The sequence below is a fragment of the Yersinia alsatica genome, assembly GCF_902170305.1.
Classification (GTDB): domain Bacteria; phylum Pseudomonadota; class Gammaproteobacteria; order Enterobacterales; family Enterobacteriaceae; genus Yersinia; species Yersinia alsatica.
The window spans coordinates 1-40,807 of sequence record NZ_CABHWW010000004.1; the positions used below are offsets into that span (position 1 = coordinate 1).

Sequence of the window (40,807 nt, forward strand, 5' to 3'; positions counted from 1 at the left end):
TAAGAATGCATATCAATTAATTTACCATTAAAATAATTAATCAGTCATATAAATAACCAATAAAAAGTAAGATTACAAAAAAAATAAATTTATTCCCTACTATTAATTAAATAATTTAGGTGCAATTTTAGTAAAACTCTCTAAATTTGTGTTGCCTTATATATTTTCTCCTTATAAATAGCTTCATCTATATTTACTCTACAAAACTGCATATTGAAGCCAAAATTACTCAAAGATTTATATAAATCTTTGAGGTTTATTTTTGAGAAGGCGACCAAAATTAAAGCACTGGTTGAATCTATGAGTTGATCACATTAATTTGAGAAAAAACCCCAATAAACTACTTAGCTAAGTTAATCTCTCTTGCATCCATCAAAGTGCGGGAAAGCATATTTTATCGCAGATAAGAATGATAGTTTCGAGCTAAAAAACCTGTCTTTAGTGGCCTGAATACTGCACCTGACTATCATTTAATACAATAAAAAGTGTAAAATATGTGGTTATCAGTATAGCAGTCTTCTATTTGTCATTTTTTTAATTTATTTAGATTAATTTCAAGAGGTTAACATAATGAATTTACCAAACTGTCCAAAATGTAGTTCTGAATACACATGGCAGGAAGGGGAAAAACTCAATTGCCCAGAATGTGGTCATGAGTGGTTGGAAAACAGTGATTCAGCAACTGCCGAAGAGGGATTAGTGGTACGTGATGCCAATGGCAATCTGCTCGCGGATGGCGACGCCGTGACAGTCGTTAAGGATCTGAAAGTAAAAGGCAGCTCTTCAACACTGAAAATCGGTACTAAAGTAAAAAGCATCCGCTTGGTTGAAGGTGACCACAATATTGATTGTAAAATCGACGGATTTGGTCCGATGAAGCTGAAATCTGAATTTGTTAAGAAAAGCTAACGGCTTAAGCAGTAATTCCCCCTCCCAGCAAAGACACTAACACTATAGGCTTGTTCGCATAGTCCACGGTATAAGCTTAGGGAGGGTACTCATCACTCCCTCTTTTTATCTCTTCCCTTTATCTCTCCTTTTTCACCGTCTGCCTCTCATCAACAGATTCTGTCGCTGTGTTCATTTAGATATATCTTTTTTTTGCACCACCCTCTTGCAAACTTCGATATATCGATTTAGATTAGATATATCGAAATTGTTTCGATATATCTAAAGGAGAGTTCTATGTTTGATTTTTCAAAACGTGGTCACCGCTGTGGTAATGGGCACCATGAAGGGCAGCGCGGTTGTGGTGAGAGAATGCATCGTGGCGGTCGCCACCATATGGCAACTGAAGGTGCCGATGCACCAAGAGGCGGTAGACGTGGGCGCGGTGATAAAATGCATCGCTTGTTTGAACATGGTGATTTACGCGTCGTTCTGCTGGCGCTGCTGGATAAAAAACCCAGCCATGGCTATGAGTTAATTAAGGCTATTGAAGAAGCATCTTCAGGCCTGTATGTACCCAGCCCAGGGGTTATCTACCCAACGCTCACACTGTTGGAAGAGCAAGATTTTGTTACGCCAGTGGCAACCGGTAATGGCCGCAAAAGCTACCAGATAACTGAAACCGGTAAAGCTGAATTACAACAAAATCAGCAAATGGTCGATATTATTTTCTCCCGATTGGCACAGGTAAATCGCCGTCCTGAGGGGAATTTGGCTGAAGGCATTTCTGACGCAATGCACCGCTTACGTCATATTTTGCGCAGTAATATGGTGCGTTCAGATGTCACTCCTGAGCAGGTAGTACGCATTAATGCCGCCTTACTAACAGCGGTAGAGGCCATCGAGAAAGAGTTAACACCGCCATCGGCAACTCCTGATGCAAATGAGCAGGAGAAAAAATAATGCCCGGTTACCGTTATCGTATCACCATTGAACCGCTGACCGATCGCAAGGGTGAAGCCATTGATAAAGCACCGGTAACTTTCGAAGCCGAGAATCATGACGATATTCTCGGCATCATCGAACGGTTGCAGGCACGTGAAGATTTGGGCTTCGGTAAAGAGAAAACGGCGGCATTCGCATTGGGCTTAAAACTGTTTTCAGAAACGATGATGGAGAATCGTAAGCACCCAGTGTTTGCCCCTTTGCGTACGGCATTTATGGATTTCATGACCAATTTAAAGAAGGGTTCGCCCCGCGATCGTAGCGACAATGCCGAGTAATAACTGATAACTATAAAATTAAAATAACCCATATCCGTATTACATTACTCGCTGGGAATATCAGCAATAACCGCTATTCCCAGCGAATTATTTAACTTAAATCAGCGCCATTGCTGGCAATCACTTTTTTATACCAATAGAAAGATTTCTTCTTCTTACGCGCTAAAGACCCCTTCCCTTGATCATCGCGATCTACATAAATAAAACCATAGCGTTTACTCATTTCGCCAGTCGAGGCGGAGACTAAATCAATACATCCCCATGAGGTATAGCCCATAACTGGAATACCATCATCAATGGCCTCTGCCATTGCTTTAATATGTTCACGCAGATAGCCGATGCGATAGTCGTCCTCAATCTCCCCTTGGGCATTAATTTCATCCTTCGCGCCCAATCCATTTTCAACCAAAAATAGCGGTTTTTGATAACGGTCATACATCATATTCATGGTGATACGTAGACCTAAAGGATCAATCCCCCAGCCCCATTCACTGGCCTGAATATGCGGGTTTTTCAGCGATTTTACGATATTGGCCGCGCTGCTATTCTGTTCATTCATATCCGCCGAGGCACAACGAGAGGCATAATAACTAAAGGAAACAAAATCCACGGTATGTTTGAGAATATCGTCATCTCCCGTTTCAGTCGTAATTGAAATGCCTTTCTCTCTGAACAGCCGTCTGGTGTAGGCCGGATAAGCCCCGCGCGCCTGCACATCAATGAAAAACAGATTTTCGCGGTCTTTTTCCAACGCCGCCCAGACATCTTCAGGTTTGCAGGTTCGAGGGTAGAAATTCCCTCCCGCCAGCATGCAACCCACCTGATTCTGCGGATTCACCTCATGCGCAATTTTTGTTGCCAGTGCGCTGGCGAGCAGCTCGTGATGCGCCGCCTGATATTTTACCTGCTCCTGATTCTCATGTGGTTCAAATACCAAACCCGCACCAGAAAACGGACTGTGTAGCAGGATATTAATCTCGTTAAATGTGAGCCAGTATTTCACCAACCCATCAAATTCCTCAAAGCATGTCCGGGCATAGCGAGTAAAGAACTCCACCATTTTGCGGTTGCGCCACGAGCCATATTCAGCAACCAGATACATGGGAACATCAAAATGGCATAGCGTCACCAGCGGCTCAATGTTGTGCTTTTTACATTCGTTGAAGAGGTCGCGGTAAAAGGCAATCCCCTCGGCGTTAGGGGTTACTTCATCACCCTTGGGGTATATCCGACTCCAGGCAATTGATGTGCGAAATACCGTGAAACCCATTTCAGCCATTAGCGCGATGTCATCTTTATAGCGATGATAAAAATCGATTGCCTGATGGCTGGGGTAAAACTCATCATCTCTTAGGGCAAAGCGCTTCTCCTGCCCTAACTTCACTGCCAAACGATGGGGTCCATGAGGAATCATATCCACCGTTGTCAGCCCTTTCCCACCTTCAAAGCACGCACCTTCGGCCTGGTTTGCGGCTAATGCGCCGCCCCATAAAAAGCCATCGGGAAATGTTGTTGCTGGCATTAAATACCTCTTTATCTAGTTAATTTTTACTGCGCTGTGCGGAGTAACCGAGTCAGTCGAATGGTTACTGGCACTTTCATTATCTTCAACAGGAATATCTTCAAATCCCAACAGTAATGTTGTGACGAAGGAGATAACTATCGCCAAAACCATGACGCCAAATACCCAAACAATACTCATTGGATTTGCTGGGTCGAAGAACTGAACACTGGTAAATAGCCCGGGAGAAGCCATTGAGTGGCTGGCTAGCCCGCCAATTCCCGCCACTGCACCACAAATAAATCCACTGATAAGGCTGGCAATCAATGGGCGCTTGAGACGCAAGGCAACACCGTAAAGTGCTGGCTCAGAAATACCGGCAACAATGGCGGAGGCCGCAGCGGCCAATGCTGTTTGGCGTAATTCAGGATTTTTGGTGCGCCAGGCGACCGCCAGTGAGGAACCGCCAAGAGAAAGGTTGGCACCAATTTCTGACGGCATAACCATGCCCTCTTTCCCAGTCTCTGCAATGGTTTGAATGATAGTGGGTGTAAATACGCGGTGCATGCCGGTCATGACCAGTAGCGGCCAAAGTGCGCCCATAATCGCCACAGAGAGCCAGCCCAGATAATCATGAACGGTATAGACCAGAGAGGATATTCCGCTACCGATCCAGATCCCCAGAGGGCCAATGAACATAATCGCAATAGGCGCTGAAATCAGCACAATCAACATAGGCTTAAGGAAGTTTTTAGTGACCGCCGGCGTAATACGGTCAACCCATCGTTCAATATAAGAGAGCAGCCAGGTCATGCACAGTGCCGGAATTACGGTATACGTGTATTTCACCGCAGTCACAGATACACCCATAAAATCAACCTGTTGGCCTTGCGCGGCCTTAGCCATCAAGTCAATAAAAGCTGGATGAACCAACACCCCGGCAATAGCAATGGCCAGCGACATATTGGTTTTGAATTTTATAGCTGCAGAAGCGGCCACCATCACCGGCAGGAAGAAGAAAGCACCGTCACCAATAACATTAAGGATAATAAGAGTTGATGAGCCTTTCTCAAAGATACCGGTCATATCCAGTATCATCGCCAACAATTTCACCATCGAACCACCGATAATGGCTGGAATCAAAGGTGACATCGTGCCAATCAGCGCATCCAGTATCCCTGCGCCAATGCGTTTTAAGGTGATTTTGTTTTTCTGCGGCAATGTATCGGCAGGTAATACCCCCTCAGGAAGCAATTTGATCACTTCGGCATAGGCAGAGGAAACATTATTGCCAATGATAACCTGACACTGATTTTCACTGCGCACGACACCCAACACACCGGTGATGGATTTCAATTTAGCCAGTTCAACCGCACTGTCGTCCTGGAGCACAAAACGTAAACGCGTCATGCAATGGGTTACTGCCACCACATTACCCGCCCCACCAATGGCATCGACTATTTGTCGAGATACTGCGGCAAAATTTTTTGACATGAGTAGCAACTCCCCGTAATCGCACGCCGAGCTATGCGAACTCTTTGCGGCTTAAGGAAACTGCCCTCACCAGCATAAATTCACAATTAGCCATTAAATTCATATTGTTATAATTTGATTGCCTACGAAAAACCATTCTATCTTGTCATTTTCAACTGCGTAGGTAACCGGTTCCACATGAGAATCTTAAAAAACGGCATGAAATTCAATAGATGAGTTTATTCAATTTTGATTATGTGACAATGATCGCCATTGATGAAGAAATTGATCTTATGTGACAGTCACAAAGTGACATATCAAGCCAATCATGGAGCTTTGGGAGATTTCCTACACAGAAAAAGGCATTTCCTAAATAAAACCGGGAAGAATCATTCCATTATATATTCACTAGGGTCAACCTGACGCATATTAGGGATAATCACTAATGTATAACCATTTATGGAAGAAATTATTCAAGACACCCAATGACCAGCGGTTACTGTCTCACATTCACATTCACATTCCGTTGCTAAAAATACAATCCATGAACTTAATTAAAATCCTGCACAGAACATTTACTCCTTTAAATTTCTCTTTTAACACCACTCACTACAATCTAATTTACTGAAGTTAATTAATCAGTATGGCGATTATATTTTTAGCATCAGAAATAACATTATATTGACAATATAAAATGCAATAAATTTCAAGAAAAATAAATATTACATCAAGAAAAACAATACAATTAAAATACTGGTGTTTTTGTAATTCTTTATCATTAAATATTTTACAGTATCACTTACCTTCTTAGAGAATAAGCAACTCATAAACTTTCCTGACTTAGGAAATAAAAATCACTATGAGAAAATTTAAAACATTAGCGGTGTTAAGTTATCAACCCGCTTTGCACTATGGAATTTCGGGGCTTATTTTTCTATTGAGTCTCGCTGTCGCACAAGCGGCTCCTATTATCATTGATGGAGGAGCAACCCGTAACGAAGTGGGTAGCTCACCTCCGTCGATCAACAACGATATGGTAGATGGACAGAATTTAGCAATTGAAGAATATAAATCAAAAGGGATAACAGCATCAGTAGAAAGCGGCTATACCTTTAAGATAGGAGAGAATACAGCGAAAAATGCGACGTACTTTATCCAGCCTAAAGGGCAGGTTACCTGGATGGACATCAAAGCAGACGACCACATAGAAGCTAATGGAACTCACGTGTCTAGCAAAGGTAATGGCAATATCCAGACCCGTCTGGGTGTGAAAACCTTTATGAGCGGCGATGCCGATCAAGATAGAGATATCCAACCATTTATGGAGACTAACTGGGTCCATAACACCAAAAACTTTGGTACCACAATGGATGGTATCAGAGCATTCTCTTTCTGACTGAATTAGGTTGTTGCCAGCTAACTCCTCACAGGAAGCAACACACAGTGGAGAATATGATGTGATACAGCCGGCGTTTAGAAATGGCAATGCTTTACGCGTTAAATAAAATGATGCAGCAAGTCCTCATGTAGTCGACATATCGTTCAGCAATGGACAAGATTTTTCATCAATTCAGTGAGAATACCATGAGAGAATTACCTAAAATAAACCAACTGAAAAACCTGAGGGCAATTATTCAGTATGGCAGTATCCGAACGGCTGCTCTGGCGTTACACCAGACACAGCCAGCGATGACAAGAAGTATTCAAGAATTGGAAAAAATACTCGGCGTTTCACTATTAGTCCGGGGGGTTCACGGTGCTGAATTAACAGAGATGGGAAGAGTATTTGAACCCAGGATGAATCTGGTACTAAACGAATTAGAGCGGGCATTAGATGAATTAGAACAAATTGAACGCTCTTCTGAAGGTTTAGTCACATTTGGTTGCTCTCATTTACCTGCATTAACTTTTGTGCCAGGGGTCATAAAAAATTTTCAAGAGTCTTACTCTACTGCGCGAATTACTGTTGCTGAAGGCCAACTTTCTGAATTACTGGCCTCGCTACGCCTTGGTCGGTTGGATTTTTTTATTGGTATAATTTCTCCTGATATATCACTGCGCGAGTTCGTTAATGAACATTTAGATGTGACTCAATTTGCGGTCATTGCCAGAAAAGGGCATCCACTAGCAAACAGTACTTCATTAAGTGAGCTACGGGGAGCTAAATGGTATTTACCAACAGCCAGAGCTGGATTCTATAATGATATAGAATCGTTAATATTTCCTTATGGTAGAGAGCCTGAGTCTTCAGTTATTTTTGGCAATTCAGCAACTATCGCAGAGCATCTTATTTTAAAAGAAGATTATCTATTTGTTGGGCCAAAAATGATGGTGACTGTACCCTACTTACAGCAGGTCGTATCCATTATTCCAATAAAAGAAAAATTACCGGATGGCCATTACAGCTTAATCTACCGAAGGCAACAGTCATTAACACCCATGGCAAAAAAGTTAATGGACGATATTCGTTTTGCCTATTTAGAGTTAGTCAATCGACAGGTAATCTAAGCAACTGACGGGGGAACGTCGACTACTGGAAAGCCACTTAATGCAGCAGAGAAAACACCTTGTAGAGTTAATTATCACATAAACTTATCTTGATGATTTTTATCCTTATGTTTTATATGGCTTTTTGTTAGGGGTATGATATTTAAGCATCATATGAAAATAAAAGTGACTTTTCAACCGCAATAGTTTTTTTTATAGTGCGATCAGAGTGAAGGAATAGCGAAATGGGTCGCAAAAATGTATTCCCAGTAAACAGTATTTATTAAGGTTAAAGTTAACATACAAACTGTTATTCCTTTACTTTTCACATACAATTAACCCTTTTAATATGAATTTATTTTCCCTTTGCATTAGCTTCATTCCTGCTAGTCGCCGCATAAAAACGTGATTATTTCAGGGTTAATATAAGGTGTTAATGAAAGAGACCGTTATGAATAACGTTATTATTTTCAGCAATTATGACTTAGTTCGCTTTTTTTTAAAGCGAACAATAGAAAATATTACCATTATGCGGCCTAAACGAGGCAATGTCGCTATTAGCGTCTGTTACTCCTTATCTGAATTAGAAAACAGCATTCTAACTTTAGATAATCCAACAATTATATTTGATATTGATGACGTGTCGAAATTTGAACAGTTCCGACTCTTTAAAATTGCTAAAGGTAAAGTAAAACAAGATCGCCTTTTTCTATTTACTTCTGAGCATGAAAAGTCCGGAAGTTATACAATGTTAATGCAAATATCATCATTTCTACTCAGTAAAACTGCGCTACAAAGTCAAATTGAGGCCATGTTTTATCACTTGATTTTTCGCTCTAATAATCCTCCTAAAGCAAAAGTGCTGATGCAGGCAAGCTCAAGCTCTTCTGATAGAAGAGAAAGAATAGGGCTGACCCAACGAGAAAGTGAAGTGTGTCGCCATCTGCTGTCTGGGCTATCAAATAAAGATATTAGTATATTGCTCGGCATCAGTAACAAAACCGTCAGCTCCCATCGAACAAACATATACAGCAAGTATCAATCCAAGAATCTGCTTGAGCTTTACTCACGATTAAAGGTTTAACTTTAAATAACAACAAGTTGGTCTGACACCACCAAAATAGTAAAGTGACCAAGATGGCAACGGTCTGCCTGCTATCCTCTTGGACACCGGACAACATCAGTGAGATTCACCCTACTTCAACCTCGCTCCCCCTGCATTTTCAACGACGAAGAGTATAGAATAGCAATAATTTTCAATGAGTCAGGAAAGGCCTATGTCTACAATGCAAGAAGTGGCAAAGAAAGCTGGGGTGTCGAAAGCCACTGTTTCGCGCGTGTTGTCAGGCAAAGGCTACGTCAGCGAAGCGACTAAAGAACAGGTATTTAAAGCCATTGAAGAAACGGGATACCGTCCTAATCTGCTAGCGAGAAATCTGGCGACAAACAAATCGGAATGTATCGGTCTGGTCGTCACCAACACCCTATATAACGGTAGTTACTTTAATGAAATTCTTTCTCAGGCTGCGCAAAAATTAGAGAGTAATGGCCGTCAATTGGTGTTGGTTGATGGGAAACACAGCGCCGAAGAGGAGCAAGAAGCCATTCAATTTCTGCTCGATTTACGCTGCGATGCAATAATAATCTATCCCCGTTTTTTAACCGTGGATGACATGGATATTATTATTGATAGATATAAACAGCCCATTATGGTGGTCAACAGAAAGCTTAGAAAAAATCATAGCCATTGTATTTTCTGCGATCATAAAGGGTCTAGCTATAATGCAACTAAATATCTTATTGAGCGGGGCCATCAAGATATTGCATTTATTACTGGCTCACTTGACTCACCGACAGCAATAGAACGCCTTGCAGGGTACAAAGCTGCATTAGAAGCATCTTCGCTACCGGTTAGAGATAAGCTGATTGCACAGGGAAAATGGACACCGGCCAGTGGCGCATCGGCAATCGAATATCTGTTAAACAGTCAGTTACCTTTCAGTGCGATAATCGCCAGTAATGATGACATGGCCATCGGTGCAATGAAAAAGTTAAATGAAGCTGGTATGAAAGTCCCGGAGAATATCTCTATTATTGGCTTTGACAATATTCCTATCGCACCTTTCCTGCTGCCGCCACTATCCAGTATAAAAGATCCCGTCAGCGGGATGATAAATGAAGTTATTAATCGCCTGATATCAATGTTGGATGGCGGATATTTATCAAATGAGAACCTATTTCAATCCGATCTGATCATTAGGGACTCGGTTGCTGATGGGCCTTTTTTAACCCGATGAAAGCTCACTAACCTGTGGTAAATATCCAGTAAAAAAGGAGCCAAGGCTCCTTTCCATCAAACTGTTAGTCGTGCTAGTAAATAAAAGCTATTTAGCTCGCACACCTTCGACCGACAGAATCAATTCAACGTCCTGTGACGCTGGACCTAAGTCGGTGGTGATATTAAAATCTTTCAGCTTAATATTGCCATTGGCCTCAAAACCAGCACGATAACCGCCCCACGGATCATTGCCCTGGCCAGTTAGTTTGCTTTCTAGCGTCACCGGTTTAGTCACGCCATTTAATGTCAGGTTGCCAACTACGGTATACCCTTCGCCATTCTTCTTCACTTCAGTAGACTCAAATGTCGCCTGCGGGAATTTACCGACATTCAAGAACTCTTTGCTGCGTAAATGCTTATCACGCTCTGCATGGTTAGTGTCTACGCTGTTGGTGTTGATCACGACGTTAACTTTATCGGCAGCCGGATTCTTCTCATCAAAAGTGAAAGAACCATCGAAATCTTTAAAACTGCCGTATAACCAGCTATAGCCTAAGTGTTTAATCCGGAATTCGATAAAGGCATGCTGACCTTCTTTATCGATTTTATAGTCGGCGGCTACGGCGCTGCCTGCGGTAAACATCAGTGCGCCTACAGTCAGGCCCAATAGGGTCTTATTAAACATACTTAATTCTCCATAATACAGTTGGTTAATCGGTGCTACGTCCCAGCATCCGTTTAAGGGTAATATCACCATCAATAAAGTGGTGCTTAATCGCGGCCAAGCCATGTAATAGCGAAAGAACTACAACGGCCCAAGCCAAATAAAGATGCACAGTACCAGCGGTATCAGCCTGATCGGGTAAACCGGTAAATGTTGCCGGTACGGAAAACCAGCCAAATACATTGATTGGTTGCCCATCAGCTGTTGAGATCAAATAGCCGCTGAACATAATGCAAAATAAAACAATATATAAAACCAGATGGGCCAATAGTGCACTTACTCGGGTAAAACGACTATAGCTTGATAATGGTTTAGGTGGTGGTGAAATAAAGCGCCATACCACCCGAAATAACATCACAGCAAAGAGTATGCATCCGATACTCTTATGTATTTCAGGAGCCTGATGATACCAACCATCGTAATAGCCAAGAGTCACCATCCACAGCCCTAAAGCAAACAGTGCATATACAGTTAATGCTACCAACCAGTGGACACTAATAGTGATGCTGCCAAACTTCTCCCTGGTATTTTTCCAAAGCATAATGATTCCCTTTTGCTCAATTCATAGAACAATAGTCAAACATTATGAAACATAAAATCAACACTTATTTGATATAAGATATATTTCAACCTTTGCGGTCAGTTATTTTGCAAAAGTTTATAATTACTCAATCAGTATAATTGTTGGACTTTACTTAACCTGACATAAGTACAGTGAGCAAGCAGGTGGATATGGCAAAAAATAATGCCATTATAAAATCTATAATGGCATTAGAGGAGGTCGGTGTGAGCTACTTTTATCTGACAGAAATACCCAATACTATGACGTTATACTGAAAAACCGAGATAGAGATAAATGGCCAAGACAATACTCGCGGTGGCAATAGCATAGGGCATCTGTGTTCGAATATGCTCAATATGGTCACAATCAGTAGCCATAGATGCCACGATAGCATCACCCGAAATAGGCGATGTCATGTCCCCGAAAATAGACCCCGCAATGGCTGCACCAATCATATATTCTACAGGTATCCCGACAGAGACACCCAGTTGAACCCCGATTGGAATCATGATGGCAAACGTCCCCCATGATGTTCCCGTAGCAAGCGACATAATGGCACTGATAATAAATATAAAGCCAATAGAGAAGCCCGGGGAAATTACACCGGAGGTTATCGTTGCAATATATTGCCCTGTATTAAGATCAGCCGAGACATTCCCCATCAAAAATGCCAATACCATAATTGAGCTGATCTTTACCATGCTGGCATAACCGACATACAGTTCTTTAAAGAAAGATTCTATATTCAGAATTCGCCGACCACAGAACCAGACAAAAGATACGGTGGTGCCAAACATCACGGCACTATAGACCGACATAGAACCGCTACCTTTAGTAAAATCACCGTCTCCTGTGACATACAATGCAACCGGAACAGCAATGACGGTCGATAGAATGGGGATTAGGAAGTTAAGCAATGAATGACATGCCGGATGATCAATAACTTCATCTTCTTCTTTCTCAACATGTAAGTCTTGCTTACTGACGAAATTCACTTCAGCTTTCTTCATTGGCCCCCAAGATGCGCCTGAGAAAATATAGAACAGCACCGAAGCTAACGAGAACCACGCCATCAAATTCCACACCATTGATCTGGCCAGAATTTCAAATGGCTGACCATCGATGTATCCTTTGGCTATCTGCACACCGATAACCCCCATCATTGCCGCCCCCCAGCCATTAATCATGGCCGAGGAACAGACAGATACACATGAAGTTTGCACAATGTAAGACATTTTTTCCGGTGACAGACCGTATCTTTTGGCCAGATCTTTGGTTGATGCCCCGGCAATAAGTTGGTTAATCGAACTTTCAATGAAAATAATTGAAGTAATTACCATTGCTAACAGCTGAACAGCTTTTTTATTAGTCACAAATTGGGTCTTTTCTGTTAAGGCCCGAACTAAACTTCTTACGCCTCCGGTAACAACAATTAAACGCATTATCCCGCCAATCATTACCATAAAGATAACGGTGCGTGTATTCCCAGGAGAGGAGAAGGTGTCAATAATGCCATTTAAAGTACCACTAATACCATGAATAATATTGTGATCATTGATCACCGTAAATCCAACAACTATCCCCATTAACAATGACAATATTACCTGCCGGGTAAATATTGCCAAACAAATAGTCACTAAAGGAGTAATAATTGTCCAAACGCCATAATCATGCATATGACTACCCTATTTAATTATTGTATAAAGGAAAGGGCTTGCTCTGCGTCTTCTATTAAATCATTAATATCTTCGATGCCTATTGAAAGGCGTAGTGTTGTATCGTATATGCCAATATTCTCCTTCTCTTCTTTAGACATAGAACCATGAGACATTGAGGCCGAATGGTTAACCATACTTTCAACCCCTCCCAGTGATTCGGCCAGGACAAAATAATTTAACTTGGCAATAAAAGTTTTTACCTCTGTTATATCGCCTTTCAGCCGGATACTGACTACCGCACCACCTGAGCGCATCTGCTTTTTACATAACTGATGTTGCGGATGAGACTCCAGCCCCGGGTAATGAACATCGAGTACTTTAGGATGTTGTTCTAAGAATTGAGCGATTTTTAACGCATTACTGCATTGACGCTCCATACGTACATCAAGCGTTTTCATGCCACGCAGTGCCAGATAGGCATCAAATGGAGAGGCGACAGCACCAACAGTGGTTTTACAAAAATCCAATTGCTCTGCAATATCCTGAACATTAGTAATAACTGCACCGCCAATCAAATCAGAATGTCCGCCAATATATTTACTGGTAGATAGCATGACGATATCAGCACCCAAGGTGAGAGGACGTTGGTTCCAGGCGCTGGCAAAGGTGTTATCCACGCAGGTCATAATCCCTTTGCTTTTGGCAACCTGACATACAGCTTCAATATCAACTAATTCCAATAGCGGATTAGTTGGAGTTTCAATCCAGATTAGGCGGGTATTTTCTTGAATATGATTATTTACTGCCGCGAGGTCATTCAGATCGACATAGCTGAAAGTGGTCCCTGATGTTTGTTTTCGTAACCGTTCAAACAACCGATAAGTACCACCGTAAACCCCTTTCATCACTAACACATGAGAGTCTTTAGGGAGTAGCTCCAAGATGAGCGCGGTGGCGGCCATCCCAGAAGCTGTTGCCGTCGCATAGACTCCACCTTCTAATTCAGCCAAGGCGGTTTCATAGGCATACCTTGTTGGGTTACTGCATCGGGAATAACAAAACTCCCCTTCTTCACCTAAATTTGGCTGAATGAAAGAACTGGCGGTAGTAATAGGTGGAAAAATAGCATTATTACCACGGTCAACTTGATCTCCCGCGTGGATCACCAGAGTCGCAATTGATTTTGTCTTTTTCATTATTTGTTCCCTTAAATTTTAACGATAGCTAGCCGTTCATTATAAATAATGATGCTCGGGCCCACTGTTAAACAGTAATGCTTATTTTATTTACGCGTCATTATACTGATAATTTCTTTATCTGTTTGCCTCATTGGCAATAACACTAATTTACATAAATTATTGATAGAGCCCTCTACGTCGCAGGACACAATACCATCACGCTCTCCAGCAACACTATTCTGTTGTGCCATTAAAACTGATTTAAATGCACAGGCTGTTGCGGTAGAAACTTTCATGGCACAACTGTTTGATGCGCCATCGCAAATAATGCCACTGATATCGCTTATCATGTTACTAATAGCATAAGAAATAGTCTGATAGTTCTTGGTCAATAACCAACTCATTCCCGCCGCCGCCCCCATTGCCGCCGTAGAAGCCGCACACAATGCCGATAACCGGGTATAACGCATATGGATTGAAATAGCGGCCAAATGAGCTAACGCTAATGCCCGAGCCAGTGTTTCATCATTAACGGCCAGATGTCGGGCAAGAGTCACTACCGGCATTGTCACAGTAATTCCCTGGTTACCCGACCCATAATTGGACATAGCCGGTAAGGGTGCGCCCCCCATACGGGCATCTGACGCCGCAGTCGTATTAATCAACATTTGACTCAGTAAATCTTGGCTAATAAAGCCGTTTTTTCTCGCCTGAGACAGCGCGCCGCTGACGTTTAAGCCATAACTTTTCCTCTGCCCCTCGTTAGAGAGGGCTGAATTAATTTCGGCACTTTTCAACATAAAAATAATGTCTTTTGCTGCGACATGCGTAATAAATTCAAATGCGTCATTAAGAGAAAATTCGGGTAACTTGGTCCCCGGTTCATTACCTGCAATTAAGTTTTCAGTTACAACTTGCTTAATATTATTAATATAAACATCAGTCACATTTGTATGACTACCTTGAATAATAACCCGACACTGATCACCAGGACCATGCAGTGTAATATCAAGATAAATAAAATCGACTGACTCAACTGCTGCTAAACATACTTGCCCTGATTCATTGAGCTGATAAGCTTCATTAATTTGTTCAGCCGTAATATCTTTTAACACTTCCAATTCAGCATCGGCATTACCCGCAATAGCGCCTATCGCCGCAGCTAACGTAACCCCAGAATAATTTGTCCCTGGGATAGTGACCCCCATCGCATTCTTATACAGGTTCTCAGATATATTTCCCGTAATCTTCACTATTGGTGCATTAAGATATTTTGCTGCCACAGCAGCAGCGTATGCAATAGCAATAGGTTCCGTGCAACCTAATGAAACTTTAACTTCTGCTTTCAACCAACCAAGCAATTGTTGATGAGTAATTTTTGGCATTTTTAATCATTATTCAGTGATGTTATTTATTTTTATCTTATGGTTTTGTGGGGAGAAATACTTTTCATTATTTCTTGTTGTTTTTGATGTGTAGAGAATTTTGTTCTCTTTGCCAAAAAATACAAATACAGATTTAAATTAATAAAAACAGTTAGAATACATAGAGATATGCAATCAAATATCTATTATTAGGATACTCAATGAGATACTAGTCACAAAACAATAAAGAGAATAATTTCCCCCACACCTCAATTTTTCATTAAAATTACTCGGCAGCCCTGTTTTAGCGCTCCTTAGAGGCGATGAGCAATACTGTCTGTAGCGATGCAGTCTGTGCCCAAATGGACGAACAGTGGGAGCAAATTAATACAGATGGGAAAAACATTTAACGGAAGATTAGTTTGAGCTTTTCTTGATAAGAAAAAAGCTTGCGCGGGCTCCACAAGAAATTATCGATTAGAGATAAAAATCAATAAAATAGAGCGCCAGCCACACCAGAATCAATAAGGCGAGAATGTCTGAGCAATCTCGCCTAAATATAAAAGCAGCATCAAATATAACCTACCCGGCTATTTAAATAGCCCACGTAAGTTATGTGGTTCACAACGTAAATACTGAGGGGCAACTTTAATAGTGGCACCTAATTTAGCCGCAGCATGCCATGGCCAGCGTGGGTCATAGAGAATACCGCGAGCCAGTGCAATAAAATCAGCCTGACCCGTCGCAATAATGGCTTCTGCCTGTTCTGGCTCCGTAATCAGCCCAACCGCCATCACCGGAGTTTTAACCGCCTCTCGGACTTTCTGCGCCAGTGGCACCTGATAGTTCGGGCTAACCGGAATTTGTTGCTCTGGCGATAATCCACCACTGGAGACATGGATATAATCGCACCCCAAAATTTCCAACTGTTTTGCCAGCACAATGGACTGCTCGGTATCCCAACCCCCATTAACCCAGTCAGTGGCAGAAATTCGCACCCCGACGACAATCTTTTTATCAATGGCAGCACGTATTTCACTGAATATTTCAAGCACCAGCCGCAGGCGATTTTCAAGCGAACCACCATAATTATCATCACGCTGATTTGATAACGGCGATAAGAATTGGTGCAATAAATAGCCGTGCGCGGCATGAACTTCAATAAGCTCAAATCCCGACGCAACAGCACGTTTGGCCGCAGCAACAAATGCAGATTTTATCTCGCTGATACGTTCAAGAGAGAGAGCCTGCGGAGGATGACGATCGCCGAAAGGCAATGCTGATGGCGCAACAGTTTGCCAACCACCTTGTTCAGCGCTGAGTTCATCGCCACCTAACCAAGGCAGGTTAGAGGAGGCTTTACGCCCTGCATGCCCTAACTGAATGCCCAGTTTTACCGGTGAGTAACGGCGGATAGCTTCAACGACTGGCCGAAGTGCCTGTGCATGCTCATCGTCCCAAATACCCAAGTCTTTATCGCTGATGCGCCCTTCTGGCTCGACCGCCGTGGCCTCAAGGATCAGCAAGCTGGCTCCCGATAACCCCAGATTACCCAAGTGAATCATATGCCAATCGGTCGGAAACCCCCATTGCGCTGAATACTGGCACATCGGGGCTACCACAATCCGGTTTTCCAAGGTTAACTCACCCAGTTTTGCCGGGGAAAATAATTGGCTCATACCTTTTACCTCTAGATTAGCAATCCCCTGCGTTTACTGAGGAGACTGTTGCAGTGTCCAGTTCAGTACTTGTGTGGCCAACTGATTGCTCGCTAAGCCAAAAGCGTCAACCACTTGATTCATCTCTGAGCCCTTAATCGGCTGGCGGATTTCAAAATGGCGCGTCGCAATAATTCTACGGTCTGAAATCCTGACCAAACGGGCATCAAAGCGAATCAGCACCTCACCGCTCCCCGCCTGATATACCCCTTGGAACGCCGACAAATCGCCGCTCAACTCAACATCCGCCTGAAGGCTATCATCGTCACTGCTGACCGCCGGGATGCGGCCATCGGTGCGGAATTCCTGAATCAGACGATTACGCAGCAAAATAGGTGCCGGGTCTGTCCAACGTGAGTTTTTATAGACCGCAATTTCTTGCCCTTCGGGCTGAACCGCAATCCGTGAACTATTAATGAACTGATTAGTCGCCGGTTGTGAAACCCGCAGTGACCAGTTGACTGTCTGCGCGCGCGGCGCATTCGCCGCTGGTGGCACCGGCAGCAAATAGACCTGCGATACCGGCGCACTAGGCAAAATAGTACAGGCTGATAGCAACATAACCAGCATTGATGCCGTCAATAGCCGCCCTTGGCGGCCTACAGCGTGCATTAGCTTAAGAGATATCATCGAGGCGTAAACTCCTGTGTTCTTTCACGGCCACGCAGCAGAGCCGCAGGGTTTTCTTCTAAACGAGAAACAGCGGCACGCAATGTCGCTAATGTTCTGCGCAACTCATCAACCGCTGGCCCCAGTTCATTCATCCCTTGCATGCCATTATTGAGTGAGGTTTTGTTTTCATTGACTAATTTATTCAGGATTATGCTGGTATTTTGTAGCGATGCCATGGTCTTCGCTGCATCACTCATTAATTGTTTCCCCTGCCCATCCATTAACCCATTAGCATTGCGTAGCAGATGATTAGTCTGCGCCAGTGTCTCATTGGCTTGCTTACTGGCCTGCGCCAGTTGCTGCAACATGGTTCGAATATCCTGACGTTGATCAGCCACGGTTTGGGTAACTAACGCAAGGTTATCCAAGGTGGTGATCAGGCGCTGCTGGTTATCGGGAGCCAAGAGTTGGTTCAGGCGCACCAATACTTCATTGGCATTGGTCATAAAGTTCTCACCGTTCGCCAGCAACTGACTCATCGGTGATGGTGTGGCGATAATCACCGGCACTTCGCCATCTTTACTTTCCAGTAACGGGCTTGATTGGCTGCTACTACTGAATTGAATATTTGACGTCCCGGTAATTCCGGCGACGGTCAGTCGGGCTTGCGTGTCCTCGCGGATTGGCGTGGATGCCGACACACGAATACGCGCCCAGACCTTACTAGGATTATCCCGGTCCAAGCGCAATTGTGTAACTTCACCGACACGGATACCGCTGTATTGCACGGTACTCCCTTGCGACAAGCCGCTAACCGGCTCATTGAAAACGATATCGTACAACCTAAACTGCCGGTCAGAACCAGCACTTGTTAGCCACAGGCAGAATAACAATGCGGCGCTGACCACAATGAGAGTGAACAAACCAATGACAACATGGTGAGCACGGGTTTCCATTTACAACCTCTCTTCACTATTAGTAGTCGTTGCCGCTTGATAAGCAGCCCGGCCACGTGGGCCATGAAAATAGGCTTGAATCCAGTCATCATCCGTCGCGGCGACCTTATCCAATCTATCAACCACCAGCACTTTTTTCTGCGAAAGCACCGCCACACGATCACAAAGGGTATAGAGCGTATCCAGATCGTGTGTCACGAGAAATACCGTCAGATTCAGCGCATCACGCAAGGTGCGGATCAAACTGTCAAACGCTGCCGCCCCAATGGGATCAAGGCCCGCCGTCGGTTCATCAAGGAACAGAATATCCGGGTCTAATGCCAGCGCGCGCGCCAGAGCAACACGTTTTACCATGCCGCCTGATAACGAAGCTGGATATTTACTGCCCGCCCCCGGCGGCAACCCCGACAGCGCCAGTTTAACCTGTGCCAGATGCTCGGCCTCTGCCCGTGGCAAACCCGCATTCTCGATTAACGGCAAAGCCACGTTCTCAGTCACGGTCAGGGAACTGAATAATGCGCCACGCTGGAACAACACGCCAAATCGCCGCTCTACCATTGAGCGAGCTTTACCCGTTAGCGTCATTAAGTCCTGACCAAAAACGTGGATCTGCCCATCCGTTGGGCGACGCAACCCGACGATACTGCGCAATAACACTGATTTGCCCGTGCCTGAACCGCCCACAACACCCAGAATCTCGCCGCGCTGAACATCAAGATTCAGGTCTTGGTGCACACATTGTTTACCAAAGCAGTTAACCAGATTACGAATTTGAATAATTGGCTCTTGCGTCATGTGGCTTACCATCCCATTTCCATGAAAAACAGCGCCGCAACGGCATCAAGCAGGATCACCACAAAGATAGAGTGCACCACACTGGTGGTGGTATGCACCCCCACCGATTCGGCACTGCCGGTCACTTTAAACCCCTCCAGACAGCCAATGATGGCAATCAGGAAGGCAAAAATTGGTGCTTTGCTTATCCCCACCAGAAAATGCTGTAATCCGTTACTGTTTTGCATAATCGACAAAAACATCGTCGGCGAAATATTGAGTGTCAAAGCACACACCACCATCCCGCCGAAAATACCGCAAACCATGCCAATAAAGGTCAGCATCGGTAATGAAATCAATAGCGCCAGTACCCGTGGCAAGACTAACAATTCAACCGGGTTTAAACCTAATGTTTGAATAGCATCAATTTCTTCGTTGGCTTTCATCAGACCAATTTCGGCGGTGAAGGCACTGGCGGTACGCCCGGCCATCAAAATGGCTGTCAACAGGACGGCAAATTCGCGCAGAAAAGAGAATACGACCAGGTCAACGGTAAAAATACCCGCGCCAAAGGTGGTTAATACGGTAGCGCCGAGGAAAGCAATGACAGCCCCGACCAAGAAAGTCAGCAGCATAATGATGGGTACGGCATTCAGGCCAATTTGCTGAATATTAGCGATCAGCGAGGTCATGCGCCAGCGGGAGGGACGAAATACCGTGCCAAACAGAGCCTCAAGTGTCAGCCCAACAAAACCCAGTAACGATTTGAAATCTTGCCATAAATTGTCCATAGAACGGCCGGTATTCGCCAGTAACTCCAGCCAAAACGATGGCGGTTTTTCTGATGACTCAGGTTCTACGTCAGGCAAAACATGGCTAACCGTTTCCAGTAAGACTCGGCGCTCTTGCGGCAGTTTAGGTGCCAGTTCACGCAGTTTACTGATACGTTCTTCACCAAGAAGCTGGGCTAATAAAGTTGCTCCGGCGGTATCCAAAGCCCCTAGCTGATTAAGATCAAAGACTACCGCGTGGGGCAAGTTGGCGCGCAATTGCGTGACTTCTGGCTCCAAAACGCGGTAATGCGCCAGCACCCAATCCCCTTTGACTGAGACCCGGACAGGCTGGACTGAGCTGTTGATATCGAGTTGTGCTGCGAACTGCCGCTCTGCCATAGAGGAAGCCTTACTCTTTATTAAAATACGGTTTTGACATCATTTACATATCAAAAACCAAGTCACCACCTTAAATAGGTATATCACACACTTTACTAAGAGTAATGACTAAAGAGTAAGGACTTAACAGCAAAAACTGGCTGTTTACTGCGGGTTAAGGTTTCGAGAGCTCATCAGCGACATTATGGCTCCCTGAATTCCCCCACTGTGCGGCCTTCTTCCCCGGCATTGCGCACCAAACGACAGTGGCAAGCAGGATTAATAAAACGCTGGCGGTGCCTAATACCAAACTGTGCGAAGTTGAAAAAGCGAGCTTAGCACTGGTTAGCAACGTATCGTCGCCACCAAGGCTATTAACCACCTGAATAGTTTCACTGATAGAGGCGCTCGCCTTTTCAGCTAAATCAGCGGGTAAATCCTCCGGTAACACAATAGAGGCGGTATAGGCTCGCGATAGCATCAAACCAAAGATTGCGACCCCCAATCCCGCCCCCAGTTCATAAGCCATGCCCTCCACTGCCCCGGCGGCACCGGCTTTTTCCGGCGGCGCGGCACTCATGATGGCGGCGGTAGAAGCCAATAATGATGCTTCAATACTAAACCCCAGTAATATCATCCATCCCCACGCCAGATAAGCTTGGGTGGCAAAATCAGTCCAGGCCAAACCGAGAAAACTCAGTGAACTCAATGCAATTCCCGCACTGGCTACCGCCCGCAAGCCCAGTTTAGCCACCAACCACCCAGAGAGCGGCCCACTGACACCACTGGCAATCATTAGCGGCAGCAAGAACAGGCCCGCCTCGAGCGGACTTTTACCTAAAACAAACTGCAATTCTTGGGTCAGGAGTAACTCAAAACCGACCAGAGTAATCATTGCCGTCAGGGCCATGACCATTCCAACGGCGATCACCCGCTGACTTATCAAGCGAAAATCAATCATCGGGGCCGATGTGGATAACTGATGACGAACAAATGCCAATAACATCACGCCGCCCACCAAGGCTGTCAGGGCAGTCACCACTGGATCTCCACTCCCTCGCAGCCCGGTTTTAGCAGAATAGACCAACATCAAGATGGCCGTAATCAGTACCAGCGCCGGGGCCAGTTTCCACGTCTGCTCAGTTCGTACTGGCTGATTGGGGATGACCAGCAGCGTCGCAATCACGACGGCAATAATAATAGGAATATTAATCAGGAATACTGACCCCCAATAGAAGTATTCCATTAGCAATCCACCGACCAGCGGCCCCATCGCCGCCCCCATCGTGCCGATGGCGACCCAAATCCCCAGGGCCATGGCGCGTTCACGTTCATCGGTAAAAATATGACGAACCGCAGACAGTGTTGCCGGCAGGATCATCGCCGCGCCAATCGCCAAAAAGGCGCGTGCAGCAATCAATACCGCGACTGAAGGCGCTAATGCAGCAGCCAGTGACGCTAATCCAAACAATACCGAGCCTAACAAGGCCAGCCGTTTAAAACCAATTCGATCCCCCAGCGCCCCCATCGGCAGCAATAAACACGCCATGACCAATGAGTAAATATCGATGATCCACAACAGTTCACTCCCCGTGGCAGACAGGGCAATCCCCAGCCGAGGTGCCGCCACATGAAGTACAGTTGCATCAATAGAAACAGGGAGATACATCAGAATAATAACGTAGAAAATCATCCACTTTTTAGACATACAGACACGCTCGGATTAGGCATAAATTGATGTTGAACACCTGTTCAATATTGCCATAATAGCGGAAAGTTGAACTAACGTCCAATTCATAACATAATGACGAAAACACCAATGAGTCAGCTAAAGGAGCCGTTTTGGCCTATTTGAACCGCGAAGAGCGGCATAACACCATTTTGCAGGCGGCAATGCAGGTGGCGATAACCGAAGGATTGACCGCCACCACTGTGCGGCGAGTCGCCAGTGAAGCAGGGGTTGCTGTCGGGCAAGTGCATCATCACTTTGCGTCAGTGTCACAACTGCGGGCTGATGCTTTTCTCCTGTTAGTGAAGCACTCATTGGCTGCTTTTGCACTGAATAGCCAAGAGGTGCCCGCTCATCAGCGGGTGCTACAGGTGCTCGGCTATCCGCAAGATGAAATCGGTCAACGGGAAACCCGTTTGTGGAATGAAGCTTCAATATTAGCTGAGCGGGATGAGCTGATTAAAAAAGCTTATGCTGCCTCAATGTCAGATTGGCATCAGGCCACCATGTCAGTGATTGATTCAGGAATAGCCAATAATGAGTTCCGCTCAGATATCATCGCCAGTGATATTGCATGGCGCTTAATTGGTCTGGTTTGTGGTCTGGATGGATTAACTCAGTTTACTGAACTGGGCTTTTCAGAAAGCGAAATTCTGCGCCACCTGACCGCGATGATGGAAACCGAGTTACTCGACCAGCCATCAAATTAACTGTATTTATAAAACCTGCCGCAGCCTGCATCTCACTCCGACGGTTTTTGCCGGAGATAAAAGCTATAATGGCAATTTGACCTCTCTTTATCCCCGCCAATTTATTGATGTTGTGCTTGGGATACTTTGCTTTGGGAACCGAGCATGACTCAACAATCTACTGCCGCCGATGTTATTTACTACAACGGCACGATTTACACCGCAGATGCCAATAACCAGGTATGCAGCGCCATCGCTATTGCCCAAGGCTATATTCTCGCCACGGGTGGCGATGAACTTACCCAGCAATTTGCCTCCCCGAAGACTCGTCTGATTGATCTGGCTGGCAAATTTATGATGCCCGGCCTGATCGACAGCCATATGCACCCATTTTGGGGCGGGAAGCAGCTGATCGGTTGTAACCTTAATTATGCCGCACTGAGTGTTGAGCAGACGCTGGATATTATTCAACAGCATCTCGATAACGATCCTTTTAAAGGCGAAAATGACTGGCTGACGGTCCGGGCCTGGCAACGTCAGGCCATGACGCCAGTCGGGGCGGATATGAGCCGTAACGCACTGGACTCACTGAATACTCGCCGCCCGGTGGCGCTATTCTCTAATGACTGCCACACGCTGGCCGCCAACAGCCGCGCGCTCGAGTTATTGGGCATTGACGAAAATACCCCAGTGCCGCCAGACGGCAAAATAGCCCGCGATGCACAGGGTAAACTCACTGGCATTTTAGAAGATGCCCCAGCGATGCGGGCTTTTGACAGCATTCCCGCCGCAACTGCGGAAAAGAATGTGCAAATTGCCGCCCACGTACAGCAAGTGCTAAATGCTCAGGGGGTCACGACAGTGATGGATACCCGTGTATTTGCCGAACAATTGTTAGCATTCCGCCAGTTATATGAGCGCAATAAACTCACTTTGCGGGTGCTGGGCGCGAAAGAAGTGACGCCAGACAGTTTGCAGGGGCCAGAAGATGCCGCGCGCGTGGTGCAGGAAGTGGCGGAGTTTGCTCGCCAGTGGGGCAGCGACGAATGGACTCCAGCACCGGGGTTTGCCGTCAACCACTTAAAACTGTTTATCGATGGAGTGTTACAGCCGCCGACCATGACCGCCGCCCTACTGGAGCCTTATCGTGCTAACCGTGGCACGCCAGATAAGCCAGACTGGCAAGATACTGACCATTATGGCGATCTCTACTTTAGCGCATCGGTAGTCAATGCCGTGATTCTGGAATGCGCACGAGCGGGTCTGCATCCCCATACTCACACCGTGGGTGATGGCGCCATCGAGATGGTGCTGGATGCGGTGGAGCAGATGCGCGCTGCAATGCCGGGCAAAGATATCCGGCCGGGATTGGCGCACAACGAGCTGGTCGCCGCCCATCAATATGACCGTTTTGCCAAACTGGGGGCAACTGCGGTGCTCTCTTTCCAGTGGGGTGGCCTACCGGGCGTGCTGATTGATGAAGAGCGCGAAATGCTAGGCGAAACTCGCTTCCAGCACATGGAGCCGGCGGCGCGCTTCCTGGATGCGGGGGCGCGAATTGCTTATGGCAGTGACTGGCCGATTGACCGTCTGGATGAATGGTACAACCTGCAAGTGGGGATGACCCGCCGAGCATGGGATCTTGATGGCAATCCAGCCGGCCCTCGTCTGGATAATGACCGCGACCTGACACTGATTGAGGCATTGCGCTCAGCCACCATTGATGCCGCATATATGATTGCTAAAGAGCACTATATCGGCTCTCTGGAAGCAGGTAAATTTGCCGACATCATCATTCTGAAGAATAACCTGTTTGAGCAACCGCCAGAGACGATTTATCAGACCCAAGTGGAATGCACCTTGATTGGCGGAAACGTGGTTTATCAGGGTTGATAGCCGCCAGTTAATTATATTCTGGCTCACTGAGTTAAATCGGTGGGCCAGCAAAATCAGTGCAACCGTGCCACACAAATGCCACACAAGTAGGAAGTGATTGGCGTTACTCCAGACCTTGTGTCAAAATCCGCTCCTTTATGTTTTACAGCTGCATAAAAATGCAGCGCAACGGTGCTTGTTTACACCAGGAGATGATAGGGTAATGCCACAAAATATTCAGCTACGCAGAGTGCTTAAAACCCCCGCGCTCGTCGCTTTCGGGCTTGCCTACATGGTGCCTTTAGGCGTTTTCACCACCTATGGACAGGTGACTGTATTAAGTCAGGGGCACTTACCTATTGCCTATCTGGTCACTGTTGCCACCATTCTGTTTACCGCCCTAAGTTACTGTCGGATGACCAGCGCCATGCCGCTATCAGGTTCCGCCTATTCTTATGTGCAACGCAGTTTTGGCGGGAAAACCGGTTTTCTGGTGGGTTGGGCACAAATTTTGGATTATCTGTTCCTGCCAATCCTTAATTATCTGGTGTTAGGCATTTTCTTGCATGAGGCGTTTCCGGCGATCCCTGCGCCGGTATTTATTATTGCCTCCATCGTCAGTGTCAGTCTGTTAAATATTCTTGGCGTACGCCTACTCACTTCGGTAAATTTCACCCTGATCGCCGCGCAGATGGTGTTTATCGTCTTATTTATTGCGCTCTCTTTCAGTCAGGCAGATTTAAGCCCTGAGGCATTAATGAAGCCTTTACTGGTGGATGCTGGCGAGTTCTCTGGCTTGCTCTCCGGTGCCGCCGTGCTCTGTCTGGCCTTCCTTGGCTTTGATGCCATCGCCACGATGGCAGAAGAGGCACATGATGCTAAACGCACCTTGCCGCGCGCCATTTTATTTACCGTGATCAGTGCCGGGGCCATCTTTATTGCCGTCTCCTATGCTGCACATTTGGCGTATCCAGATTGGCAGTCATTAATTCCCCATCAGGATACCGCCAGCCTGATTATCTCCGAGCATGTCGGCGGTAAGTGGATGTATAACTTCTTTATGGCCACTTATCTGACCGGTGTTTATGCCTCGGCAATGACTGCGCAAACCAGCGTGTCCCGCATCTTCTATGCCATGGGGCGTGAAGGGGTATTACCCCGCAAAGTATTCTTCCATCTGCACCGTAAATTCCACACGCCGTGGCGAGCAATTTTGTTCGTGGCCACTATCTCGTTGCTGGCCCTGTTCCTTGATCTGAACTTAGTGGTGTCGATGATCAGTTTTGGTGCGCTTGGCGCATTCACCTTTGTTAATTTGAGTGTAATTAAACACTTTATTATCAATGAGAAACGTCGCGGTTCCGCCGCCATGTTCAAATATGGACTATTGCCGATGATGGGGTTTGTGATGTCGGTATGGTTGTGGGTTCATCTTGAACAGCGCGCGCTGGAGGTGGGCTTACTGTGGTTGTTGGCGGGCTTTATCTATCTACTTTGGTTGACCCGTGGCTGGCGAAAATCCCCACCATCGGTTAATCCAGATGACATTTCACACCTAATGTGATGAATAATGTTGCAGTAAAAATGGCCACTCAGTGTGGCCATTTTTATGTGATTCAAGCAACTCTGTGCAGTCGACCAAATACCCTATAGATTTCTTGCCCGACCGACTGCCTCCCCCAACTGCCAAACGGCCATGGCGTAGTGGGTGCTGTGGTTATAACGGGTAATCGTGTAGAAGTTTGGCAAACCGTACCAATATTGATAACCGGAACCAACATCAAAGCGCAGTAGACTTGCTTCTTGATATTCACCCAGTGAACTGGTTGGGCTTAGCCCCGCGGCAGACAATGTTGATACCGGATATTTGGTTTTAAAGCCATTGTCGAGATTAGGCGCTTGCCCACTCGCGGGTATCGCCACCGCCGCCCCTTTGGTCCAGCCGTGAGACTTGAAATAATTGGCTACACTGCCAATTGCATCCACCGGGTCCCACAGATTAATATGTCCATTACCATCAAAATCAACAGCATAACTCTTGAACGATGAAGGCATAAATTGGCCATAGCCCATCGCACCGGCATAAGAACCGCGCAGACTGAGCGGATCTTTACCCTCAGCACGCGCCATCAACAGAAAGGTTTCCAACTCACCAGTAAAGTATTCAGCGCGGCGCGGGTAAGCAAAGGAGAGCGTTGCCAAAGCATCAATGATGCGGGTCTTGCCCATCACCCTGCCCCAGCGGGTTTCAACCCCAATGATCCCGACGATAATTTCTGGCGGAACCCCGTATTTCTCATAGGCGCGTTGCAGCGCATCTTGGTGTTGATTCCAGAAATTTACGCCATTCTGCACATTATCTGGCGTAATGAACTGATTGCGATAGCGGTTCCAGGCCCCATTAGGGCCCGAGGGGCGACCAGAAGTCGGCGCTTGCTTATCCATCAGACGGATAACCCAATCCAGCTTTTGGGTTTGAGCCAATACATCATGCAGTTGCTGACGTTCAAAACCGTGTTCACGCACCATTTTATCCACAAAACGGGCAGTATCCGCATTGTAGGCAAAATCACCGTTTTCCAAATGGCCCATATGTTGCGGTTCAAGTAAAAAACCGCTCTGTATCAGGCCATCTGATGGCGTGGCAGCAACAGGAGGCGTCGGCTTGCTGCTACAGGCAGAGAGCAAAGTGAGTAAAGGAAGAATGACAGCCAAGTGACGCATCGGATACCCATAAACCATGCAAAAAGTGGTAGCTATGTTAAGGCATAGTCTGATTAGCACAAACAGGTAAATGCAGCACTACCACCGGTTATTTATCAGAAACTGGACAGCGCATAAATCTGTTGCTCAGAGATGAGCATATTAACGCCCTTGAACTGTAAGGTTTTACCTCGACTTGAGTGAAACATTTAGTAGCAAATAACGCGAATGCTTTTCACTATCATTACTTTTTTCTTTCTATAGAATCGAGCTGTTTGGCTCTCTCGTTTTCTTCTCTGACCCGCTAAAGGATCTTTTTATGAAGTTACGTTTTTCTGCTCTCGGCCCTGTTACACTATTAGCATCCTCAATGATATTGGCGTTTTCTGCCAATGCCGCATCCAGTGATGAAGGCATTGTGATTTATAACGCTCAACACGAAAATCTGGTGAAATCTTGGGTTGACGGTTTTACCAAAGATACCGGCATTAAGGTAACTCTACGGAATGGCGGAGACAGCGAATTAGGCAATCAACTGGTTCAGGAAGGCAGTGCTTCGCCCGCAGATGTGTTCCTGACGGAGAACTCCCCGGCCATGGTTTTGGTAGATAATGCCAAACTATTCGCCCCGCTGGATGCCGCAACACAAGCTCAAGTTGCTAAAGAATATCGCCCTGAGCATGGCCGTTGGACCGGCATTGCCGCTCGCAGCACGGTGTTTGTCTATAATCCGGAAAAAATCAGTGCCGCCGAGCTGCCTAAATCCATTATGGATCTGGCAAAACCTGAGTGGAAAGGCCGTTGGGCTGCATCACCATCAGGTGCCGACTTCCAAGCAATTGTCAGTGCCATGCTGGAACTGAAAGGCGAAAAAGCCACCTTGGAGTGGTTAAAAGCGATGAAAACCAATTTTACTGCTTATAAAGGCAATAGCACCGTGATGAAAGCGGTGAATGCTGGCCAAATTGATGGCGGGGTTATCTATCACTATTACCGCTTTGTTGATCAGGCCAAAACCGGTGAGAACAGTGGTAAAACCCAGCTGCACTACTTCAAGCATCAGGATCCAGGGGCATTTGTCAGTATTTCGGGCGGCGGCGTACTGGCCTCCAGTAAACACCCGAAAGAAGCTCAAGAATTCGTTAAATGGATCACCGGCAAATCAGGTCAGGATATCTTGCGCACCAATAATGCGTTTGAATATGCCGTTGGCGTCGATGCAGCATCTAACCCTAAATTGGTGCCACTGAAAGATCTGCAAGCGCCTAAAGTAGAACCGTCTAAACTGAACAGCAAGAAAGTGGTTGAATTGATGACCGAAGCCGGGTTGCTGTAACCCCGCAATCTGCAAATAAAGTGGATTTTTAGCCCGTCATGCTGTTTGCCTGACGGGCGTTTAACCTTCGAGCGTCTTTACTATTATGGCCAATATAAATATCGATGTTATCCCTGTGCCACAGAGTAAAGCTGCACAACGCCAATTTAGCCGCCGGCCAAGTTCTGGGATTGTGGCTATTGCTGTGATGCTTTCGTTACTCTCCCTGCTACCGCTGGGGTTTGTCATTGGCATCGCCATTGATACCGGTTGGCCGACGGTCAAGGCACTCGTTTTTCGCCCGCGAGTGGGTGAATTACTGCTCAATACCGTATTACTGGTGGTTTTCACCTTACCGCTGTGTGCCATTATTGGCGTATCACTGGCCTGGTTAACCGAACGAACTGCCTTGCCCGGCAGACGAATATGGTCCCTGCTGGCCATCGCGCCACTGGCCGTCCCTGCCTTTGTACAAAGTTATGCATGGATTAGTCTGGTGCCCTCAATGCATGGGCTGGGCGCGGGCGTATTTATCTCTGTTCTCGCCTATTTTCCTTTTATCTATTTGCCAGCTTCAGCGGTATTACGCCGCCTTGATCCCGGCCTTGAAGATGCCGCCGCCTCATTAGGTAGCACGCCCACTGCGGTATTTTTCCGCGTGGTATTGCCGCAATTAAAATTAGCTGTTTGGGGTGGTTCAATCCTGATCGCACTGCATTTATTAGCGGAGTATGGGCTCTACGCCATGATCCGTTTCGATACCTTTACCACCGCCATTTTTGACCAGTTCCAATCCACATTTAATGGCCCGGCCGCCAATATGTTGGCGGGAGTTCTGGCGTTATGTTGTCTGGGATTATTGCTAATCGAAGCGACCAGCCGAGGCTATAACCGCTATGCCCGAGTCGGGTCGGGCAGTGCAAGGGGGCAAACGGCTTACTCAATGAGCCCCGCCCTCAACTCACTGTGTTTACTGCTGCCGCTAACCATGGTCGCCCTCGCGCTGGGAGTGCCATTTATCACGCTCACGCGCTGGCTCTATCTCGGGGGGATAGAGGTGTGGTTGAATCCTGAGCTGCTCCCTGCTTTGAGGCAAACACTGACATTGGCCTTGAGCGGCGCGCTGCTTATCACGCTGTGTGCTGTGCCGATGGCCTGGTTATCGGTGCGCTATCCGGGGCGTTTACACCGGGTCATGGAAGGCTGTAACTATGTCACCAGTTCGCTCCCCGGTATCGTGGTCGCGCTGGCGCTGGTGACAATCACTATCCGGATTGCCAGACCACTGTATCAAACCGAATTTACGCTGTTGCTGGCCTATTTATTGATGTTCACACCCCGGGCCTTAATCAGTTTGCGTGCCGGTATTGCACAAGCCCCTGTTGAGTTGGAAAACGTCGCTCGCAGCTTAGGCAAAACCCCCACTCAGGCCATTTGGAGCACCACCATGCGTTTGGCCGCTCCGGGCGCGGGCGCAGGGATTGCGTTGGTCTTTCTGGCTATCTCCAATGAGCTGACCGCGACTTTGCTACTGGCCCCCAATGGCACCCGAACACTGGCGACCGGCTTCTGGGCATTGACCAGCGAAATAGACTATGTCGCCGCATCACCTTACGCACTGCTCATGGTGGCACTTTCCCTGCCGCTGACCTGGCTTCTTTATTCTCAATCTCAACGTACAGCAGGATTATGAGCACACTTGAACTGCAACAAATAAGTAAGTCTTATCAATCGGTAACCGTATTAAACGGCATTGACTTACAGGTGCCAGCAGGTAGCCGAACGGCGATTGTCGGCCCATCTGGTTCGGGTAAAACCACGTTACTGCGGATTATTGCCGGTTTCGAAATACCGGATAGCGGCAAGGTAATCCTGCAAGGCAATCCGCTCTTTGACAACTCAACTCAGGTGCCAGCGCATAAAAGAGGCATTGGCTTTGTGCCACAGGATGGCGCGCTATTTCCCCATTTTACTGTCGCGGGCAATATTGCTTATGGATTAAAAGGCACCCGGCAGGATAAAGCCCGGCGGGTGGATGAATTAATGGAGATGGTGGCGCTGGACCGCCACTTGTCCTCGCTTTGGCCCCATGAGATATCCGGTGGTCAGCAACAGCGAGTTGCTCTCGCCAGAGCACTGGCACAGCGGCCGGTGCTGATGTTGCTGGATGAGCCATTCTCAGCTCTGGATACCGCCTTGCGCGCATCAACCCGTAAAGCAGTGGCTGAGCTATTAGCACAAGCTAATATTGCGTCTATTCTGGTCACCCACGACCAAACTGAAGCGCTGTCATTTGCCGATCAGGTGGCGGTGATGCGTGGGGGCAAGTTGGCCCATGTCGGCCCGCCGCAAGAACTGTATTTGCGACCGGTTGATGAGCCGACAGCCACATTTCTGGGCGAAACCCTGATTCTCTCCGCCCATATTGATGCCGGTTGGGCTGATTGCGCATTGGGCCGGGTTAAAGTTGATGATGCAAAACGCCGTGGACCGACCCGCGTCATGCTGCGGCCGGAGCAAATCACTATCACCCCATTACCCGACGATCATCACTATACCACTCACTGTCTGGCTAAGATTATTGGCATTGATTTTGCTGGTTTTATTTCAACACTCAGCTTATCTATTGACGGGCGTGATGAAGTTATAGAAATCAAAACAATCAGTCGGGAAGGTATCCATGTTGGCTTAATGGTGGATTTGACGATAGTGGGTCAGGCGCATATTTTTGCTGACTGAGTGACATAGTGCACATTTTTGCCATGGCTTTGTCATAAGCACACCATTGACTCTGTTTGCCGCCACAGATTGCATTATGCTGCTGAAATTGCCACTAACGGAGCACTCCAAATGGATGAAATGCATGTCATTATCGTGACCGTGGGGCTATTTGTGCTCACCTTTATCAATCCCGGTGCCAATTTGCTGGTAGTGGTGCAAACCAGTCTCAGTTCCGGTAAAAATGCCGGTTTAGTGACCGGGCTAGGTGTGGCATTAGGCGATGCAATTTATTCGGGATTAGGGCTATTTGGCATGGCGGCCCTGATTGCTGAAGGCGGAATGCTATTCTCAGCCATTAAAATCGGGGGCGGCTTATACCTGCTCTGGTATGCCTACAATATGGTGCGGCATCGTCAGGAACTGCATATGGGGATTGCGGCGGTAGCCACCACAACAATGACACCTTGGCATGTGTTCTTCCGCCGTGGCCTGCTAACTGACTTATCAAATCCACAAACTGTGTTGTTTTTTATCAGTATTTTCTCGGTCACTCTTACCCCGACAACCCCTGCATGGGCCAAAGTGCTTGCCTGGCTGGGTATCGTGCTCGCCTCAGTTCTTTGGCGGTCATTACTCAGTATGGCGTTCTCCCGCCCTGCAGTGCGCCGCGCTTACGGTAAGGTTCAGCACCTACTCAGTGGCATTATCGGCGTCGCGGTTGGGGCTTTTGGTTTACGCCTCATTTATGAAGGTATCACCCGCCGCTGATATTTCCATTCAATTAATAGCACGCAGGCCTTTTTGATCGCGGCGTAACTGCCGATACTCCAGCACGGTCAGAATAATAACAATGAGATCCAGCAGTGTTATCAAGATCAACAGCACGGAGTGAGTAAAGGTATAGCGATAAACTTGATAGACAATAAACAAGCTAAAAATTACGATTGCCGCAGGGTAATAACCCAGTTTTTTACGCCACAGTCCAATAATGACCCATAGCTTAACCACGCCGTGAATAAGCAGATAAAATGCGGCGAAATGCAGGCTGCTAATGGAAAGACTTTGCGCCGCATGCAGCAAATAATTAGCCACGACATCGCCACGATCCGCAATAAAATCAACCTGTGTAATACGATGCAGCACATTAAGTAAAAATTGTGGCGTAACAAAATAGGTTAAAATACCGGCAACAATTTCCATAATTGCCAATATGGCTTTCAGTAGCAGACTGACTTCAAAAACGGCATGGATATTTTTCTCACCGAAAAGATTATGACGATCAAAGCGGTTTTTCATATTCAACATCGCGCTGGTTCCCTGCGGGTAAATACAGTGAAGAGTATCGATACCCAATAGAGTAGCAGCTTACGTGGTGCCGATTAAAGCACCACGTTTTTATCTATTAGCCCTACATCTGTGGCAGTTTAGAAAGTAATCACCGTTTTTAATCCGGTGACCCATGCATCTTGTGTCTGACTCACCCCTGCTGGCGAGTGCCAATATTGCAAATCAGGTTGTAATTCCAACCATGAAGTCACGCGGAAACGATAATAAAGTTCCGCAGTCACTGAATGTCCCGGTACCGGTGAATAACTGGGATTAGCATAATCGGAGACATTATTGATTTGATTCATATAGCGTTGATTATCTTTATAATGATCACTGAGCTTAACCATTGATACGCCTAAACCCAGCCAGTCTTGAGGTCGGCTATCAAATAAGCCGCGATAGCGAATACCGGTCGCAGCGGCATAATGCATATAATTCGTCCGTTGATCGGCCAGCGACATACTGTAAAACACACTTAAACCACGGCTGGCGTCATCTTGATGCTTGGTGACCTGTTGATTAAATCCGCCGTAGAAGAACCAGGTATTATTATGGTAACGATAGCCATTGGGATCAGTAGCACCGGCAGCACCAGACACCCCAGTATAAAGATCTCGTTGCTCCGCATTGGTATATAAAACCCCTAAATTATAAATACCGGGCAAGTCTGTAAAGGCATTAGTTTTTAATTCCAGCTCCAGCGGCAGTAATATGCCCTTGCTGCCTTTAGTTGACCAACTCCAAGCCCGACCGCGGCTAGGAGCATCTGGGTTTTGCTCCATAACCCCAGTTTTTAAGGTTAAGCCGTCAGTGAGCTTATATTGCAGGGTGGTGCCCCAATAATGGACATTCCAGTTAAACCAGGTCAATGAGTTGGCTGATTTACCGCCACATAATCCTAGCGTCTGAAAATCGCAGGGAATAATTTGGTCAAAATCCTGCACTTTATTCATCAAACCAATGCGCCAATGTAATTTTTGATCGGCAAAACTACGGGCAAAGGTTAACCATCCCAGACGCGTTATAGACTGACCACCAAAACTTTCCTGCGACAGATCGGTTATATTCACGCGTGGGTCTTGTAACCGGTCCCGAGTCAGACTGTTATCATGATTTCGATTAACAATATTCCCTTCAATAACCGCATCTGGAATACCGGTATATAATTCGAGATCTTGTTGGAATGTTAATGAGAACTGGTCGATATAAGATGCTTGTTTATCATGATTATAACCGCCACCTGCGTTATATGATAATTGGCTTAAATAACCGAGCGAATAATTAAAGCCATGCTCCGATAGAATAGGCCGAATACCCAGCATATCCCCCAATAGCCCTTCTTGCTGCGGTTCAAACCCTAATGCTATTCCCTGCCATTTTGGTGTCGGCTGCTCAATATATTCACCACTACCGGTTAAACCATCACTTAATGCCGATGATGAAAATAAAATTGTAGAGGTCAGTAAATAAAATGCAGCAGAATTCATCTGACGAGTCAGATATAAAATTGGTTTCATTATTTTCCCTTTTTAGAATAATTAGCGCATCTGATGTAAAATAGATGCGCTATACAACGTTAAATATCGCTGAATTAACGTTTCAACTTCCCACCATTACTCTGAATTACATCGCGATACCAATAGAAACTCTTCTTACGGCGACGTTCTAATGTGCCATTACCGTCATCATCACGATCCACATAAATAAAACCATAGCGCTTGGATAATTCCGCTTTTGAAGCACTGACCAAGTCAATCGGCCCCCAGCTGGTATAACCCATAACCTCAACACCATCAGCAATCGCTTCGCTGACCTGAACCAAATGGTCATTGAGATATTCGATGCGGTAATCATCCTCAATATTGCCATTGGCATCCGGCTTATCTTTCGCGCCCAATCCATTTTCCACAATAAACAGAGGTTTCTGATATCGATCCCACAATTCATTGAGCAGAATACGCAGCCCTTCAGGATCTATCTGCCATCCCCATTCAGAACTGGCAAGATGCGGGTTTTGTACCATGCTGAGAATATTGCCTCTGGCCTTACGGTTTAATTCTTCATCCGCAGTCACACAGCCACTCATGTAATAGCTGAAGGAAATAAAATCGACGGTTTCTTTTAATGCCGCTTTATCTTCTGCTGTAATTTCAATGCTGATATCGTGCTGCTTAAAATAGCGGGTCATATACGATGGGTAATAGCCCCGAACCTGCACATCGCCAAAGAATAGCCATTCACGATTTTGTTGCAGTGTTTCCAGAACATCGGCGGGCTTACAGGTTAGCGGATACATCAATCCCCCCAACAGCATATTACCGATGCGGCCATCAGGAATAATTTGATGTAATGCCGCAACCGCTTTAGCACTGGCGACTAACTGGTGATGAATAGCCTGATATACCTCACTTTTACTGCTTTCCTGCTCTAACCCTACGCCAGTGAACGGCGCATGTAGTGACATATTGATCTCATTAAATGTCAGCCACAATTTGACCTTATGCTGATAACGCTGGAATACCGTGCGAGCATAATGTTCAAAGAAACCTATGGTTTTACGGTTGCCCCAGCCACCATAATTTTTTACCAATCCGTAAGGCATTTCATAATGAGATAATGTCACCAGCGGGGTAATATTATATTTTGCCATCTCATCAAATAATCGGTCATAAAATGCCAGACCGGCTTCATTCGGCTGTTGCTCATCACCCTGTGAGAAAATACGCGTCCAGGCAATAGAAATGCGTAGGCATTTAAAACCCATCTCGGCAAATAGCGCAATGTCTTGCGGATAACGGTGATAAAAGTCGATGGCGACATCTTTGACATAGCTGTCACCACTCACCCGCGGAATAATGTCACCAAAAATACCGTATGGCTGTAAATCAGAGGTAGACAGCCCTTTTCCATCAGTAAGATAAGCCCCTTCTACCTGATTAGCCGCAATGGCGCCGCCCCAAAGGAAATTGTCTGGAAATGCATGTTTCATTGGTTTTCTCCTGAATCAGTATTAACGAATGACGGTTAATAACGGTGCTTGCTCAGTAATAGATGATCCTTTAGCGCACAGGACATCCTGATAATCTTCACTATTGCTAATAATAATTGGCGTGGTTAGGTCATAACCGGCAGCGGTAATAGCTGCGCAATCAAACTCCAACAGTAAATCCCCGGCACTGACACAGTCACCGGCCTTAACATGGGCGGTAAAATATTGGCCTGCGAGTTTGACAGTATCGATACCTACATGGATGAGAATTTCAGTACCCGCAGCAGATTCAATCCCTATCGCGTGGTGAGTTTTAAACAATGACGCCACTACGCCATTAACCGGGGAAACCACTCGCCCACTTTGTGGAATAATTGCTATCCCCGCCCCCAATAAACCGCTGGCGAAAGTGGTATCACTCACCTCGGTTAATGCCAATAATTTACCCGTGATAGGGCTGAGGATAACTTCACCAAGGCCACTGTGGTTTTCTGCTATTACCGAGGTTTGAGATAAACTGTCTGTTTCTATTGTGGTTGTCGGGGCTGGCAGGCCAAAAAAGTAGGTGCTGATAGCGGCAAATATCAATGCTGTCAGGGTACCAATAATCGCGCCCCATACCGTGGCATCAATACCGCTAGCTGGGATTATCTGGGCAAAAGAGAAAATGCTGACCAGACCAAATGAATAAATATGAGCCTGGCTATATCCGACCACCACTCCCCCTATCGCCCCGCCAATACAGCCGAAGACAAAAGGTTTTTTCGACGGTAACGTCACACCATAAACCGCAGGTTCAGTAATACCGAATATCCCGGCAGTAAATGCCGAACCGGCCAATGCTTTCATTTTTGTATCACGGGTACGTAAAAAGACCCCGAGGGTAGCCCCTACCTGTCCCATTACCGCAGGCAACAGCAGCGGAGCCATGGTGTCATAGCCCAAGACACTCAGGTTATTAATCATCAAGGGGACCAAGCCCCAATGCAGACCAAAAATAACGCAAATCTGCCAAATCCCAGCTAATACCCCACCCGCAACCGGTGGGGCTGCGGAATAGATCATTTGGAAACCGGTGGCTAATAAATGACTCAGCCAAGTCGCCAATGGGCCAATCAGTAAGAAGGTGGCCGGAACGGTTATTGCCAGACACAGCAAAGGGGTGAAAAAGTTTTTAATGCTGCTGTGTAAAACGCGGTTAAAGCCTTTCTCCAGTTGGCAACTGACCCAAGCCGCTAATATGATCGGAATAACGGATGAAGTGTAATTGATGAAAGTGACCGGAATGCCCAAGAAATAAACTACCTCGGCCCCCGGTTGCTCGGCAGTATTAAAGGCAGCAAGCATCAGTGGGTGTACTAATGCTCCACCAATTGCCATGGTAATAAAGGGATTACCACCAAACTTTTTACCCGCCGTATAACCCAAGACCAGCGGGAAGAAATAGAACAGCGAATCACTGGCAGCAAATAAAATGATATAACTGCCGCTGGTGGGTTGTAGCCAACCACAAACCAGACTTAACGCCAGAAAACCTTTAAGAATACCGGAGGCAGCCATGACACCGAGTAATGGCGTAAAAATACCTGAGATAATATCAATGCAATGGCTGAGCAAACCCTCTTTCTGGTTACTCTTTAGTGGCCCATTCTCTTCTAAATCAGATAAACCGGCTTGTTGTAGCACCGCTTTATAGACTTCACTGACATGGTTCCCAATAACCACCTGAAACTGTCCGCCACTCTCCACCACCATAATAACGCCCGGATTTTTTTTCAGCGCTTGTGCATCTGCCCGCGACGAGTCCTTGAGTTTGAAGCGCAAACGGGTAGCGCAATGCACTACGCTGTTGATATTGCTTTTGCCCCCTACTCCGGCGAGGATTTCGCTGGCAACCGTTGTGTATTGCATAATATGTTCCTTCGATGGCGCTATTATTTATTTGGATACCTAAATTCGGATAAATCAATTTGAGTAAGTCAGTTTGAGCAAATAAGTTCGAGCAAATAAGTTCGGGCAAATAAGTTCGGGCAAATAAGTTCGGGCAAAAAAAAACCTGAAGACACTCCGTAGCGCGATTAAGCGATACAAGTGCATTCAGGTTTTGCCTGCCATCGGCAGTAACAATCCTCTGTTCCCCTTATGTCATCACCGGTGGGGAAACTGTCTTTGGGTTAGTCCATTAGTCTGGCAAGTTAAAACATTCCCGACGAACCCGTTCAATATGGATAGTCAAAAACATCAGTTCTTCTTTGCTCAGCTCTTGCCGATACTGCAATTTCATATGCTGCTGAATTTTACCGGCACAGCGGTAAGCTGCGGCATAATTCTCTTTTACCGCATCGTGCAAGGAATCATCATCACTGGTGACCCCATTGCGTCCAAGCATACGCTGGGAAAAAAACTTCAAATGTGTGACAAAACGGTGATAACTCAGCCCGTCTTCGTCATATTCCAATTTAAATTGGTACTTCACCAGATGCAGGATTTCTTGCATAACTTTCGTCACTTGCATCACTTCAGGCATTTCGCCATTCAATTGCGCATTCACTAAATGCAGTGCAATAAACCCGGCTTCGTCGTCTCGCAACTGTACACCGAGCCGTTGTTCAATGATTTGCAACGCTTCGCGGCCCAAAGCAAACTCTTTTGGATACAAGCGGCGAATCTCCCACTGCAATCCATTGGTGATATCCAAGCCCTGTTTATGTCGTTCAATCGCATAGAAACAGTGATCAGTGAGTGAAATGTAGAGGTTATCTTGCAGTTTACCCAATTTGGCCGTTGCCTGCGTGATGATGCAATCACAAGTAATCATTACTTCTAATGGAATACAGCTCAGTAACTCACTTAATCGCGAAACCATTTCGTTATCTTTCAAAGCAAACACTTTTTCTATCAATGTGTTATCCAATGACTCTCCGGGGTGTTTTTGAAAGCCCAGACCACGGCCCATAATCACCTGCTCCTGACCATGCTGATCAAGGACAATAACCACATTATTATTAAGTATTTTAGCGATTTGCATGTGTTAGCCCTGAAAACAAAAAAACCCGACTCAGCAGCATTCATCTAGCTACTAAATCAGGTTTTGCCCGCCATTGACGGTAACAATCCAACTGCGAGTAAATTAGCATGTTAATACCGTACCGCAAGCGGGCAGAGATAAAAATCGTGATGGAGATCTCCTCTTATCTCATTTTAACCATTATTAATATGATGCTAATTCAACTAGCTGCTCATTTTATATCAATAAAAATTGTCGTTAAATAGAGATAAAAATCCATTGAGACTTTTCTCAAAACAATTAAGGGAAATTAAATTAAACTGATATCGCTATATAAATAATAATATAACCATTTCATTTGAGAGTGATTCTTTATTAACAATGTCAGCCCGATAAATATATTAAATTTATGTATAGGGAATAGTTAATACCTCGCAGTAAATCATTAATAACCTTCGATATGCTCACATAAATTAACGCTATATTTTCGTTATGCTGTCTTAATTGATTTATATCATATGCAAGTAACAAATTATTTCCTAAGGTGAGACATTACAGTTCTATTTTGCATTTTATTTTTATCAAGAACGCTTATTTTCATCAAAAAATGTATTCTGCAAAGGTAATGCCATGAATAACAATAAGAGACCTATCACAGCTTCACTCAGTCGCCGTGAATTTATTCAAACATCTGCCGCAGTGACCGGGGCTGCGGCAATTGCCGGTTCAATCACCCTACCTTTTTCAGTACAAGCCGCACCAGAGCCGGCAGCACCTGCGGCGAAGGAGACAGTTAAATACAGTGCTTGCCTGGTTAACTGTGGTAGCCGCTGCCCGCTAAAAGTACATGTCAAAAATGGTGAAATTATTAAAATTGCTAATGAAGCCATTTATGATGATTCCACTTTTGGTGAGCATCAAATTCGACCATGTTTACGTGGCCGTTCAGTCAGATGGAAAACATATAACCCCGACAGAGTAAAATATCCCATGCTGCGAGTAGGAAAACGCGGCGAGGGTAAATTCAAGCGCATCAGTTGGGATGAAGCCACCACTATTGTGGCGGATAATCTCAAGAAAACTATTGCGCAATATGGCAATGAAGCCATTTATTATCAATATGGTTCTGGCTCTACCGGCGCTAATTTACAAGGCCGCAATGCCTGTAAAAGAATGCTAAGTTTGCTGGGCGGTTTTCTGGATCAGCATGGCACCTACTCCACCGCGCAAATCAACACAGTAATGCCATACATTTATGGCGGTGCCGAAGAAACGTTACTGGATGAAATTAAAAACTCGGACTTAGTGGTCATGTTTGGTCATAATCTGGCTGAAACACGGATGTCCGGTGGCGGGCAATATATTGAAACTGTCCATGCGCTGGGGAAAAGTAAAGCCAAAGTTATTATTATTGACCCACGGATGACCGACAGTGTAACCACCCTCAATGCCGAGTGGATCCCGATATTTCCCGGTACTGATGCCGCACTGGTTGCTGCATTAGGTTATGTCTTAATTAAAGAAAACCTGACGGATGAAGATTTTCTGCAAGAATATTGTGTCGGTTGGGATGCCGCCACATTACCCGCCTCCGCCCCTGCCAATGGTTCTTATAAAGATTATATTTTAGGTAATGGTGCCGATGGGGTAGAAAAAACGCCAGAATGGGCCAGTGAAATAACCGGGATTGACCCCGTTCGTATCATTCAACTTGCGCGTGAGTTAGGCAATGCCCGTGCCGCCTGGATTTCGCAAGGTTGGGGGATAGTGATCCGCCCCGATAGTTTTGGACACCACGCTAAGCGAGTAAAATCGTTTAACGAGGTGAACAATGACATCAAAG

At 45.9% G+C, this 40,807-nt stretch carries 33 protein-coding genes and 1 pseudogene; 15 read left to right on the forward strand and 19 right to left on the reverse strand.

From position 1 onward, the window contains the following. Nucleotides 1-567 precede the first annotated feature (567 nt). The 3 genes from FTA96_RS00700 to FTA96_RS00710 all read left to right on the forward strand — a co-directional run bounded on the left by FTA96_RS00700 (nt 568) and on the right by FTA96_RS00710 (nt 2,171). Nucleotides 568-909, forward strand: coding sequence for a zinc ribbon domain-containing protein YjdM (locus tag FTA96_RS00700; RefSeq protein WP_172665467.1), 342 nt, complete (start codon nt 568-570; stop codon nt 907-909). Nucleotides 910-1,185: 276 nt separating this feature from the next. Beyond that, nucleotides 1,186-1,851, forward strand: a complete 666-nt coding sequence (locus tag FTA96_RS00705) for a PadR family transcriptional regulator (protein ID WP_145572978.1) — start codon at nt 1,186-1,188, stop codon at nt 1,849-1,851. Further along, the gene (locus FTA96_RS00710; protein WP_050109462.1) at nt 1,851-2,171 is read left to right on the forward strand and encodes a DUF3861 domain-containing protein; all 321 of its coding nucleotides are present in this window, start codon (nt 1,851-1,853) and stop codon (nt 2,169-2,171) included. Before FTA96_RS00705 ends, FTA96_RS00710 begins: the two co-directional genes overlap by 1 nt. A gap of 91 nt (nt 2,172-2,262) precedes the next feature. Here the strand turns inward: FTA96_RS00710 and FTA96_RS00715 are convergent, their stop codons facing one another. Further along, the gene (locus FTA96_RS00715) at nt 2,263-3,693 is read right to left on the reverse strand and encodes a 6-phospho-beta-glucosidase (protein ID WP_145572980.1); all 1,431 of its coding nucleotides are present in this window, start codon (nt 3,691-3,693) and stop codon (nt 2,263-2,265) included. A 15-nt stretch (nt 3,694-3,708) separates the two neighbouring features. Beyond that, nucleotides 3,709-5,166 (reverse strand): PTS cellobiose/arbutin/salicin transporter subunit IIBC, encoded by a 1,458-nt coding sequence (gene ascF / locus FTA96_RS00720; protein ID WP_186372835.1) that lies wholly within the window; start codon nt 5,164-5,166, stop codon nt 3,709-3,711. A gap of 1,006 nt (nt 5,167-6,172) precedes the next feature. Between ascF and FTA96_RS00725 the strand changes: the two are divergent. The 4 genes and pseudogenes from FTA96_RS00725 to FTA96_RS00740 form a co-directional block, all read left to right on the forward strand. Then, nucleotides 6,173-6,523, forward strand: a pseudogene (locus FTA96_RS00725) (autotransporter outer membrane beta-barrel domain-containing protein); the annotation flags it as partial. A 206-nt stretch (nt 6,524-6,729) separates the two neighbouring features. Continuing rightward, the gene (locus tag FTA96_RS00730; protein WP_050109493.1) at nt 6,730-7,653 is read left to right on the forward strand and encodes a LysR substrate-binding domain-containing protein; all 924 of its coding nucleotides are present in this window, start codon (nt 6,730-6,732) and stop codon (nt 7,651-7,653) included. Nucleotides 7,654-8,083: 430 nt separating this feature from the next. After that, complete coding sequence (locus FTA96_RS00735) at nt 8,084-8,716, forward strand: helix-turn-helix transcriptional regulator (RefSeq protein WP_172665461.1); 633 nt, start codon at nt 8,084-8,086, stop codon at nt 8,714-8,716. 193 nt (nt 8,717-8,909) lie between these two features. After that, the gene (locus FTA96_RS00740) at nt 8,910-9,929 is read left to right on the forward strand and encodes a LacI family DNA-binding transcriptional regulator (protein ID WP_050109457.1); all 1,020 of its coding nucleotides are present in this window, start codon (nt 8,910-8,912) and stop codon (nt 9,927-9,929) included. A gap of 87 nt (nt 9,930-10,016) precedes the next feature. Here the strand turns inward: FTA96_RS00740 and FTA96_RS00745 are convergent, their stop codons facing one another. The 11 genes from FTA96_RS00745 to FTA96_RS00795 form a co-directional block, all read right to left on the reverse strand. Continuing rightward, nucleotides 10,017-10,595: a YceI family protein gene (locus FTA96_RS00745; RefSeq protein WP_050120772.1), complete on the reverse strand. Its 579-nt coding sequence runs from the start codon at nt 10,593-10,595 to the stop codon at nt 10,017-10,019. Between the two features lie 25 nt (nt 10,596-10,620). Next, nucleotides 10,621-11,175: a cytochrome b gene (locus FTA96_RS00750; RefSeq protein WP_050319410.1), complete on the reverse strand. Its 555-nt coding sequence runs from the start codon at nt 11,173-11,175 to the stop codon at nt 10,621-10,623. Nucleotides 11,176-11,462: 287 nt separating this feature from the next. Continuing rightward, a complete protein-coding gene (locus tag FTA96_RS00755) occupies nt 11,463-12,872 on the reverse strand; it encodes a Na+/H+ antiporter NhaC family protein (protein WP_050109454.1) in 1,410 nt (469 codons plus the stop codon). A 17-nt stretch (nt 12,873-12,889) separates the two neighbouring features. Next, nucleotides 12,890-14,050, reverse strand: coding sequence for a trans-sulfuration enzyme family protein (locus tag FTA96_RS00760; RefSeq protein WP_145505244.1), 1,161 nt, complete (start codon nt 14,048-14,050; stop codon nt 12,890-12,892). Nucleotides 14,051-14,136: 86 nt separating this feature from the next. After that, nucleotides 14,137-15,417 (reverse strand): L-cysteine desulfidase family protein, encoded by a 1,281-nt coding sequence (locus FTA96_RS00765; protein ID WP_145572987.1) that lies wholly within the window; start codon nt 15,415-15,417, stop codon nt 14,137-14,139. A 569-nt stretch (nt 15,418-15,986) separates the two neighbouring features. Beyond that, nucleotides 15,987-17,075 (reverse strand): NADH:flavin oxidoreductase/NADH oxidase, encoded by a 1,089-nt coding sequence (locus FTA96_RS00770; protein ID WP_145572989.1) that lies wholly within the window; start codon nt 17,073-17,075, stop codon nt 15,987-15,989. Nucleotides 17,076-17,108: 33 nt separating this feature from the next. Beyond that, nucleotides 17,109-17,744, reverse strand: coding sequence for an ABC-type transport auxiliary lipoprotein family protein (locus tag FTA96_RS00775; protein WP_145572991.1), 636 nt, complete (start codon nt 17,742-17,744; stop codon nt 17,109-17,111). After that, nucleotides 17,741-18,682 (reverse strand): MlaD family protein, encoded by a 942-nt coding sequence (locus tag FTA96_RS00780; RefSeq protein WP_145572993.1) that lies wholly within the window; start codon nt 18,680-18,682, stop codon nt 17,741-17,743. Before FTA96_RS00780 ends, FTA96_RS00775 begins: the two co-directional genes overlap by 4 nt. Then, nucleotides 18,683-19,489: an ABC transporter ATP-binding protein gene (locus FTA96_RS00785; RefSeq protein ID WP_145572995.1), complete on the reverse strand. Its 807-nt coding sequence runs from the start codon at nt 19,487-19,489 to the stop codon at nt 18,683-18,685. It abuts the gene before it with no gap. After that, nucleotides 19,483-20,628, reverse strand: a complete 1,146-nt coding sequence (locus FTA96_RS00790; RefSeq protein ID WP_050120763.1) for an MlaE family ABC transporter permease — start codon at nt 20,626-20,628, stop codon at nt 19,483-19,485. The genes FTA96_RS00785 and FTA96_RS00790 overlap by 7 nt, the downstream gene beginning before the upstream one ends. A 154-nt stretch (nt 20,629-20,782) precedes the next feature. Further along, nucleotides 20,783-22,315 carry an MFS transporter gene (locus FTA96_RS00795; RefSeq protein ID WP_072078481.1) on the reverse strand — a complete coding sequence of 511 codons (1,533 nt, stop codon included), beginning with the start codon at nt 22,313-22,315 and terminating at the stop codon, nt 20,783-20,785. Between the two features lie 134 nt (nt 22,316-22,449). Between FTA96_RS00795 and FTA96_RS00800 the strand changes: the two genes are divergently transcribed. The 3 genes from FTA96_RS00800 to FTA96_RS00810 all read left to right on the forward strand — a co-directional run bounded on the left by FTA96_RS00800 (nt 22,450) and on the right by FTA96_RS00810 (nt 26,464). Next, nucleotides 22,450-23,046, forward strand: coding sequence for a TetR family transcriptional regulator (locus FTA96_RS00800; RefSeq protein WP_050145486.1), 597 nt, complete (start codon nt 22,450-22,452; stop codon nt 23,044-23,046). 144 nt (nt 23,047-23,190) lie between these two features. Next, nucleotides 23,191-24,918 carry an amidohydrolase gene (locus FTA96_RS00805; RefSeq protein ID WP_145572997.1) on the forward strand — a complete coding sequence of 576 codons (1,728 nt, stop codon included), beginning with the start codon at nt 23,191-23,193 and terminating at the stop codon, nt 24,916-24,918. Nucleotides 24,919-25,123: 205 nt separating this feature from the next. Next, nucleotides 25,124-26,464, forward strand: coding sequence for an APC family permease (locus tag FTA96_RS00810; protein WP_145572999.1), 1,341 nt, complete (start codon nt 25,124-25,126; stop codon nt 26,462-26,464). 83 nt (nt 26,465-26,547) lie between these two features. On the opposite strand, the gene mltB is transcribed toward FTA96_RS00810, so the two are convergent. Further along, nucleotides 26,548-27,624, reverse strand: a complete 1,077-nt coding sequence (gene mltB, locus FTA96_RS00815; RefSeq protein ID WP_050145489.1) for a lytic murein transglycosylase B — start codon at nt 27,622-27,624, stop codon at nt 26,548-26,550. Between the two features lie 298 nt (nt 27,625-27,922). On the opposite strand from mltB, the gene FTA96_RS00820 reads away from it, so the two are divergent. The 4 genes from FTA96_RS00820 (at nt 27,923) to FTA96_RS00835 (ending at nt 32,407) form a co-directional block, all read left to right on the forward strand. Further along, nucleotides 27,923-28,939, forward strand: a complete 1,017-nt coding sequence (locus tag FTA96_RS00820; RefSeq protein ID WP_145573001.1) for an iron ABC transporter substrate-binding protein — start codon at nt 27,923-27,925, stop codon at nt 28,937-28,939. Between the two features lie 85 nt (nt 28,940-29,024). Next, nucleotides 29,025-30,611 carry an ABC transporter permease gene (locus FTA96_RS00825; RefSeq protein WP_050109437.1) on the forward strand — a complete coding sequence of 529 codons (1,587 nt, stop codon included), beginning with the start codon at nt 29,025-29,027 and terminating at the stop codon, nt 30,609-30,611. After that, on the forward strand, nt 30,608-31,657 hold the full coding sequence (locus FTA96_RS00830; RefSeq protein WP_145573003.1) for an ABC transporter ATP-binding protein: 1,050 nt from the start codon (nt 30,608-30,610) through the stop codon (nt 31,655-31,657). The genes FTA96_RS00825 and FTA96_RS00830 overlap by 4 nt, the downstream gene beginning before the upstream one ends. A gap of 111 nt (nt 31,658-31,768) precedes the next feature. Then, nucleotides 31,769-32,407: a LysE family transporter gene (locus tag FTA96_RS00835; RefSeq protein WP_050132868.1), complete on the forward strand. Its 639-nt coding sequence runs from the start codon at nt 31,769-31,771 to the stop codon at nt 32,405-32,407. A gap of 9 nt (nt 32,408-32,416) precedes the next feature. Here FTA96_RS00835 and FTA96_RS00840 read toward each other — a convergent pair whose 3' ends face one another. The 5 genes from FTA96_RS00840 to licT form a co-directional block, all read right to left on the reverse strand. Next, nucleotides 32,417-32,944: a DUF2127 domain-containing protein gene (locus FTA96_RS00840; protein WP_050120755.1), complete on the reverse strand. Its 528-nt coding sequence runs from the start codon at nt 32,942-32,944 to the stop codon at nt 32,417-32,419. Between the two features lie 119 nt (nt 32,945-33,063). Then, on the reverse strand, nt 33,064-34,485 hold the full coding sequence (locus tag FTA96_RS00845) for a carbohydrate porin (protein WP_235897407.1): 1,422 nt from the start codon (nt 34,483-34,485) through the stop codon (nt 33,064-33,066). Nucleotides 34,486-34,559: 74 nt separating this feature from the next. Next, nucleotides 34,560-35,957 carry a glycoside hydrolase family 1 protein gene (locus FTA96_RS00850; RefSeq protein ID WP_145573005.1) on the reverse strand — a complete coding sequence of 466 codons (1,398 nt, stop codon included), beginning with the start codon at nt 35,955-35,957 and terminating at the stop codon, nt 34,560-34,562. 21 nt (nt 35,958-35,978) lie between these two features. Beyond that, nucleotides 35,979-37,868 (reverse strand): PTS beta-glucoside transporter subunit IIABC, encoded by a 1,890-nt coding sequence (bglF, locus tag FTA96_RS00855; RefSeq protein WP_145573007.1) that lies wholly within the window; start codon nt 37,866-37,868, stop codon nt 35,979-35,981. Between the two features lie 271 nt (nt 37,869-38,139). Further along, nucleotides 38,140-38,985, reverse strand: a complete 846-nt coding sequence (licT, locus tag FTA96_RS00860; RefSeq protein ID WP_050109426.1) for a BglG family transcription antiterminator LicT — start codon at nt 38,983-38,985, stop codon at nt 38,140-38,142. A 609-nt stretch (nt 38,986-39,594) separates the two neighbouring features. Between licT and FTA96_RS00865 the strand changes: the two genes are divergently transcribed. Next, nucleotides 39,595-40,807: molybdopterin-dependent oxidoreductase (locus FTA96_RS00865; RefSeq protein ID WP_235897408.1), on the forward strand; the 1,213-nt coding region annotated here is incomplete at its 3' end.

Bases quoted from the DNA above. Each gene is read 5' to 3' on its own strand.
- FTA96_RS00705 (WP_145572978.1), top strand. From the start codon at position 1,186: ATGTTTGATTTTTCAAAACGTGGTCACCGCTGTGGTAATGGGCACCAT.
- FTA96_RS00710 (WP_050109462.1), top strand. From the start codon at position 1,851: ATGCCCGGTTACCGTTATCGTATCACCATTGAACCGCTGACCGATCGC.
- FTA96_RS00715 (WP_145572980.1), bottom strand. From the start codon at position 3,693: ATGCCAGCAACAACATTTCCCGATGGCTTTTTATGGGGCGGCGCATTA.
- ascF (WP_186372835.1), bottom strand. From the start codon at position 5,166: ATGTCAAAAAATTTTGCCGCAGTATCTCGACAAATAGTCGATGCCATT.
- FTA96_RS00730 (WP_050109493.1), top strand. From the start codon at position 6,730: ATGAGAGAATTACCTAAAATAAACCAACTGAAAAACCTGAGGGCAATT.
- FTA96_RS00735 (WP_172665461.1), top strand. From the start codon at position 8,084: ATGAATAACGTTATTATTTTCAGCAATTATGACTTAGTTCGCTTTTTT.
- FTA96_RS00740 (WP_050109457.1), top strand. From the start codon at position 8,910: ATGTCTACAATGCAAGAAGTGGCAAAGAAAGCTGGGGTGTCGAAAGCC.
- FTA96_RS00745 (WP_050120772.1), bottom strand. From the start codon at position 10,595: ATGTTTAATAAGACCCTATTGGGCCTGACTGTAGGCGCACTGATGTTT.
- FTA96_RS00750 (WP_050319410.1), bottom strand. From the start codon at position 11,175: ATGCTTTGGAAAAATACCAGGGAGAAGTTTGGCAGCATCACTATTAGT.
- FTA96_RS00755 (WP_050109454.1), bottom strand. From the start codon at position 12,872: ATGCATGATTATGGCGTTTGGACAATTATTACTCCTTTAGTGACTATT.
- FTA96_RS00760 (WP_145505244.1), bottom strand. From the start codon at position 14,050: ATGAAAAAGACAAAATCAATTGCGACTCTGGTGATCCACGCGGGAGAT.
- FTA96_RS00765 (WP_145572987.1), bottom strand. From the start codon at position 15,417: ATGCCAAAAATTACTCATCAACAATTGCTTGGTTGGTTGAAAGCAGAA.
- FTA96_RS00770 (WP_145572989.1), bottom strand. From the start codon at position 17,075: ATGAGCCAATTATTTTCCCCGGCAAAACTGGGTGAGTTAACCTTGGAA.
- FTA96_RS00775 (WP_145572991.1), bottom strand. From the start codon at position 17,744: ATGATATCTCTTAAGCTAATGCACGCTGTAGGCCGCCAAGGGCGGCTA.
- FTA96_RS00780 (WP_145572993.1), bottom strand. From the start codon at position 18,682: ATGGAAACCCGTGCTCACCATGTTGTCATTGGTTTGTTCACTCTCATT.
- FTA96_RS00785 (WP_145572995.1), bottom strand. From the start codon at position 19,489: ATGGTAAGCCACATGACGCAAGAGCCAATTATTCAAATTCGTAATCTG.
- FTA96_RS00790 (WP_050120763.1), bottom strand. From the start codon at position 20,628: ATGGCAGAGCGGCAGTTCGCAGCACAACTCGATATCAACAGCTCAGTC.
- FTA96_RS00795 (WP_072078481.1), bottom strand. From the start codon at position 22,315: ATGTCTAAAAAGTGGATGATTTTCTACGTTATTATTCTGATGTATCTC.
- FTA96_RS00805 (WP_145572997.1), top strand. From the start codon at position 23,191: ATGACTCAACAATCTACTGCCGCCGATGTTATTTACTACAACGGCACG.
- FTA96_RS00810 (WP_145572999.1), top strand. From the start codon at position 25,124: ATGCCACAAAATATTCAGCTACGCAGAGTGCTTAAAACCCCCGCGCTC.
- mltB (WP_050145489.1), bottom strand. From the start codon at position 27,624: ATGCGTCACTTGGCTGTCATTCTTCCTTTACTCACTTTGCTCTCTGCC.
- FTA96_RS00820 (WP_145573001.1), top strand. From the start codon at position 27,923: ATGAAGTTACGTTTTTCTGCTCTCGGCCCTGTTACACTATTAGCATCC.
- FTA96_RS00825 (WP_050109437.1), top strand. From the start codon at position 29,025: ATGGCCAATATAAATATCGATGTTATCCCTGTGCCACAGAGTAAAGCT.
- FTA96_RS00830 (WP_145573003.1), top strand. From the start codon at position 30,608: ATGAGCACACTTGAACTGCAACAAATAAGTAAGTCTTATCAATCGGTA.
- FTA96_RS00835 (WP_050132868.1), top strand. From the start codon at position 31,769: ATGGATGAAATGCATGTCATTATCGTGACCGTGGGGCTATTTGTGCTC.
- FTA96_RS00840 (WP_050120755.1), bottom strand. From the start codon at position 32,944: ATGTTGAATATGAAAAACCGCTTTGATCGTCATAATCTTTTCGGTGAG.
- FTA96_RS00845 (WP_235897407.1), bottom strand. From the start codon at position 34,485: ATGAAACCAATTTTATATCTGACTCGTCAGATGAATTCTGCTGCATTT.
- FTA96_RS00850 (WP_145573005.1), bottom strand. From the start codon at position 35,957: ATGAAACATGCATTTCCAGACAATTTCCTTTGGGGCGGCGCCATTGCG.
- bglF (WP_145573007.1), bottom strand. From the start codon at position 37,868: ATGCAATACACAACGGTTGCCAGCGAAATCCTCGCCGGAGTAGGGGGC.
- licT (WP_050109426.1), bottom strand. From the start codon at position 38,985: ATGCAAATCGCTAAAATACTTAATAATAATGTGGTTATTGTCCTTGAT.